Source organism: Microvirga alba (genome assembly GCF_015694465.1).
GTDB lineage: Bacteria > Pseudomonadota > Alphaproteobacteria > Rhizobiales > Beijerinckiaceae > Microvirga > Microvirga alba.
Genome location: NZ_JADQDO010000001.1, coordinates 576,716 through 633,729, shown reverse-complemented (window position 1 = coordinate 633,729; position 57,014 = coordinate 576,716). Strand labels below are relative to the sequence as shown.

Sequence of the window (57,014 nt, the reverse complement as noted above, 5' to 3'; positions counted from 1 at the left end):
CACCGCACCTATGCAGGCGGCATGCCGTCCTTGATGGCCTGTTTGATATGGGCCCGTAACTCTGGCGTGTCCTGATGCTTGTGCACAGCCACGGCATGTTGCACGGCAGCGTCCACGAGTTCGCTCTCGGTATCCGCCATGAGGGCCAGCGAACAATGCGTCTCGCTCGGAACTTCACGGCAATCAATGAACTTGCGTCCCATGATTTTCCTCCCTGTTCGATTCGGAATGAACGATCCAGAGGCAGAGTCACTACGAGCCATATTTGGGGCCTGATCGCGCCGACGCAATTGGGCGGCCTCATCGAAGTTGCGTCAGCTTGGGCCGGACCTCGAAACCTCAGTCGGTATCTTCCGCGCAGGGCCAGCTTTGCGGTCGCGTCAGACCAGCAGGAATCTTGGTTTCGGCGGTGCCGCAAGCCATATCGAGCTGAGCTTGAATCAACCCGATCGTCCCAATCAGGTTCGTTCCGCCCAACTGGGTCAGATAAAGGTAGGACCGGGTCAGGTTGACGCCTTGGAGATCGGTTCCATCCAACTTGGCGCGGGAAAGGTTCGAGTAGCTGAAATTGACACCGTCGAGCTTCGCGCTCTGAAACACCACGCGCGCCAACTCAGCCCTCGACATGTCGGCACCCGTCAAATCGGCGCCAGTGAAATCTGACCGGTTCAATTCGGATTTGGCAAAGTTCGCGCCGACAGCCTTTGCCTGGGCGAAATTCGAGCGGTTCAAATCCGCCGACCCGAAATTTGTGCCCGCGAGATTGGCCCGGCTGAAATTGCTGCGCCAGCCGATGGCCTTGGTGAAATCGGCGCGGGCGAGATCGCCCCCCTCGAAGCGTGTGCGGCTGATCTCGGTTTCATCGAGTTTGGCGTTGACCAGTTTCGACGCCGACAGGTCGCTGAAGGTCAAAAGGGATCTGCTGAAGATGGCGCCGGTCAGGTCGTCATCGGTCAACAGCAGGCGGGCCTTCGAGCAATTCGACCAATCGACGCCGGGATTTGGAGCGTCCTGGCACGCTGCCTCGGCCCCCCCCGCGAACGCCCACAGGAGCAAAGCGGCCCCGACGTATGGGACGAACTTCGCGGCGATGCATGCTCTCGTCGAACCCCTCATTCCATACGCTCCACATTGTCCTCTCGCGAACTGGAATTCAGACTACGCCAGGACCGAATATGGCGCACGGATCTTTCATTCGGCCGGGCTGACTAGGCCAATTTTCTTAAAAGGCCGCCTTTCTCAAGCTGTCGTTAAGCAGCGATCCCCTAAGGGTAGCGCACGGATTGGTTCTGTGAGCAGAGAATGAAAAGAACTATCGCCCTGAGTATGACACTGGCTCTTTTCGCCCCAATCGCCGCGGAAGCGGCACAAGGCAATGTTCGCCGCGGCCGGGCCATCGCGAAGGAATACTGCTCCATGTGTCATGCCATCGGCAAGACCGGCGCCAGCCCCAAGGACGGCACGATTCCGTTTCGGGATCTGCACACACGCTACCCTATCGACAATCTCGACGAGGCGCTGGGCGAGGGTCTGGTGATCAACCACCCGGACATGCCCGAGATCACGTTGACCGTGCCGCAGATCTACGACTTCAAGGCCTTTGTCCGCAGCCTGAGCAAGTAAAGACTCTGCCGTCACTAGGAACGAGTTCCGGCAAAGACTCGACTTCCCTTGTCCATGGTCTAGGTTCCCTTTCGTCAATACGGGACCCTACCATGCGAATTTCAGCGGCGATGCCGGCCCTCCTCCTTGTCGGAACCATTCTAGGCGGCTGCAGTACCGGTGCGCCACAAGGCGTTCTGCCCCGGGATGGCGTTCCGCCGCCGCCCTCGTTGACCGGCCGCGCGCAGAGAGCAACGGCACCGCAAACCTCGGCGACACCCCAACGCCGCACAATCAGCGTGCCGGATCGGATCGTGACCCCGCGCCCCTCATCGACAGCCTTTGAACCGGTCATGACTGGTCGCGGAATCGGAGCCGGTTTCCGGTTCTGATTGTCAGAAAACGGATTCCGCTTTTCTGTATCACGCTCCAAGAGAAAACCTCCCCGTGGAGGATTCCGGGGAGATTCTCTGCTTCGGAAGCCTGCCCTACTTCACGAAAGTCTTGGACAGGCCGACTGTGCGATCGACGATCATCACCACCGCGAGGGTGAGGAAGATCAGGAGCACGGATACGCTCGCGACCAGCGGATCGGCGCGGCTTTCCACATGGTGGAAGAGCTGAACCGGCAAGGTGCTCAGGCGCGGTCCGGTGAGGAACAGCGTGATCACCACCTCGTCGAAAGAGACGAGGAAGCACAAGGCCGTCGCCGCGACGATGCCGGGCGCCATCATCGGCAAGGTCACGCGCCGGAACACGGTGATCGGCCGTCCGCCAAGGGTCGAAGCCGCCTCCTCGCACGCGAGCGGAAGATTGCCGAGCGTGGTCGCAAGGACGCGAAGCGCATAGGGCATCGTGATGACGAGATGCCCGATGACCAGCCCCGAGAACGTGCCGAGAAATCCAATCGACGCGAAGACGATGAGGATCGCGAGACCCAGAACGATGGTTGGCAGAAGCAGCGGCGCCGTAAAGAAATTGTAGAGGAAGCCGGAGCCCGCTGTCCGCATACGCACGATCACGTAAGCCGCCGGGATCGCGGCGGCGAGCGAGATCACGGTGACGATCGCACCGAGCAGCAGGCTCGTCCAGAAGGCCGAGATCATGGCTGAGTTGTTCAGGAGCGCCGTGTACCACCGGAACGACCAGCTCGCGGGCGGGAACGAGAGGACCTGCTCGCCACTGAACGAAATCGGCACGACGAGGATCACCGGCGCGAGCAAGAACAGGAACAGGACCGCGACGAGAACCTTCATGGGCAGGGATGTAGTGTTGGTTTCCATGGACCTGCTCCTACTCGATGACGCGCAACACGCGGGCATAGACGGCGAGCGCCGCGCCGAAGATCACAAGCACGAGGATCGACAGCGTCGCGGCGAGCGGCCAATTCAGCGTGACGATGGCCTGATCGTAGATTTCCGTGGCGAGCAGGAACACGCGTCCTCCCCCCAGCAGCTTCGGCGTAATGAAGGACGACACCGCCAGCACGAAGCAGAGCAGGCAGCCGAGCGCGATGCCCGGAAGCGTCAGGGGCAGAATGACCCGCCAGAAGGTCTTGGCCGGCGGAGCGCCGAGCGTCATCGCGGCCTCTTCCACGCGTGGGTCGAGACGCCCGAAACCTGCGAGCAGCGACAGGATCATGTAAGGCATCAAGATCTCGGTGAGACCAATCACCACGCCGGTGGTGTTGAACATCAGCCGGGGCGGCGTAATGCCGAGGGCGGCGATGGCGCTGACGATCGGCCCCTGGTCCGCGAGCAGCGCGATCCAGCCATAGGTGCGCACCACAGCCGAAGTCAGAAGCGGCGAGATCACGAGAACGGTGAGAAATGTCCGCCAGCGCCCCGAACTGCGGTGCAGATAGAGCGCGATCGGATAGGACACGACAAGCGTCAGGAAGGTAATGCCGAGGCTCACCGAAACCGAGTTCACGATGAGTTCGAGATAGAACGAATCCCCGAACAGGCCGGTCCAGTTGGAGAGAATGAACGCCTCGCGTACGCCGCCGCCCGCGAGCGCCTCATTGAAGGACATCCGCAGCAGGTTGAGGACAGGCAACACAAAGCCGATGGCGTTGATGAGCGCGATGGGCAGAAGCAGCGCGACGGCCGTCCCCGTCCGGCCAAGCGCCAGGCGAGGCATCGCGGGAGCCGGATGGGCGGTAGCGACCGCGCTCATGCGCCCCTCCCGAACACCATGGTGTCCTCGACACGCCAGCTGAGCGCGACGGGCGCGCCTGCTTTCCAGAACCCGCGACCATGGTCGGAAGCCGCTTCGACGATGACCTCCGTCCCCGCCACATCGACGTGATATTGCAGCAGATCGCCGACGAAAGTGACCCGCGTGAGGGTTCCCGCAAGCCGGTTGAACCGCTCGGCCGAGCCTTCCGGGCTGGCATTCGCATCGACGAGCTTGATGCGATGCGGGCGAACAAGGATCTCGACCTTGCCGCCGGGGCGGCCGGGAACGCGCAAGACCGCCGTGCCGATAATGACGGTGCCATCGCCGTTCGCGCTGCCTTCAAGACGGTTCGTGCGACCGACGAAGGAGGCGACGAACGGCGTTGCCGGGGCCTCGTAAACATCGATCGGAGAGCCGATCTGTTCGAGCTTGCCGCCCTTCATGACCACGACCTTGTCGCACATGCTGAGCGCCTCGACCTGATCGTGCGTGACGAAGACGGCAGTGATACCGAGGCTTTGCTGAATGTCGCGGATTTCCGTGCGCATCTCGTCGCGTAGCTTGGCGTCGAGGTTCGAGAGCGGCTCGTCGAGCAGCAGGATCGACGGCCGGATCACCAGCGCCCGCGCCAGCGCCACACGCTGCTGCTGGCCGCCGGAGAGTTCGCGCGGCTTGCGTTCGGACAGTGCTTCGAGCCGCACCATCGCGAGCGCTTCCTTCACGCGCTTCTCGATCTCGTGCTTCGGCACGGATCGCATTTCGAGGCCGAACGCCACGTTCTTCGCCACCGTCATGTGGGGAAACAGCGCGTAGCTCTGGAACACGAGCCCCATGTCGCGCTTGTAGGTCGGCGTGGTGGTGATGTCGCTCCCGCCAACGATGATACGGCCATCGCTGGGGGTAATGAGCCCCGCGACCATACGCAGGGTCGTGGTTTTGCCACAACCAGAAGGCCCAAGGAGAGCGACAAGCTCTCCCTTCGGCACCGCGAGGTCCAGAGCGGCCACGGCGACGGAGTCGCCGTAGCGCTTCGTGAGCCCATCGAGGCGCAGATGCACGTCGCTGTCGGTTGAGGCGGTCGGGGTCCCGGAGAGGATCTTTTGATGCATCATGGTGTGCTCCGTGCGAGCCTTCGGCGAAAGCATGATCGGGAAAGCGGGAACGGTTTCCAGATCATGCGCAAATAACAAACGGAAAAGGCGATTGCGCTGACAGGCGGCCAGCGCAATGTCGCGTTAGCGGCTGAGCGGAATGATGCGGCGGCGCCACTGTTCCGTGATGCCATCGCGAATACCCGCGACGGCGATCCAGTCGATGGCGATCATCTTGTCCATGGCCCCTGCCGCCGTGCGTGCGAGTGCCGCGTCCGAGATCTTCGCCTTGGAATTAGTCGGCGCATAGAACATCGCCTCCGTGAACGCCGCTTGCGTCTCGGGCTTCAGCGCGTAATCGATGAAGGTCTTCGCCGCGCTGCTGCTGGGCGCGTTCTTCACCAGGTTGATGGTGTTGATCTGGAAGCCACTGCCTTCCTGCGGCAACACCACGCCGAGCTTGCCACCCGAGCTATTGGCATAGACCTGCGCGCGGGCATTCCAGCCGATGCCGAGAGACGCCTGGCCGTTGGAAATCGGGGCGTAAACGTCGGGCTTCGGGTCCCAGGTCTGCACGTTCGGCGCAAGTTCGCCGAGTTTCTTGATGCCGGCTTCGACGCTCTTTTTGTAATCGTCGCCGCCCGCCATCTTGTTGGTGATGATGGTCAGCGTCGTGCCCTGAATGTCGGGAACGGCGGGAATGGCCACCTTGCCGGCATATTGCTTGTCCCAGAGAGCATTCCAGGAGGTCGGAGCGGCTTTCACCTGATCCTTGTTGTAGAGCAGAACGAGGTTGTCGAAGGTTACCGCGACGCCGTTGACGCCCTCGGCGCGGGCTGCCGGATAAAGGTCGGCGACATTCTTCGAGACGCTCTCGTCGATCTTGTCGAACAAGCCCTCGTCCGTGCCGGCCTTGGACACCGACACGTCCATGATAACGACGTCGATCTGCGGCGCGGTCTTCTGGGCGCGGAGCGTACCGAGCATCTGGGCGGAGTTCGGCATGCCGTAGAACTCGACCTTGATGTTCGGATGAGCCTTCATAAAGGGCTCAACGACCGCCTTCACGTAGTGATCCTGGAAGATGCCGCTATAGGCCGCGAGCGTGACCGTTTCGGCGAAAGCGGGTGTCGACGCGGCGAAAGCCAGCGCCGACACGCCAAGAAGAGTTTGCAGTTTCGTCATTGTCTTATTCCCTCTGAATTGTGCTGCGATTTCTTCGAGGCCACCGCGTCAGGCGACGCGGCGGAGTTTCTCTTCCACGATGCGGGTGGCGCCCGACAGGTCCGGCAGCTTCTCGCCGTTGCGCAGACGCTCCAGCGTCTTGATCTCGGCTTGCTGCATGCCGATGGCGCGCTCTGCCACTGCCTTGGCGTCGGCAGGGTTGAGGACGATCACGCCGCTCTCGTCGGCGAGGATCGCGTCGCCCGGCTCGATCACCTGTCCGCCGACCGTGACGGGCACGTTGATCGCACCTTCAAGGCCGAGGATCTTGGTGGTGATCGGCGCGGGGCCACGGCACCACATGCCCATCTCGACCTTGCGAATTTCCGAGAAGTCGGTCGCGGGGCCGTCGATGATGCCGGCCTTCACGCCCGCGATCTTCATGGCGTGCGTGACAACGCCGCCCCAGCAGGCATGCTTGTCGTCGCCGCAGCGATCCACCACCACGATGTCGCCCGGACGGACGAGCTTGGTCAGATAATGCAGGATCGTGCTGTCCGCATGCGGCAGGCGCACGGTGACGGCGGTTCCGGCGATCCGCTTCTCAGGCAGCACCGCGCGCAGTTCGCGGTCGAGGAAGCCGGAATGGAGGAAGTGGCCGACGGTCGCGGTCTCGACCTGCTCGAGAAGCGCGACAAGCTCCTGAGAGATCTGCTTCGGCATGGGGTTGACGGTAAACATCGAAGAACTCCTCAGGACAGAACGTGGTGCTTGGCGACCGGCACGTTGCCGCGCACGACGCCGTTGTAGTCGAGGTCAAGACGGGCGGTGGTGTTGGACACACGGTCGGAGCATTGCGCAACGATGTGGCCCCACGGATCGATGACCATGGAATGGCCCCAGCACCACTTCTTGCCTGCAGCATGGGCGCCGACCTGACCGACGGCCAGGAAATAGGTCTGCGTCTCGATGGCGCGGGCGCGAGCCAGCACTTCCCAGTGATCCTTACCCGTCATCAGGGTGAAAGCCGCGGGCAGTACGATCACATCGGCACCGGCGTCACGCAGTTTGCGGAACAGTTCCGGGAAGCGGATGTCGTAGCAGATGGCGCAACCGACCGTCACATCGCCGACCTTATAGGTCACGACGTCCTCGCCACGGCTGATCGTGTCGGATTCGCGGTAGCTGACGCCGCCGGGGGTGTCGACGTCGAACAGGTGGATCTTGCGGTACTTCGCGATTTCCTTGCCCTTCGGGTCGAAAACCAGCGTCGTGTTGTAGTGGCTGTTGCCGGCGCGCTCGACGACGCTGCCCGCATGGATCGTCACGCCATGCTTGGCGGCCAGTTCCGACATCAGGCGATAGGCGTCGCCATTGGGAAATTCCTCGCCACTGCCGTGGACGTTGTCACGGCCTTCCCCGAGGTATGCATAATATTCCGGCAGAACGATGAGATCGGGGGATTCCTCGCTCACGGCTTTCTCGATCAGGGCAGCGGCAGTTTTAAGGTTTGCCGCCTTGTCATCCCCGGAATTCATTTGGATTAGACTGACTTTCACGTCCCGGCCTCCGTTGGAACTAAGGCCGACAGGTTGGGCGAGCGGGGCAAGTCAGCACAAACGCGAAATACTTTTCCTAGAGGGCAAGTTTTGTTTGTTCGGCACTGCACAACGAGCGTTTTCAAGGATTTTTCTGCTCCCTACCACGACGCTCCGTCCGTTTGGGCGAGGGAGAAAGTGCGCGCGACATCCTGCGCCATCTGCGCAGCGACCGCCGAGATCAGGTTGTCGGGGTGGTCGTAATAGACCGCCTGGAAGGTGAGCGGCGGAAAAGCGGGTGTGACATCAAGCTCGATCAGGGCGCCAGAGGCGAGCCGATCACGCACGATGACCTTGGGCAGCGGCGTAATCCCAATCCCATCCTGCGCGAGTCGCATGATGGTGGCGAGAGAGTTGGAATTGTAGATCGTGGGATCTTCGATCCCTGACTCGGCGAGCAACCGCTGCACGCGATGATGAGGCTGACTGTCCTTGGAATAGGCGAGAATCGGCTGATCCGCGATCTCGGCCAGCGCCAGCGGCCGGTCGGGAAAGCCGAGCTTCGGGCTTGCCAGCCAGGCGCATTGAAAGGTGCAAAGATCGAGATTGATGAGATCCGGCGCGATCACCGGCCCCATGATGAGCGCAAGGTCGATTTTCCTGTCCGAGACATCGCGGGCGATGTTGAGGCTGGTATCGGTGTTGAGGTCAATGGCGACGCTCGGATAACGCACCCGGAACCGCTCGATGAATTGCGGCAGCCAGGCATGAACGATGGAGTCGATGGTGCCGATGCGGATCGAACCGCGCAGACTACCTGGATCGCTGACCGCCTCGCGAAACTCGTTCGCCACACGGACCAATTCCTCCGCCTTCGCGACCGCCTGTTGACCGACGACGGTCAGGCGCACGCAGCGCACATCGCGTTCAAAAAGCCTGATACCGAGATCGCGTTCCAGCGTCGCGATGCGGTTGGAGATGGCAGCCTGCGTCGTATTGAGCTTTTCCGCTGCGGCACTGAAGCTCCCCAGGCGCGCAACCCAAATAAAGGTTTCCACAAAACGAAGGTTCATTCGAGGAATATCTTCCAGGCTTAGAGCCCGGCTCCTGAGCTAGAAAGACGAACAACGCGGCCGATACAGAATATCGAAATATTGTTCGACGGTTTTCCGCGCGCCTCACCTTAGGACGTGAGCCAACATTAATCCACGAAAATGCCCCCGTGCTTTCGCGAACAACTGGACATTATATCGCATCTAACGATTGCTTTGCAGCAGGCGAACAAACGCTCGTTTCAAGCGTGCAATGGCGCGGCCTTTCGAAGCCCCTTCGCGCCGCCGAGGTTGATGCTTCGATGTATTGTTGCAAATTAAGATGTCCTGTTATAACTGCCTTAACGTTAGGGGAGCTTCTGGATGCCCGAGACATCTTTTCTGAGATTGGCAGCCTTCGGCCTCGCGTTGGCGGTTGCTGTGAGCGGGGCTGGCATTGCAGCCGAACTCAAGCCCTACCAGAAAGAAGCCCTGACGCAGCTCGAGGCTGCCTTCGGCGGCATGTGGCCGCTGGTGAAGGGGCAGTACGAGGGCATCATGGAGAAAGCCTCCGAGGCGGAGGCGAAGGCCATCGTAGCGGCAACCGCTCAGGCGCGTGCAAATGCCGGATCGGGGACAGCCCCATCCGGCGCGGATGGCGACGATGACGCGGAAAGCAACGCCCCCGACAAGGCCGCCGCCGCGCGCGAGGATCTTGAAAAGCAAATTCAGAAGCCCTTCGACGCATTCAACGAGTTGGCGATCAAGCGCGGGCTGGTGCGAGCCGATATCGGCGCCGCCGTCACGCGGGAGATCTTTCAGGCTGAGAAGGGCTGCCGCCTGTCCGGGGTGAAGAACGATGTCAGCAACACAGGATATTTCATGAAGATGAAATCCCTGCAGGACGGCATGGCGGCTGTCCGCGAGGCGCGGCAGGCGCTGATGGATAGCGGCAAGTATTACAAGGTCGTCCATCCCGCGGGCTCGCCGCCGGACAGCAAGGAGGCGGTCAATCAAGCGGCCCGTACTGCCGCCGAGCAAATCAAGGTGTTGAATGGAAAATTCGGCGTGATCTGCGCCGACATCAAACGGCGCATCAACGCGATCTCCTTTGGCGGCGGCGGCAATGTCGACAAGGCTATGGCCGCCCTCGTCGCCGAGCGCGACGCCCACGACAAAGCCCTGAGCGCCGAGGTCCAAACCATCGTCGACACGATGAACCGCACCATCGCGGTGACTGATATCCCATTCTTCGACTGGGGATTGAAGCCGCTCCAGATCGCTCAGCCGCAAGCGGGCCCTGTCGCGAAGAACTGACCCGATCAGAGGGAGGCGGCGCGAAGGCCGCCTCGTTTCGCGTCAGGGAGCCTTGAGGAGCGCTTCGCCGTCACGCGCCACAATCCGGCCCGTCTTGACCACGAACTTGCGCTTGCGCCGGCTGACGATCGCCTCGGCCAGGGTTTCGCCTTCGAGCAGAACGAGATCGGCCTTGCATCCGGGCTCGAGACCATAGCCTTCCAGCTCCATCATGCGCGCACCGCCATGGGTGCAGACATCGAGCGCAAGCGCCACCTCGTCGTCCCGGCGGAAGTTGTTGCGCAAGCCCACGAAGACAGCCCGCTCCAGCATATCGGCGTTGCCATAGGGACCCCAGGTATCGCGCACGCCGTCCGAGCCCGCGCCGACCACGACGCCTGCATCGACGAGTCGCTTCACGGGCGGAGCCGACTTGAAGGCCGGCGCAGTGGTGAGGATATGCACCCGCGCCTCGGCAAGCTGGTCGATGAGGCTCGCCACATAATCCTGGTCGGTCATGCCGAGACAGAAGGCGTGGCTGACAGTGACCTTGCCTTGCATGCCGAGCGCCTTTGTGCGCTCGATGATGAGTTCCATGGAGAACGCGCCGAGCTCCGCGGTTTCATGGAGATGAATGTCCACCGGACGGCCGTAGCGCTCAGCCAAGCCGAACACGACGTCGAGGTGGCCCTTGGGGTCGCGATCGATGGCGGACGGGTCGAGACCGCCGACCACTTGCGCCCCGAGCTTGAGTGCTTGTTCCATCAACTCGACAGTTCCCTGCCGGATCAGCATACCGCTCTGGGGGAAGGCGACGATTTCGATGTCGACGATGCCGCGATAGCGCTCCCGCGTCTCCAGCACACCCTCGATTCCGGCGAGGCCGATCTCGGTATCCACGTCCACATGAGAGCGGATGTGTGTCGAGCCGAGCGCAACCGAGAGAAGTGCCTGACGGGCGGATTGGCGAGCCGGCTCGATGCCGAGAAGGCGCTTCTGCGCGCGCTCGTTCTCGATCTTGTCGATGAGGCGCGGCCCGACTTCGTTACGATACCAATCCATGCCGATCAACGTCTTATCGAGATGGGTATGGGCCTCGACCAGACCGGGGATTAGGATGGCCCCACCGCCATCGACAGTCTCCAGGCCCTCGGGCGCGGCTCCACCGAAGGCCGCGACGAGCCCTCCCCGGACGGTCACGCTGGTCGCGGCCCCGCCCATGGGCCGCACATTGCCGATGTGAAGGTCGCCGGTCGTTGCCACCTGCCTCATAGCCTGATCCTCATTTTTTGAACGTTGGGGAAACCCAATTGGCGCATTGCCGAATGCTATTTATTGTATACAATACGGCTGAGTTTTTTCAAACGCAACAGGTCTTCCCGCGAGAGTGAAATGGATACAAAATGGTGGCGACCCCACCTTCCCTCCTCCGTCCAGGTACCCATGCCTCATCGCAAGCCGAAATCAGCCGCTGGCTCGCGCGGCGAGTCCGTTTATGCAGGGCTGCGTCGCGCCATCATCGAGCAGGCGCTGATGCCGGGCGACAAGCTGACGGAGGATGTGATCGGCGAACGTTTCGGCGTCAGCAGGACGATTGTCCGCGCCGCCCTGGCGCGGCTCAACGCCGAGGGATTGGTCGATGTTCAGCCCAACAAGGGCGCAACCATCGCCCAGCCGAGCCTGTCAGAAGCGCACGACATCTTTGAGGCGCGCATGTGCATCGAACGCCAGGTCCTGACCCGCCTGGCGCAGAAGATCACCGACAAGGACATCGACATTCTCGAGCAGCATATTGCCCTCGAAAATAAGGCTAATCCGAGTGATGGGCCCGCCTCTATCCGCCTCGCGGGCGAGTTCCACATCCTGCTGGCCGAACTGTCCGGGAATAGCGTTCTCGCGCGGTACGTGGATGAGATCGTGTCCCGCTGCTCGCTAATTCTGGCCCTTTATAGCCGCCCCCACTCGTCCGATTGCTCCATCAATGAGCACCAGCTCATCATCGATGCCCTGCGCGCGCGGGACGCCAACCGGGCGATCAAGCTCATGGATCACCACCTCGAAGCGGTGACGGAACGCGCCCTGTTGTCGTCGACCTCGGAAAAGCATCGCGACATCAGGTCAATCCTCGATCGCTACGCAACGTAAGAGCCTGCCCTCTCCAGCATCGGACGTCTTCCAGGCTCTGCTTTGACCGCGACACGATGTCGTCGCGCGGAAAGCAGAAGCGCTCTTCTTGACTAATCCCTCATAGAGCTAACTTGAACCCACTCAGTGTGCGTTTTCGCGCGGCGAAAATCTTGTTGCCAAAATTTTAGCCTCCGTTCGACGCAAGCGGCGTTGACGTCAAAAATATTGTATGCAAACTCAAAGTGCATTGTATGCAATAAGAACCAATCCAGAAGGTTCAGCGGAGGCTCATCATGAAGACAAAGCTCGTCGCCTGCCTATCCGTCGCCGTGGGTGCCCTGATGGGCGTGTCCGCGGAGGCCAAGACCCTGCGGTGGTCCTCGCCGACCGACATCACCACGCTCGATCCGTACGCCCACACGGAGAGCTTCACGACCAGCATGCTGCACCACGTCTTCGACCCGCTGGTGCGCCGTAACCGCAACCTCGAACTAGAGCCGGCGCTGGCGGTGAGCTGGAAGAATGTTGCGCCGGATACCTGGCGTTTCGAGCTGCGCAAGGGTGTGAAGTTCCACAACGGAGATGCCTTCACTGCCGATGACGTGGTCGCCTCGTTCGACCGCCTTCTGGACCCGACGTCCCGCGCTCGCGGCAACGTCGCCACCATCGTGAAGGCCGTGAAGGTGGACGATTATACGGTCGACATCATGACGCAGGGCCCCTACCCGCTGCTGCTCAACGATCTCGCCGGCGTCTACATCATGGACAAAAAGTGGATGCAGGCGAACAACGCCTTGAAGCCCGGCAACATCGCGACCGGCGTCACCACCGCCGCCTCGACCACCGCCGTCGGCACCGGTCCCTTCAAGATCGAGTCCTACAAGCCCGATGCCGGCACCAACTTCGTCGTCAACACGGATTGGTGGGATAAGCCGCAACACAACCTCACGCGCATCGAATTCAAGCCGGTGAAATCGGACGCCACCCGCGTCGCGGCGCTTCTCTCCGGCGAACTCGATCTGATCGCGCCTGCCCCCCTGCAGGACCTGCAGCGGATCAGCGCGGCTCCCGGCTTCAAGGTTGTCGAGGAGCCCTCGCTTCGCCTGATCATGCTGACCGTGCCATTTCGCCCTGAATTGAAGGCGATGCCCGGGCAGAAGAACCCGATGCTCGACCTCAAGGTGCGCCAGGCGATGTGGCACGCCATCGACTTCGAGGCGATCAAGAAGCGCGTGATGCGCGACAAGTCCCGCAACACGGGCACCCTCGTCGCCCCGCCGGTGCCGGGCTATTCGAAGGACAACGATCAACCCTTCGGATACGACCCGGAGAAGGCGAAGAAGCTTCTGGCCGAGGCCGGTTATCCGAACGGCTTCAAGACCAAGCTCAATTGCCCGAACGACCGCTACATCAACGACGAGCAGACCTGCGTCGCCATCGCGTCCATGTGGACCAAGGTCGGCATCCAGACCGATCTGCAGACGGAATCCCGCGCGACCTACTTCCCGCGTCAGGATCGCTTCGAGTTCGACGTTTCCATGGTCGGTTGGGCGACGCTTCCGCCCATGGACGGCTTCAGCGTCCTCGCTTCGCTCCTCGCCGAACAGAAGGAAGGCTATGGCGGCTCCAATTCCGGTGGCCTCGCCAACCCGCAGATCGACGCGCTGACTCGCAAGGCGGCGGTCGAGATGGATGAGACCAAGCGCCGCGCGATGCTGGTGGAAACGCTGAAAATCGCCCGCGATTCGGTCGCCTACATCCCGATCCATCAGCAGCCCCTCGCCTGGGCCGTGCGTGACGGCGTGGATGTGCCCCAGTTTGCGGACGAATATGTCCGCCTCTGGTTCGCCAACGTGAAGTAGGCCCCTTTAGCAAGGACAAGCGGCCCGTCCTTCACTTGGGGCGGGCCGCCAGTGACCCCAATGTTGAAAGTCCTTTTGTCCCGCCTCGGCCAAGCGGCTCTCGTGATGCTCGTCGTCTCGGCGGTGTCCTTCGTGATGTTCCGCTATGTGGGCGATCCCGTCGCCAGCATGGCGCGCGAGAACGCCTCGGTCGAAGAGAAGGCGGAATTGCGCCGCACGCTCGGCATCGATCAACCAGTCGTCGTGCAATATGGGCGTTTTCTCGCCCGCACCTTGAGCGGTGATCTCGGCATCAGCTTCCGCAACCAGCGGCCCGTGACGCAACTGATCGCAGAGCGGCTGCCCGCCACCCTCGAACTCGTCATCATTGCGACGATCCTCTCGCTCTCACTCGGCATCCCGCTTGGCGTGTTGTGCGCCCTCAAACCGAACGGCGTGGCGGCGCGGCTGGTTCAGGCGCTGTCGCTCATCGGCATCTCGACTCCAACGTTCGTCACCGGCATCGTGCTGATCCTGGTCTTCGCCGTCACATTGGGCTGGCTGCCCTCCTTCGGGCGCGGACAGGTGGTGGAACTAGGCTGGTGGTCCACCGGGTTTTTGACCTGGAGCGGCCTGAAATCCCTGCTCCTGCCCGGCATCACGCTCGCGCTCTATCAGCTCACCCTCATCATGCGCCTCGTGCGCGCAGAGATGATCGACGTGCTGTCGAGCGACTATATCCGCTTCGCCAAGGCGCGCGGATTGCCGACCCGCTACATCCACTTCCGGCTGGCGCTGCGCAACGCGCTGATGCCGGTGATTACCGTCACCGGCTTGCAGATCGGTTCCCTCATCGCCTTCGCCATCATCACCGAGACGGTCTTCCAATGGCCGGGCATGGGGCTCCTGTTCATCCAGGCGGTGAGCTTCGTCGATATTCCCGTCATGGCCGCCTACCTGCTCTTCGTCGGCCTGCTCTTCGTCATCATCAACACCGTGGTCGACATCCTCTACGCGGTCGTCGATCCCCGCCTGCGCGCGAGGTCCGCATGAAAACGCTCGCTTCTCCCGGCCTCATCACCCGCATCGGAGCTCCGATCTCCGTCCTGGCGGCAGCGGCTTTGGCCCTCATCATCGTCGCCTGCGCCCTGCTCGCTTCGTGGATCGCGCCCTACGATCCCACCAATCTCGCGAGTTTCGACTTGATGAACGCGGAACTTCCGCCGGCTTTCACTGCCGACGGCGACGCGCACTTCCTTCTCGGCACCGACAACCAGGGGCGCGACCTGCTTTCGACCATGCTCTACGGGGCCCGCGTCTCCATCATGATCGGCGGCGGCGCGGTTCTGGTCGCGGCGACGCTGGGCGTCATGCTCGGCCTGCTCGCCGGCTATTTCGGCGGCAAGGTCGATGCGCTCATCATGCGCATCGGCGATGTGATCCTCAGCTTTCCCACCATCCTGCTCGCGCTTCTCGTGAGCGGCGTCGCCCGCGCGGTTTTTCCGGGGGCGGCGACGGCGGAATGGGCTCCGATCATCCTGATCTGCGCCATCGCCACCAATGAATGGGTGCAATACGCCCGCACGGTGCGCGCCGCGACGATGGTGGAAACCGCCAAGGACTACGTCCGCGCGGCCAAAGTGATCGGCCTGCCCTCCCGCCGCATCATGCTCCGGCACATCCTGCCGAACGTGATGAGCCCGGTTCTGGTGATTTCCACCATCAACCTCGCCGCCGCCGTACTGACGGAAGCGACCCTCTCCTTCCTCGGCGTCGGCATGCCGCCGACCTATCCCTCCCTCGGCACGCTGATCCGCATTGGCAACGAGTTCGTGTTCTCGGGCATCTGGTGGATCGCCTTGTTCCCGGCGCTGGCTCTCGTGATCCTCGTTCTGGCCGTCAACATCGTGGGCGATTGGCTCCGCGACCGCTTCAATCCCAAACTGCGGGTGAAACGATGAGCGCTGTAAAACCGCCTGTCCTCGCGATCGAGAACCTGCGCGTCGAGTATCCGCTTGCCAACGGCGCCGTGTTCACGGCCGTGGAGAGCGCCTCGCTGGTAATCCAGCCCGGCGAGATCCACGCGCTCGTCGGTGAATCGGGCGCAGGTAAGACCACCATCGGCAACGCGGTGATGGGGCTTCTCGAAAAGCCCGGCCACATCGCCGCGGGCTCCATCCATATCGGCGGCAAGCCGCTTGATCCGAGCAAGGGCTCGGCCGAGGGCGTCGTGCTGGGGCGCGATGTGGGCGCGGTGTTTCAGGATCCGATGACGAGCCTGAACCCGCTCTTCACGGTCGAAAGTCAGCTTACCGAGACCATGCGGACGCATTTGAAACTCGATAAGGCGGCAGCGCGAGCCCGCGCCTTGTCTCTGCTGGAGGCCGTCGGCATCCCCGAGCCCGAGCGCAGGTTGAAAGCCTATCCGCATCAGCTCTCAGGCGGCCAGCGTCAGCGCGTGGTCATCGCGGCGGCTCTCTCCTGCGATCCGAAGCTCGTGGTGGCCGACGAACCAACCACCGCGCTCGACGTATCGGTACAGGCGCAAATCCTCAAACTGCTGCGCGATCTCGCGGATCAACGCGGCATCGGCATCCTGCTCGTCACGCACAATATGGGCGTGGTGGCGCAGATCGCCGACCGGGTCACGATCATGCATCGCGGCAAGGTGGTGGAGACGGGACCGACAGCGGAAGTGCTGCGCCGTCCGAAGGCGCCTTACGCCAAGGCTCTGATCGGCGCGGTGCCACGCATCGATGCAAAGCTCGATCGCTTCCCCGTCATCGGAGAGGAAGGCAAGGGCCGGGCAGCGGAGGCCCGCGCGGCACTTCGCGGCAAGGCCGAGCGCGCGGACGCGATTGCGGACGGAACGCCGATCCTCTCGGTCGAGAACCTGTGCGTGGAATACGTCACCAGCGGCTTGCTTCCCGGCTCGAAGGGACACACGTTCCGCGCGGTCGATGGCGTCAGCTTCTCGGTCCATAGCGGCGAAGTTTTCGGCCTTGTCGGGGAGTCCGGCTGCGGCAAGACCACCATCGCCAATGTGGTCTCGGGCCTCGTGCGCCCAACGGCAGGCCGCGTGGTCTATCGCGGGCAGAATGTGGCCGGTGAAGGCGCGGTGCGTCGCGTGGGGCCTTTGCGCCAAGCGATCCAGATGATTTTCCAGGATCCCTATTCGTCGCTCAACAGCCGCATGCGCATCGGCTCGATCCTTGCCGAGCCGATCCTCTTCTACCGCCTCGCCGCGACGGCGGCGGAGGCAAAGGATGACGTGGCGCGCCTGATCGAGGCGGTGGGGCTCGAGGCAGAAGCGGCGGAACGTTTCCCGCACGCCTTCTCAGGCGGGCAGCGGCAGCGCCTGTCGATCTCCCGCGCGCTCGGTGCAAGGCCCAAGCTCATCGTCTGCGACGAGCCGACATCCTCCCTCGACGTGTCGGTGCAGGCCCAGATCCTCAACCTGTTGAAGGACCTGCGCGATGCTACCGGCCTGACCCTGCTTCTGATCAGCCATGACCTCGCCGTGGTGCGCCAGATGTGCGACCGCGTCGCCGTGATGCGCAGCGGCAAGCTCGTGGAAGAAGCCGAGTCTGAGACCCTCTTCGAGGCCCCGCAGCATCCCTACACCAAGGAATTGCTGTCCCTCGTTCCGACCCTCGACCGTATTCGCGGCGAATCCGAAGCCGCCTGACCGACTGGAGTTCTGCATATGGCTGATATTCTCATCACCAACGGCATCGTCGTGACGATGGACCCGCAGCGCCGGGTCATTGAAGACGGCGCGGTCGCCATTCAAGACGACCGCATCATCGCCGTCGGCACCACCGCCGAGGTGACCGCCGCACATCAGGCGGCGACCGTCATCGACGCCAAGAACAAGATCATCATGCCCGGTCTCATCGACGGGCACGCCCATGCGGGGCACGGCCTCATCAAGACCATGGGCGGCGGCGACAGCGACGCCTGGTATGATGCCTGCGGACAGGCCTACACGGTCGCCTCCACGCCTGAATTCTGGCGCGCGGAAGCTCGCCTCGCCGCTTTGGAGCGTCTGCGATTCGGCGTCACCACCGGTGTCTCCCTGCTCGGCGGTGGCGACACGATCCTGCGCACGGACGAGCCGATCTATGGCGATGCCCATTGCGAAGGCGTGCGCGAGGTTGGCACCCGCTCCGTGGTCGCTGTCGGCCCGACGCGGCCGCCGCATCCGCGCACCTATGCCCGCTTCGTTGATGGCAAGGCGGTGGAACGGCCCGTGACCTTCGAGGAGCAATTCGACACCTGCCAGCAGCTCATCAAGACCTGGCACGGCGCCCATGGCGGCCGCCTCAACATCGCCCTCATCACCCCGACCCTGCGGCCGGAACATCAGGAGCAACTTGGCGAAGCCGATCTCGCAGAGGCTCGTCGTCAGGCCGTGTTGACCGCCGACCTCGCCCGCGAGGCGGGACTCGTCTTTACGCAGGACGGGCACAACAAGGGCAGCGTCGTCTATGCGAAGGAACTGGGCATCCTCGGCCCGAACGCGCTCCTCTCGCACTCGACCGATCTGACGGCGGAGGAAATCCGCATCGTCGCCGATACGGGCACGCATATCGCGCACAACCCCAGCGCCATCGCGTCGATTCTCGGGCGCTGCCCGGTGCCGGAGCTTCTGGAAGCAGGCGCGAATGTGTGTCTGGGCTCAGACGCCACCGCGCCCGACCGCTCCGGCGACATGTTCCGCCACATGCAGCAATGCATGCACTACCACCGCACCTATTTCAAAGACCCCACCTGGCTGCCGCCGGGACGCGTGCTGGAAATGTGCACCATCGACGCCGCCAAGGCGCTCGGCATGGACAAGGACATCGGCTCGCTCGAGACCGGCAAGAAGGCGGACGTGGTGTTGCTCGACCTGCGCCGTCCGCATCTCTACCCGCTCAACATGCCGGTCTTCCGCCTGATCTATTTCGCCAACGGCAACGACGTGGACACCGTCATCGTCGATGGACGCATCGCGTATCAGGGCCGCAAGGCGACCTTCGTAGACGAGGACGAGATCCTCGACGACGCGCAGCGCGAGACGGAGGCGATGCTCGACCGCACCGGCTTCCACCACATGCTGGAAACGCCCACCATGTTCTGGAATCACGTTCGCGCCACAGATCAGATCGAGCACTGACCCCGAGAAGATCGGGCGCGCTGGCGGCAACGCCGGGGCGCCCCTCATATCAACCCACTAGAACGCGAAGCAGCACGCTGCTTTGCGACGTCATCGGCTGCCACGCAGCCGAGAGGATACGACTTTGCATTCCTTGCGCACCCTCGATGCCGACCGAGTCTCCGTGGCCGATATGAAACGTGCCGCGTCGCCATGGCGTTATGGGGGCCTCATAGCGTTGTGCCTGCTTGTCGCGGCGTTCAACCTTCGGCCGGCGCTGACGAGCCTTGCGACCATCCTTGCCGAAATCCGGCAGGGTCTTGAGATCAGCAGCTTCTGGACTGGCATCCTGACCACGACGCCGGTTCTCTGCTTCGGCCTGTTTGGCCCGCTCGCCCCTCTCCTCTCCGCCCGCCTGGGCCTGGAGCGGGCGACGTTTCTGCTCTTTGTGCTCTTGGCGGCAAGCCTCGGCCTGCGGATCTTCCCCTCTCATGCTGCGCTGATGGCCAGCACCCTTGCCGCCGGCGCCGCCATCGGCATGGCCGGCGTTCTCCTGCCTGTCGTCATCCGTCGGGATTTCTCCCATCGGCTCGGCCTGATGACGGGCCTCTACACCATGGTTTTGAGCGTCGGCGGTGCCAGCGCCGCCGGGCTGACGCCTGTTCTGGAGCACGCCACGGGAGCCTGGACCTCGGCGCTCGCCGCCTGGAGCCTTCCCGCTCTCGTGGCGGCCGGCCTGTGGGCCGGGCTATCGCTCACCGGAACCAGTGCTGCCCGCACAGCGCGGATGCCGCCGTTTTCGGTCCTGTTCCGCGATCGCGTTGCCTGGTCCGTCACGGCCTTCATGGGGCTTCAGGCCGCGCTGGCCTTCATTGTGCTCGGCTGGCTGCCGACGCTTCTGCGGGATCGCGGTTTGACGGTGGTCGATGCCGGTTTCGTCACCTCGGTCTCCATCATCGCCCAGACCGCGACGGCGCTTCTCGTACCCTCTCTCGCGACGAAGCGGCTACCGCCTCGCCTGCTGATCCTGCTGGTCATGCTCGCGACCGTCGTGGGCTTTCTCGGCCTGCTCTATGCGCCCCTCGACACGCGGCTCCTGTGGGGCCTGATCCTGGGCCTGGGCCAGGGCGGCGTTTTCGGGCTGGCGCTGTTGTTCATCTCGCTGCGCTCGGCCTCGCCGGAGGCGGCGGCCATGCTGTCCGGCATGTCCCAAAGCATCGGTTATCTGGGGGCATCGCTCGGCCCCCTCGCCGTCAGCCTGCTGCGGGACACCTATCGCGGTCCGACCGGTCCGGCGCTTCTGTTTACCGTCGTCCTGCTTCTCTCGACCTGGTTCGGCCTTCAGGCGGCCAAGCCGGGCCATGTCCTCGCCCACCTCGACATGCCATGAATTCCGCCGTGAAACCGGCCATGAAACCGGGTGGCGCTAACCTTGTCGTGAGCGTGCGCTAGAGCATATCTGCCGAAGTCCGCACAACTGATGTATATGCCGTAACGGCATGTCACAACACAGATGGGGCACATGACTTGGGTTGAAGCGATTGGTTGGCTGGGCGCTGCGCTGGCCATCACCGGCAGCGCGATGAAGACGATCATCCCGCTGCGTTGCATCGGGATCGCGACGAATATCGTGTCGCTGACCTACGCCTCCTATATGGGGCTCTATCCGAGCATGGTCGTGAACATGATCCTGCTGCCGCTTAACGGCATGCGGCTCTATGAGATGCTCGGTCTGATCCGGAAGGTGAAGCTGGCCTCCAAGGGCGACCTGTCCATGGAATGGCTCAAACCCTTCATGGCACGGCGCAAGATCGCGGCGGGTGAAGTGCTGTTCGCCAAAGGCGATAGCGCTAATTGCATGTTCTATACCCTGTCCGGGCGCTACCGCCTGAACGAACTCGGCATCGAGCTGCCCGGGGGCCGAGTCGTCGGCGAGATGGGCTTCATGTCCCCGGACAACACACGCACCCAGACCCTGGAATGCCTGGAAAGCGGTGAAGTCCTGAGCATCACCTATGACCAGGTGCGTCAGCTCTACTTCCAGAACCCGGAATTCGGCTTCTATTTCCTGCGCCTAGCGAGCGAACGCCTGTTTCACAACATGGAGCGGATGGAAGCGGAGATCACCCGGTTGCGGGCTGCTGCTCCCGTGGAGCGTCCTGTCGAGGAGACAGTCTCAGCTTAGAATTTCTACAAGGAACACGCAGTTTAGAATTCTTATAAACCTTTGAAATAATTCACTTTTTTGTTGACCGTCGACCTCGCACATGGTTCTTGCGAACCAGATCGGGGCGCCACGTCGCGCCTGCTTTGATGGTGCGGAGGATTTCATCATGTTGAACGCCAAGTTTGCACGCGGATTGCTCTTTGGCGCCGCGGCCCTGGGAACGCTCGCCGGTTCGGCTGTCTCCGCTTCCGCGCAGGGCGTGGTGAACGTCTACACGAACCGCGAACCCGGCCTCTATTCCGCAACTCTCGACGAGTTCACCAAGGCGACCGGCATCAAGGTCAACGCCATCTTCTCCGAGCAGGGCTTGGCCGAGCGCATCAAGGCCGAGGGCGAGAACAGCCCCGCCGACGTGCTCATCACCGTCGATATCGGCAAGCTTCAGGAGGCGCTTGATCTCGGCATCACGCAGCCCGTCCGCTCGGAGGCCCTCGTTTCCGCCATTCCCGCCTCCGCTCGCGACCCGGAGGGCCGCTGGTTCGGCCTGTCCATGCGCGCCCGCGCCATCTACGCCTCGAAGGACCGGGTGAAGGACAATGCCCTCACCTATGAGGGCCTGGCCGACCCCAAGTGGAAGGGCAAGATCTGCACCCGCTCGTTCCAGCACCAGTACAATCTGGCCCTCACCTCTGCGATGATCGTCAAGCACGGCGAGGCCAAGACGGAAGAGTGGCTGAGGGGCGTGAAGGCCAATCTCGCGAAGAAGCCCTCCGGCGGCGACCGCGACGTGGCCAAGGACATCCTGGCCGGAGTCTGCGACATCGGCCTCGGCAACACCTACTATGTCGGCCTCATGACCGAGGGCACCAACCCGGAGCAGAAGAAGTGGGCCGAGGCGATCCACGTGATCCTGCCGACCTTCCAGAACGGCGGCACGCATATCAACGTGTCGGGCATCGTGATGACCAAGAACGCGCCGAACCGCGAAAACGCCCTCAAGCTCATGGAATTCATGGCCACGCCGAAGGCGCAGCATGTCTTCGCCGACGTCAACTATGAATATCCGATCCGCGCCGGCATCGAGATCAACCCGCTCGTGAAGTCCTTCGGCGACCTCAAGGCCGATCCGATGAGCCTCTCGGACGTGGCCAAGAACCGGGCCAAGGCCAGCGCCCTGGTCGACAAGGTCGGCTTCGACCGCTAAGGCCTTCTGCGCTCCCGGCCGCCCCGGCCCGGGAGCGCATCATTTTTGGCTCTCGCCGGTCTTTTATGAGCAGCATCGCGCTATCACACCGCTTCTCCGCAACGGCTCTGCGGCGTGCCTTCAACGGCGCGCCGCTTTGGTCTGTCGCGGTGGTGATCGGGGTCGCGGCTCTCGTGCTCGCGCCGCTCGTCAGCCTGTTGCACATCGCCGCCCAAGGTGAAGCGACCCTTTGGGCGCAACTCATCGTCGACGTGCTGCCGGCGGCGCTTCTCGACACGGGCATGCTGCTCGCCGGGGTCGCGATCCTCGCCGGATCCATCGGCATCGGCGCAGCCTGGCTCGTCACCGCGCACCGCTTTCCGGGGCGCGATATTCTAGCGTGGCTCCTGCCCCTTCCGCTCGCGGTTCCGACCTACATCACGGCCTACATCTACGTCGAAATCTTCGATGCGGCGGGGCCGGTTCAGATGGGCTTGCGCGGGCTCATGGGCTGGAGCTCCCGCGCCGATTACTGGTTTCCCGAAATCCGCTCGGTCTACGGCTGCATCTTCGTGATGTCGGCGGTGCTCTACCCTTATGTCTACATCGCCTCGCGGGCGATGTTCCTGACCCAGAGCGCCAGCATGATCGAGGTCGCCCGGACGCTGGGCGCGAGCCGCTTCAAGCTGTTTCGGGTCATCGCCATTCCGCTCGCCCGACCGGCGCTCGCCGTCGGCCTGTCGCTCGCGCTTCTCGAGGCCATGAACGACATCGGCGCGAGCGAATATCTCGGCGTGCGCACCCTCACCGTTTCCGTCTTCAACACCTGGCTCAATCGCGGCAGCCTCGCGGGCGCGGCGCAGATCGCCTGCGTCATGCTGGCCATCGTCATCCTGCTCATCATGGTCGAGCGGCGCGGAAGGCGCGATCGGCGTTACACCCTCTCGACCCGGCGGCCACGCACCACCCAGCCCGTGCGGCTCTCGACCGCAAGCGGCTGGCTCGCCGCCGCATTGTGCGCCCTGCCGGTCTTCATGGGCTTTATCCTGCCCACCGGTTTCCTGATCCGCGAGGTCGCGCGCGGCGGCCTGTTGGAGCAACTCGACGCGGCCTTCCTGACTCACCTGATGACCACCATCGGCCTGTCCAGCATGGCGACCCTCGCCGCTCTGGCGCTCGGCATCGTCGTGGTCACGGCCTCCCGCCTCGCCCGGACGCGCCTCACCCGCACGGCGCTCGCCGTCTCCGGCATCGGTTATGCGGTCCCCGGCACCGTGCTCGCCATCGGATTGCTCACCCCGCTCGTCGCCGTCGATAACGGCCTTGGCTCGGTGTGGCGGGCGCTTACCGGAGAACGTCTCGGGCTGATCCTGATGGGTTCGGCGGCAGGCATCGTCATCGCCTATGTGATCCGCTTCCTGCCGATCGCGACGGGGTCTCTTTCCGCTGGTCTCGACCGGGTATCCCCAGGGCTGGAGGACGCGGGCCGCATTCTCGGCGCGCGCCCCCGCGAACTGGTCCTGAAAATCCAGATCCCGCTTTTGCGCCCGGCGCTCGCCAGCGCGGCGCTCCTGGTCTTCGTGGATTGCATCAAGGAATTGTCGGCGACGCTGCTGCTGCGCCCGCTCAATACGGAGACGCTCGCGACGCTCGTCTATGGCCACGCCTCGCGCGGCGCCTTCGAGGATGGCTCGCTCGCCGCCCTCGTCATCGTGCTGGTCGGGCTGTTGCCGGTGATCCAGCTGGTACGAAGCGCCGAGGCGCGCCCGAAGGCGGAAAAGGCTGAGTCAGCCGCCGCCTGACCATTGGGTTTGCCCGGAGACCCGATCCGAAACGCGATGCCTCACAAATCGAAATGGCCGGGACAAGCCCGGCCATGACTAAGAGAAGGCGTGTCCGCCATCGGCTACGCGGCGTTGGACTGCTTTGAGCCCAAAGCAACCTTGAAATCGGCGTCCGTCTTGGCCTTGATCTCCTCGGCCGTGACGCCGTCCGCCAGTTCAATCAGGGTCATGCCGGTGCCGCCCTTCTTGTCGATGGTGAAGACGCCGAGATCGGTAATCACCAGGTCGACCACGCCCTGGCCCGTCAGCGGCAGATTGCACGCCTTCAGAAGCTTCGGGTCGTCCTTCGCGGTGTGCTCCATGACCACGACGACGCGCTTGACGCCGGCCACCAGGTCCATGGCGCCGCCCATGCCCTTCACCATCTTGCCGGGGATCATCCAGTTGGCGAGATCGCCGTTCTGGGCCACCTGCATGGCCCCCAGGATCGACAGATCGATATGGCCGCCGCGGATCATGCCGAAGGAATCCGCACTGGAGAAATAGCTCGTCGTCGGCAGCTCGGTGATCGTCTGCTTGCCGGCATTGATGAGGTCGGGGTCCTCCTCGCCCTCGAACGGGAACGGTCCCATGCCGAGCATGCCGTTCTCCGACTGGAGCTGTACGCGCATACCGGCCGGGATGAAGTTCGAGACGAGCGTCGGAATTCCGATGCCGAGATTCACATAAAAGCCGTCGCGCAACTCCTTGGCAGCGCGCGCGGCCATTTGTTCACGGGTCCAAGCCATCTCAGATCTCCTCGCCTGCGCCAGCGGACGCCACGGTTTCGCGCTTGCGGGTCGTGCGTTGCTCGATGCGCTTGATCGGGTTCGCCACATGCACGAGGCGCTTCACGAAAATGCCCGGCGTGTGGATTTGATCCGGGTCGATGTCACCCGCCGGAACCAGATGCTCGATCTCGGCGATGGTGATCTTCGCGGCGGTGGCCATCATCGGGTTAAAGTTGCGGGCGGTCTTGCGGTAGACGAGGTTGCCCTCGGTATCGCCCTTGTAGGCGTGCACCACGGAGATGTCGGCGAAGAGGCCCCGCTCCATGACGTATTTCTCGCCGTCGAACTCGCGCACTTCCTTGCCTTCGGCGATGAGAGTGCCGACGCCCGTCTTGGTGAAGAAGGCCGGAATGCCTGCACCGCCGGCCCGGATGCGCTCGGCCAGCGTGCCTTGCGGATTGAATTCCAGCTCCAATTCGCCGGAAAGGTATTGCTGCGCAAAAAGCTTGTTCTCGCCCACATAGGACGAAATCATCTTGCGGATCTGGCGGGTCTCCAACAGGCGGCCGAGGCCGACACCGTCCACACCGGCATTGTTGGAAATGAAGGTCAGGTCCTTCGCCCCCGAATCACGGATCGCCTCGATCAGGGTCTCCGGAATGCCGCACAGGCCGAATCCGCCGGCCATGATGGTCATGCCATCCTTCACGAGCCCGGCTAAAGCCGAGCGCGCATCGCTAAAAACCTTGTCCATTCAACCCCTCTCTCGGCCAGTTCAATCGACCATCGCACCATTTACAGAGTTGCATGGTGCGGCCGCCCGGCACCCTGCAGCTTAGCCTCAATTTAGACAATCCCTTCGTATGGATATAAGAGGAGGCTTGTTCTCCGCCCAAGCATCGTCCGGGCAGCCCCCTCCACCACCGCGCGCGCTGCGGGACACAAGGTTACAATATCAGCTCATGTCTCGCCGCGCCGTTCTTCTCATCGCGTTGATCTCGCTCGCCATCCTCGGTGCGGCCGCCGCCCCCTGGACGCTGTCGGGAGCGGGGCTTTCGAGCGCGGTAGGCGAACATCTGCGGGTTCGATACGGGTTCGATTTCCATGTCGCGGGCCGGAGCACCTTCGCGGTTTTGCCGACCCCCCGCGTCAAATTCGAGGACGTGAAGCTCGCGGCCCCCAATCAGGCCGTCTTGGTCGAGGGCGGTACGCTGCGGGGAGAGCTGCGCATTCTTCCTCTGATTTTCGGGCGCGTTGAGATCTCGGAAATCGCCCTCAGCGACACGGCGATCACGGCGTCCTACCAAGCACTGCGCTCGCTCGATTGGGCGGACCTGTTGGAGGATCGTCCGCATGGCCGTCAGGCCCGCCGTCTGATCGTGATGTCCTCCTCCCTCCGCTGGACGGACTTGAAAGAGGCCAGTCTCGACAAGCTCAATGTCCTCGTCAATTGGGCGGGCTCCGACAAGCCTCTCTACGCCACGGGCTCCGCTTTTTGGCGCAACGAGCTCGTCACGGTCGCTGAGGCTTCGCTCCACCCCGCCCTGCTGGCTTCGGACCAGATCAGCCCGATCTCACTCACGATATCGGCTCCCTCAGGCCGCCTGACCGTCACCGGCGAGGCGCAATTGGGCGAGGATCCCCGCATCACGGGTGAGAGCCTGATCGAGGCGACCTCGGTTCGAGATTTCGCGCGCTGGAGCCGGGTGGAACTGCCTTTCGGCTCGCTCATGCAGGCTTTGACCATCGAAGGCGACGCGTCGTTGAACCGCCGCCGCCTGTCCTGGCCCTCGGTGGCGCTCACCCTCGGAACAGACAAACTCGAAGGAACCCTGGCGGTGCGCTTCGATGCCGAGCGCCCGGTCATCAGTGGGACACTAGCGGCCGGCAGCCTGAATCTTTCGGACTTTTTCCGGCCCCTGACGCAGACTCGAACCGCGTCCGGCACCTGGAGCGAGGAGGCCATCGACCTCTCGCATACGACCGGAAACGACCTCGACCTGCGCCTCTCAGCCACAACCGCCCAGCTTGGCCTCATGCGCCTCGACGACATGGCGGCAAGCGTCCTCGTCAGGCCTGGCCGGATCGAGGCCTCGATTGGGCGGGCAAGCTTTCACGATGGTATGCTGAAAGGCCGCCTGTCCCTCGCCTCCGCCAACGGCGCGACCGAGTTCAAGAGCCAGGGCACTTTCGACGCGGTCGATGTGGCAACCTTCCTTGCGGCGATGGGCGAACCGCGCTGGCTGACCGGGCGCGCGCAAGGGCAGTTCCTGTTCGAGGGCGCGGGTGACAGCCCGGTCGAAGTGATCCGTCAGGCGCATGGCCGCACGTCCGTCACCGTCAAGGAGGGCGAATTGGTCGGCCTTGCCCTCAATGATGCGCTTCGCCGGGTCGAAAAGCGTCCGCTTCTCGCCTCCCTGAACTGGAAGGGCGGCCGCACGCCGTTCGATCAGGCGCAGATGCTGCTCAATCTGAAGGACGGTATCGGCGAAGTAGCGGAAAGCCGCATCCAATCACCGACGCTCGTGACCAACCTGAGTGGCCAGATTTCGCTGGTGGACCGGAGCTTGAAACTCAAGGCGGATGTATCCCCGGTCACGACGGTTCCGGCCCCTGCCCCGGCCATCGTGTTCGAGGTCGGCGGAGGCTGGGACAACGTTATCGTGACGCCCGATGCCCGTTCGCTCATCCAACGATCGGGAGCCGCCAAGCCCCTTTTCGGCCCCGAGGGCCTGCCTCAAAGCGCTCCGCTTCCGCTCGCGATCGCTCAGTGACCGTCCCGGCGCGCGCGCGCGGCGGAACGCTTGGTCAGCAATGTGGCGACGACCACGCCCAGGGTAACGATCCCGATCAGAATCGCTGACGCGGCGTTGACCTCCGGCGACAGCCCCAACCGCACCTGGCTGTAGATCTTGATCGGCAGGGTCGTCGCTCCCGGCCCCGTATTGAAACTCGCGATCACGAGGTCATCGAGAGACAAGGTAAAGGCGAGCAGGAACCCGGCCACGATGGACGGCGCGATCAGCGGCAACGTCACGGCAAAGAACGTGCGCAACGGCGGCGCACCCAGATCCATGGCCGCCTCTTCGAGCGAGCGATCGAAGGTCATCAGACGCGATTGCACCACCACCGTGACGAAGCACATGGTGAGCGTGGTGTGCGCGAGCGCGATGGTCCAGAAGCCGCGATCAAGGCCGATGGCGACGAAGAACAACAGCAGCGACAGGCCGGTGATGACCTCCGGCATGACCATCGGCGCATAGACCATGCCGGTAAACAACGTACGCCCGAAGAACCGGCCGTAACGGGTCAGCGCCAGGGCGGCGAGCGTGCCGAGAACCGTCGCGAGGGTAGCCGAGAGCAACGCTATGCGCAGCGTCACCCAGGCGGCTTCCATGAGCGCCTCGTTGCGGAACAGCGCGCCGTACCACTGGGTCGAGAAGCCGCCCCACACGGTCACGAGCCGCGAAGCGTTGAACGAATAGACGACCAGCAGCAGGATCGGCAGGTAGAGGAACGCGAAGCCGAAAATCAGCGACGTGAGATTGAAGAGGCTCAAGCGGCGCGTCATGACTCCGTCTCCAGCCGCCGCGCCTCGACGTCGCGATAGATCACGATGGGCACGACCAGAATGATGAGAAGCAGGATGGCGACGGCAGATGCCAGCGGCCAATCGCGGTTTGAGAAGAACTCGCTCCAGAGCTGACGGCCGATCATCAGGGTTTCCGACCCACCGAGCAGATCCGGGATGACGAACTCGCCCACCGCCGGAATGAAGCAGAGAAGCGAGCCCGCGATGATGCCGGGCATGGCGAGCGGCACCGTGATGGTCCAGAACGACCGCCACGGCGGCGAGCCGAGATCGAGCGCCGCTTCGAGCAAGGTGTCGTCCATTTTCTCAAGAGCCGCATAGAGCGGCAGCACCATGAATGGCAGGTAGGCGTAGACGATGCCGATATAGACCGCCCACTCCGTATTCAGGATGGTGAGCGGCTCGGAGATGGCACCTAGCGCCATCAGGCCCTGATTGAGCAGCCCTTCGGGTTTCAGAATGGCGATCCAAGCATAGATGCGGATCAGGAAACTCGTCCAGAACGGTAGAATGACGAGGGCCACGAGCAGGGGACGATGCCGCTCCGGCGCACGCGCCATGGCATAGGCGACGGGAAAGCCGACGAGCAGCAGCAATATAGTCGAGATCGTCGCGATCCGGATGGAGGACAGAGTCGCACTCAGATAGAGGTCGTCCCCGACGAGCGTCTCGAAATTATCCAGATCGAGCTGCGAGAAGAAGCCCGCAATGTCGCTCCAATCGAAAACCGGCTTGTAGGGCGGCTGGGCGACGGCCGGGTCCGACAGGCTGATCTTCAGGACGATCAGGAACGGCACGAGGAAGAACACGCCGAGCCAGAGATAAGGCAAGGCAGGCACCAGGGAAGCGGTCAGCTTTCGCGTGAGGGAGCGCTCGGCCATTTCCTATTCCGCCAGGATCACCGCCGCATTCGGCGCGAAGGTGACATAGACCTGCTCGTCCCAATCGATGGGGTTCTCGACGAAGCGCGAGGCATTGGCGCGGGTGACGCGCAGGATCGCGCCCGAGGCGAGCTTGACCCGATAGACGGTCCAATCGCCGAGATAGCCGATGTCCCAGACTTCGCCGGTGAGCACGTTGCGCGCATTAGGTCCGGGAGGATCGCGCTGGATCACCATCTTTTCCGGCCGCACCGCAATGGCGACGGCCTGACCGGAATGCAACACCTCGTCGGGATCGTCGATCGTGAGAGGAGCGTCCGCGGAAGGGGTTTGCACGCGCCAGAGGCCGTTCTCCTGGCCCATGACATTGCCTTCCAGAATATTCACATCGCCGACGAATTCCGCGATGAAGCGGGTCTTCGGCTGCTCGTAGATCTCGCCCGGCGTCGCGACCTGAGCGAGGTGCCCCTGATCCATGACCGCGATGCGGTCGGCCATGGTCATGGCCTCTTCCTGATCGTGCGTGACGACCACGAACGTCATGCCGAGCTCATGCTGAATGTCCATCAGCTCGAACTGGGTCGCCTCGCGCAGCTTTTTGTCGAGCGCGCCGAGGGGCTCATCGAGAAGGAGCAGCTTCGGCCGCTTGGCGAGCGCGCGGGCGAGCGCCACACGCTGACGCTGGCCGCCCGACAACTGGCTCGGATAGCGCTTGGCGAGCCGCTCCAACTGCACGAGGCGGAGCATTTCCTCGACACGGGAAGTGATTTCCGCCTTCGGCAGGCCATCCTGCTTCAAGCCGAAGGCAATGTTCTTCTCCACGCTCATATGCGGAAAGAGCGCATAGGACTGGAACATCATGTTCACGGGCCGGCGGTAAGGCGGCACCCCGGCCAGATCCTGCCCTGCGAGCGTGATGCGACCCGCCGTCGGCTGCTCGAAGCCGGCGAGCATCCGCATGAGGGTGGTCTTGCCACAGCCCGACGGGCCGAGCAGGCAGAAGAACTCACCCTCGAAGATGTTCAGCGACAGGTTGTCGACAGCGACAGCATCGCCGAACCGCTTCGTGATGTTCTCGAAGCTGATCAGCGGCTTGGCGTTCGGATCGGACCAGGGCGCAAAGGCCCGGCGCACGGCGCCCACGGAGGCGGATTGTCGGGGAGGAGGATGCAAGGTGGCGGTACTTCAACCTGAGCAGAAAACGTGGTCGCAAACTAGGATGAACGGAGCGCGAGAACAACAGCCCTGAAACCGCGATCCCCTGCTAGGATGCAAGACGGGCAAAGGGAGCGCTCACCGCCCTCGAAATGGCGTCCCTGCGTCATCCCAGGTCGAGCCCCCCTTCCCCATCGGGAGGGCCGGACGGGTCCGGCCATGATAGCAAGAGGGCATTTTGGACGTTGCAAAATCCTCCCTCGAGGTCTTTATTGGATCCGCTCACCCACCCGGGTGAGTGATGATCTCAGGGCGGGGTGGAAGTCCCCACCGGCGGTGAATGGGCGAATAGGCCATAAGCCCGCGAGCGCTTCCCGTCTTGGACGGGGAGGTCAGCAGATTCGGTGCGAATCCGAAGCCGACGGTCAGAGTCCGGATGAAAGAGATCGGTCGTTGCGATGCCGCAATCCATTTTGCGGCCTATCGCGGCTTCCGCATGCCCTGATTCATGTTCAGGCAGCAAAAGGAAGCCAACGTGGATCAGTTTACCGAACAGCAGCAAACCCGCTCCGCAGCGGGAAAATCCCACCAAACCCGGATCGCCTTCGTCCAATCCGGCTGGCACAAGGACATTGTCGACCGCTGTCGCGACGCCTTTGTCGCAGCGATGACGGACGGCGGGGTCGATCGCCAATCGATCGATCTTTATGAGGTGCCGGGAGCCTTCGAGATCCCCCTGCTCGCGAAGCGGCTCGCCAAAAGCGGCCGCTATGACGCCATCGTGGCGTCGGGTCTTGTCGTGGATGGCGGCATCTATCGCCATGAATTCGTCGCCGACGCAGTGATTTCCGGCCTCATGCAGATCCAGCTCGAGACGGATGTCCCCGTCCTCTCCGCCGTGCTGACGCCTCAGCATTTTCACGAGCACGACACGCATCGCGAATTCTTCACCAGCCACTTCGACGTGAAGGGCCGCGAGGCCGCAGCCGCGTGCCTTGCGGTCACGAGCGCTTCATATGCGCAGCCGGTGAGAAGCTAGAATCGAGGAGGATCGCCGCATCACGCGCGGCGATCCTCCGATTGCCATGTCACTGGACCGGTGGCGCTTCCGTGCTCGCGGCGCGCTCCCGCCCGACGTTCAGATCCCGCAATTTGTTGATGAAATCCGCCGGGTAGAGCAACGTCGAGGACGGCGTTTCCAGCCCCATGAATTTCGCGATATCCGCGACGAACGCGTTGCAATTATAGGCGACCGCGCTCCAGAGGGGCGAACTCGCCTGCAATTTCTTGATGAACGCGGTGAGCTTTGTGTATTCCGCCTCTTTGAGCACGAGCCGATAGCGCGCGGAGACGTATTTTTCCTCAAGGTCGCCGTCGCTGGGCCCCGTCTCCGACGCGACGGGGACGACATGGCCGATCATCCATGGGACCGGGCTATTCCCCGCGGGATGAAGGCCGGCGACCTCGCGTTGTATGATTTCGCCCCGCGCATTCAGCCGACCGAACATCGCGAAGGTGTGGCCATAACTGAGCGCGTACCGCGCGCGGAATTCGATGAAATACGGCGCCGGCGCCGTGACCGCACGGACAGTTTTGCGCGAATTGGCGCCCTGCGCGGCCGCCAATTCAAGGCGACCGGCTTTCGTCGTGGTGGAGGCCTGCGCGCTCGCTGTCCAGACTATCGACGCAATGGAGAGCATAAGGACCGACAGGTTCGAGAAAAGGCGCAGACCGGTCGGATTTTTGGTGAAGTACTGCACGGTTCGCTCCCACGCTATTGAAACGTGCGCATTGAATCGCGAGCCGCGTTCCTTAGCGCACAATAACAGGAGAAGCATACTGAAGTAGACACAGCTCTTTTCAGAGCAAGAGGGTCGGCTTTCGCCGACCCTTCAAGTTTGGATTACCCCTTAGTGACGACGGGCGCGACCACCGGAGGCGGGGCTTTACCTTTACCTATACCCGCACAGGCAGCCGACGATAGAACAATCAGAGTTGCAAAAGTAACCATAACGACTTTCTGCATCGCGACACCTCTCCTTTGACTTGTGAAGTCTATCACAAACGCTAAGCTGTCACTACTATCAAAAAAGAGGTTATTCTGATTAGCTTTGCTACTCTTTCGTATAGGAATAAAAAATAAACAAAAACTCTGGCATCACTTTGCCATGTCACTATGAATTCTACTCTTTCTTATTAGATAGGACGCTTCTAGAAATTTCTAGAGGATCCACGGGATCAAGCGTGACGTCCGGGCCATGTAAGTGCGATAGGGCTCGCCAAACGCTTCGACCATGAGGCGTTCCTCCTCTGCGACCCGAAACAGATAGAGCGTTCCGAAGCCCACGAGACCTGAAAGCCCCGCCACAAGGTTGGGCAAGAGAAGGGCCTGAGCGACGGCCCAGAGCCAGAACGCCGTGTACATCGGGTGGCGGACATATCGATAGATGCCGGCGGTCACGAGCTTATGGTTTTCGCGAACCTCCAGGGTCACCGACCAACTGCGCCCCAGCGCTCGATGTGTGAGGTGAAACATCGCCAGCGCGGCGAGCGCCACGACGATCCCAACGGACGCCTGGACGGGGCGGAACGGGTAAGCCGCGAGCCTCGGAAACCCTGTCGCGATATAGAAGAATGGCACGATGCCGAGGCCGGTGAGGGAAATGAGGAGGAGCGTGATCTCACGCGGCCCACGCGCGCTGCGGGCCACGGGTGTCCGCCGCGATCGCCGAGCATGCGGCAGGCGGATCACGTACCAGCCGACCGCAAGCAATACGAATGCGGTCTTGGCGATCATCGGCGTCATCAACGGCTCATCTCCACCGGGTTTCCAAGAACGTGCGGGACATCGGCGGCGCTCTCACGAAGAGCTCCGTCGGCGCCAATGGCCGAGACCGCCCCATCCGCATACCTGACCTGACGTTCGACGGAAAGCGGCCCACAAAGAAGCATGAAGTAATCGTAGGCCGCCCGGCGATCGTTGCCGTTGACGAACTGGCAGTGGATTTTGAAAAAGTTCCGCCGTATCCGCCGGTATCTCGCCGGATCGACCATCCTTCTGATGCGCTCGACGCGAACCACGGGACGACCGGGCACCCGAAGCCCCATATCGGCAACCGGATTCGATTTGTAGAAATTCATCACGTCCGTGAGCGCCTGATACTCGGCCCAGAAGATCTGGGGGGCGGACGCCACGTGCTCCACCGCGTTACGGAAACGCGTCGCACGCCGGTGCAATCCGATCTTCAGAAGGGATGAGCCGACGGACAGGAGAGAGACGCGGGGACCGGTCTTGCCGAGACCCGGATCGAGCCGCAGAGCCCGAGCGAGACAATCGACGGCAAGGACAGCGCCGAGGCTGTGGCCGATCACGACGATCTCGTCCGCTTCGCCATCTCTCACACTCGCGGCAAGCGCGCGGGCGATCCGATCGAGCCGGGGATCCAGCACCGCATCGCGCCGTCGAATGTAGTCCCGCGAGAAAATCCAATCGTCGAACAGCAGCGGAAGGAAGAGCCGTTCCGCGGGCCAGCGCATGAGCAGCACGAGCGCCGCAAGACCCGCGCAGAGCCCGATGATCGGAGACTCGGTGGTCCTCGTGACGAGAGTGCCCGCCCCCCCGGCAAGGGCGGCGAGCAAGCCGAAGAGAACAAAGGGATAGAGAAAGAACCCCGCGTAGCGCCAATTGGTGCGGAAATAGCCCCAGAGCGCGCCGGCGGCCACGAAATCCAGAAAGGCGAACAGCGCCGACGGAACCCGCCGCCACATGGGCTGCCGCCCTGCCGCCTCGATCACATCATCCCAACGCATCAGGCGATATTCGATCTCGGCACGCCAGTTCGGGCCCGATGCAGCCACATGCCAGGATGCAACGTCAGCTTCGATGATCGGCGCGGAGGCCGTGGCCATCACGGACCATGTCGCCGTGAACCGGCGCAACTCCCGCACGAATCGCTGATAAGCGGCTTGGGGCGCTACCGGATCATAGCCGCCCAAGTGGTAGACCAGACGCCTGGTGACTAAAGGCTCCGCCATTCCTTCCCCGAGACAAAGATTGCAAGCCCCAAAGCCAATCCTCATGGTCACTTCCGGCGACACCGCTGCGGAGCCTCGTGATGAGGTCCCCGGGGCGCGCCACAGCGTGACTCTTGGGATATGTGTGACAGCGAAAAGTTAGTCCGGCAAGCAGACACGTTCAAAGAGAAATGAAAATCAAGTTTCAACTCTTGGTTTAGCGACTGAGCCTGCCGCCAATGCTCAAGCTCGCAAAATAGTCTCAATCGACGAACATTCTCTTAGGCCCCAATCCTTTCCTGGCAGGTATTTGGCGCAGGGACAGATCGCGGCAATCAGAGCTTGGCGGAAATTCGACGTCGGCGCCCGGCACGTCGAGTTCACCAGGCTGAAAAGAGCAAAGCCGAAGTACCCCGGACGCAGGTTTGTGTACCCTTTCCTTCGCAAGGAGTAAGGCATGTCCTGCACATCGAGCAAATGGCTCCTGACGATTTTTGCCTCCACCGCTGTCCTGGTTTCCGGTGCCGACATCTCGATGGCTCAGACCACCGGTGTTCCGGGCACTCCCGGTGCCACCACGACGATCGATGGGAACTACCTGCCGCCGTCGCCGCCGCCATTCGGCGGCGAGATCAATCTGAGCGCGGAACAGTCGAAGCCCTATTGGCCGCCCAAGGTGGTGCCGCCCAAGGGAGCGCCCAACGTGCTCCTGATCATGACCGATGACGCCGGCTACGGCATTTCGGGCACCTTCGGCGGCGTCATTCCGACGCCCGCGCTCGACCGAATCGCCAACGCAGGTTTGCGCTACACCCAGTTCCACTCCACCGCCCTCTGCTCACCGACGAGGGCCGCGCTCATCACCGGCCGCAACCATCACTCGGTGGGGTTCGGCGTGGTCACCGAGCAATCCACCGGCTTTCCGGGCTACGATTCCATCATCGGCCCCGAGAACGCCACGGTCGGGGAGATCCTGAAGCAGAACGGCTACGCCACGTCCTGGTTCGGCAAGGAGCACAACACGCCGAGTTATCAATACACGGTCGCGGGTCCCTACGACCAATGGCCCGTGGGGATGGGCTTCGACTATTTCTACGGCTTCATGGGCGGCGAGACCGACCAATGGACGCCCTATCTCTTCCGCAACCAGACGCAGATTTTTCCCTGGCTCGGAAAGCCCGACTACAATCTCATCACCGACATGGCGGACGAGGCCATCGATCACATCAGGAATCTGAACGCGGCCGCGCCCGACAAGCCGTTCTTCGTCTATTACGTCCCCGGCGCCAGCCACGCGCCACACCAGCCGAAGCCCGAGTGGATCGACAAGTTCAAGGGCAAGTTCGACATGGGCTGGAACGCCTTGCGCGACCAGATCTTCGCCAATCAGAAGCGCCTCGGCGTAATCCCTGCGAATACGGCGCTGACCCCTTGGCCGGACGATCTGCCCAAATGGGACACACTTTCGGCCGATGAAAAGAGGCTCTTCGCCCGCCAGGCGGAGGTGTTTGCAGCCTACGTAGCCTATACCGACAACGAGATCGGCCGCGTGGTTCAGGCGGTGGACGATCTGGGCAAACTCGACAACACGCTCGTGATCTATATCGAGGGCGATAACGGCACGAGCGCGGAGGGCTCCACCGTCGGCACGCCGTTCGACATGGCCGCCCTTCAAGGCATCAATGTTCCTGTCGAGGAGCAGTTGAAGTTCTATGATGTCTGGGGCTCCTCCAAGACGGAGCCACACATGTCGGTGGCGTGGTCGTGGGCGTTCGACACGCCGTTCAAATGGACGAAGCAGATCGCCTCGCATTTCGGGGGCACCCGGCAGGGCATGGCGATGGCGTGGCCTAACCGCATCAAGGATGCGGGCGGCTTACGCACCCAGTTTCACCACATGATCGACATCGTGCCGACCATCCTGGAAGCGACGGGGATCAGAGCGCCGGTCATGGTCAACGGCATCGCGCAGAGGCCCATCGAAGGCGTCAGCATGGCCTATACCTGGGACAAGGCCAACACCAACGCACCCTCCGCGCGCACGACGCAATATTTCGAGATGTTCGGCAACCGCGCGATCTACAACAACGGCTGGATCGCCTCCACGACGCCGCCGGCCCCGCCGTGGCTGCTGGGCCTGACGAAACTGCCGGACGTGATCAACGGCTATCAATGGGAGCTCTACAACATCGCTGAGGATTATTCGCAGGCCAACGACCTCGCGAGCAAAATGCCGGATAAGCTGCGCGAAATGCAGGAACTCTTCCTGGTCGAGGCCTCGAAGTACAACGTGTTTCCGATGGACAACTCGATCGTTCAGCGCCTGCTTGTCCCGCGGCCGAACAACACCGCCGGACGCAACGTCTTCACCTACACGGGGACGATGTCGGGCCTCGATCCCAGCGGTGCGCCGGACATTCTGAACAAGTCCTACACCATCACCGCCGATGTGGATGTCCCCCAGGGCGGCGCCGAAGGCATGATCGCCACCATGGGCGGGCGCTTCGGCGGATACGGCCTGTATCTGCTCAAGGGAAAACCGGTCTTCCTCTACAACCTGCTCAGCCTGGAACGCCAGCGCTGGGAGGGTCCAGCGGCGCTATCGCCGGGCAAGCACTCCATCGTGTTCGACTTCACCTATAACGGTCCCGGCCCCGGCAAGGGCGGCACCGGCATTCTGAAGGTCGATGGCCAGGAGGTCGCCAACAAGAAGGTGGAGCACACGATCCCCTTCCTCATGACCTTGGGAGAAACCTTCGATGTCGGGATGGATACCCGCACCCCGGTGGACGACAACGACTACCAGATCCCGTTCCGCTTCAATGGCAAGATCGGCAAGCTCACCTACAAGCTGGGCCCACTGCAACTGACGGAAGAGGACCAGAAGATCATCCAGCACGCGCTCGCGAGAGGAAGGGACTGAGCGGTGAATGTAACGCCGGGTATGGCGTTCCTGACGCTGACGGCAAGCCTCGCCTATCTCGGGCTCGCCGTCCTTGGCTGGGGTGGATTTTCGGCGTTCTTCTCCCACCCCGCCCTGATTGCCCTTACGATCATCCTCTTCACGCTATCGGTCGCGGCTCTCTTCACGAGCGGAAACCTCAGCCCTGGCGAGCGCGAGGACCGTGCCAATCGCTGGGTCATCGCGGTCTTCGGCCTCATCGGGCTCTTATCCGCCTATCTGCCCGCCTACACGGATCGAAAGGAATTCTGGACTCTCGATAGGGAGACCATTCGTTGGCTTGGCGTGTTACTTTTCGCCGTCGGCGGTGCGCTGCGGCTCTGGCCCGTCTTCGTGCTCGGCCGAAGGTTCAGTGGATTGGTCGCCATCCAGCCCGGGCATAAGTTGGTCACGACCGGTATCTACGGCGTCATTCGCCATCCCAGCTATTTAGGGCTGCTCATCAATTCGCTTGGATGGGCCCTCGCTTTTCGCTCAGGGGTCGGCGTGTTGCTCACCATTCTCCTTCTCCCGCCACTCGTCGCCCGCATACGGGCCGAGGAGGCGCTGCTGCGGGCGCAGTTCGGCGGCGAATACGATACCTATTGCAGCCGCACGTCGCGGCTGGTTCCCCGGCTTTGGTGAGGAGGCAGCACCGAAATCCATAACGGATCCAGTGTTAATGTCCGCCCCCTCCTCCAGCCGGCGCTGCGCGGGGCTTCTTGATGAAGGGGAGCGCCAGGATCAGCGCGAGGAAAAGCAAGGTCAGCAACAGGAAGACATCCGCAAAAGCCATCACCAGGGCTTCCTTCCGAACCATCCTCGACATGGTCTTGATCGCTGCCAGATTGGCGTCTGAGCCGAGGCTCTGAAACTTCATGGTCATGTTGTTGAGGGTCTCGACCGCAGTCGAGCTCCCCCAATTCACGTTCTCACGCAAGCGCAGGAGATGCAGATCCCAGCGGTTGTTGATGAGCGTGTTGATGAGCGCGAGCCCCACCGCGCCGCCGAGATTACGGGTCAGGTTGTAAAGGCCCGATGCGTTCTTGATCCGGTCGGGCGGCAATGTGCCCAGCGCAATGTTGTTGATCGGCACCATGCAGATCATCAGACCGACGCCACGGAAGATCTGGGGCAGGAAAAGCTCCCAGAAGTCCCAATCCTTGGTCAGGCCGGACATCATCCATGTGCCGAACGCGAAGGAGGCAAAGCCGATGCCCATCATGACGCGCGGATCGAGCTTGCGCGACAGCATGCCGGCGATGGGGGCCATGAGGAACATGCACGCGCCCGAGACGAACATGGTCTCGCCGATCTGCAGCGATGAATATCCCCTCACCCGACCGAGATAGACAGGGTAGAGATAGGTCAGCCCGTAGAGGCCGATGCCCATGACGAAACTGAACCCGGAACCGGCCATGAAGTTGCGGTCGGTGAAGGCGCGCAGGTCCACGATCGGATGTTTCGCACTGAACGCCCGGTAGAAGAACGCAAGCGCCGAGGCAACGCACAGAACCGTCAGAACGAGCACCACCTCATCCTGGAACCAGTCGTTGATAGGCCCCTCCTCCAGCACGTATTCGAGGCTGCCGAGAAAGAGCGCCATGAAGGCCAAGCCCGCCCAGTCGAAGGTCTTGAACAGGTCGAAGTTCGGCTCGTCGAAGTCGACCAGCAGATAGGTCGAAACCGTGACGAAGATGCCGGGCACGATGTTGACCAGAAACAGCCAGTGCCAGGAAAACAGATCGGTGAGATAGCCGCCGATGGTCGGGCCGATGGTCGGCGCCAACGTCGCGACGAGACCGATGATCGGCGAGATGACGGGCCGCTTCTCCGGCGGGAAGATGGTGAAGGCCGATGCGAAGACGGTCGGGATCATGCCGCCGCCGATGAAGCCTTGAAGGGCGCGCCAGACGATCATCTGCTCGATGGAAGTCGAGGTCGCGCACATGAAGCTCATGAGCGTGAAGCCACCCGATGCGATGACGAACATCCACCGTGTCGAGAGCACCCGCGACAGGGTGCCGGACAACGGAATCATGATCACTTCCGCGATCAGGTAGCTCGTCTGCACCCAGGAGATTTCATCCGACGAGGCGGACAGACCCGCCTGGATCTCCGCCAGCGAGGCCGAAACGATCTGGATGTCCAGGATCGCCATGAACATGCCGAAGACCATGCAGAAGAACGCGAACGTGCGACGCCGGTCGAGCGGCGCGGACTTCGCGATCGGCACAGGGCCTGACGGCTTGCCGGCGATGGCGGCGGATGCGGCCATGGGATCTTACTCTTTGAGGCTCGCGGTCTTCGCGGATTGCGCGTCGCTGCGCGTGTCCACACTGACGACGACCGACATGCCAGGGCGCAGCAAACCCTGCTGCGCGACATCCGGGCTGACCCTCACGCGAACCGGCACGCGCTGGACGATCTTGGTGAAGTTGCCGGTCGCGTTTTCCGGCGGCAGCAAGCTGAAGACCGCGCCGGCGGCAGGAGACACGCTCTCGACCGTTCCGACAATGTCGGCGTTCGGGAAGGCATCGACCTCAAGGTGGACCTTCTGGCCGGGTTTCACGCGCGCAAGCTGCGTTTCCTTGAAATTGGCGTCCACGTGGACATTGGCAAGCGGCACGAGCGCGGCCAGACGCGCGCCAGGCTGCACGAACGTGCCAACCTCGGCAGCCTTGTTGCCGACGACACCATCGGCCGGCGCACGGATTTCCGTGAACGAGAGATCGCGCTCGGCCTTGTCGACGGCAGTCTGCAATTCAGCCGCGAGACGTTGCCCTTCGATCTGCTGTGCTGAGAGAACCGCCACATTCGCCTGCGCGGCCGCGGAGGCGGCCTCGGCGCTCTTCACGTTCGCATCGGAACGGTCGCGGGCCGCTTTGGCCGCGTCGAGAGTCGCCTTGCTGGCATAGTTCGCCTGCGAGAGCTGGAGTTGGCGCGAATAATCCGCCTCGGCACGTTCCGCATCCGCTTGCGCGGCCGCGATCTGTGCCTGGGTCTGGGCGACCGTCGCTTTGGCCGCCTCGATCTGGCGACCGATGCGGACGATGGTGCTGGCCTGCGTCGCGAGCTTGTCCTTGGCCGATTGCAAGGCCAGGCGGTAGTCGCCGTCATCGATCTTGGCGATCAGATCGCCCGCCTTGACGCTCTGGTTGTTGCTCACCGCAAGCGAGGCGACATAACCGGACACCTTGGCCGACAGGATCGTGATGTCAGCCTGGACATAGGCGTCGTCCGTCGAAACCAGAAACCGGCCGGTCGTGAACCAGTGGACGCCCTCATATGCACCGAAAGCGAGCGCCGCGCCGAGAACGGCGAAGATCACCGGCTTCTTGCCGAGCTTGCGCTTGGCCGCTTTAGGCGGATGAGAGACGACGGGAGCCTCGGCATTTCCGACTGCGTTCCCGGGCGGGAGATCGGGGGCCTTGCCTTCCATGGCGGACCCCGCCCCGTCCGCTTTCGCGAATTCTTCCCGGTAAGCCATTCCAAAATCCCCGTGGCCGCAAAACCGTCTCTTGACCGAACCGTTCGGTCACCATACGTGAGGCCTAGCACAAACTGAATGAAGCGACTATATGATTTGACTGAACGGTTCGGTCAATAGCTTTGATGTGATAAAACGCACATGTCTGAAACGCAGGATTTCCATTCGCAGGTCGAGATCACGACAGCGGAAGGCGGGCTGGAGAGCTCCAAGCGACGCCAGATTCTGGATGGTGCGCGGCATGTCTTTCTCGCACAGGGCTTCGACGGAGCCAGCATGGGCGAGATTGCCAAGGCGGCGGGCGTCTCCAAGGGCACCCTCTATGTCTACTTCGACAGCAAGGAGATGCTGTTCGAGGCCCTGACGGCGGAAGAGAAGCGCGGTCTGGCGGAAGTCCTGTTCACGCTCGACGCCGACGATCCCGACGTCCGCGGCGTTTTGTATCGCCTGGGCCATAGCTACCTCAGCCTCATGGGTAAGCCGGAGCACATCTCCTCCGTGCGCATGGTGATCGGCGCGGCGGAAAAATTCCCCCGTATCGGCCAGATCTTCTTCGAGGCAGGCCCTTGCCAGGGGGCAGCGCGGCTTGGCGCGTATTTCGACAAGCAGGTCAAAGCCGGGCGGCTCAGCATCGAGGATACCAGCATTGCTGCCCAGCATTTCCTCGATCTCTGCCAATCTGGCATGATGCGCCGCCTCCTCTTCGCGGCGGGAGGCCCGCCGACCGAGGAGGAAATCGCCCGCAACGTCGAGAACGCCCTGCGCGTGTTCTTCGCGGCCTACGGAGCGAGGTAAGCCGCGAGTGCAGGCACTTCCCTTGACGCAGCCACGGCGAAGAACACTTCAGCTGTGACAGCGCCGACCGCCGGTCCCTGACGGCGGACTATGCAACGGACCGATGCAATGCCGGGTGACATGCTCGGGCGATGATCCAGCCGGCGGGCTCTGCCGGCTCAACGTTGTCGCCGATACCGATCGACAGGAGGGGAGATATGCACACCCGCCCTATCCTGGACGCAGCAGCCCGCAAACCTCTCGGCATAGACACCTCCAACCTTCGCCCGAATTTCTACGATCTGGTTGCCTTCGCGATCATCGTTGGCATCGGCGTCGCGATGGTCCACGGCGCGCGGGAAATGCGAGCGCCGTTGACTCAGCTCGATATTTCTCCGGTGTCGCTCGATCCGTCGCTCCTCCCGGACTACGCGCTGCGCACGACGCTGCGCATGTTTGCCGCCATGGGCGCGTCGCTTCTTTTCACCTTCACGGTTGCGACGCTCGCCGCCAAGAGCCGCAAGGCCGAGCTGGTCATCATCCCGGCGCTCGATATTCTGCAATCTGTCCCTGTCCTGGGCTTCCTGACCTTCACTGTCGTTTTCTTCCTCGGTCTCTTTCCTGGCAGCCAGCTAGGCGCAGAACTTGCCGCGATCTTCGCTATTTTCACCGCGCAAGCCTGGAACATGGCCTTTTCATTCTACCAATCCCTCAGGACTGTGCCCCGCGATTTGGATGAAGTCGCCCGTCATTTCCGGCTCTCGCCCTGGCTGCGTTTCTGGCGTCTTGAAGCGCCCTTCGCCGCGCCGGGACTGGTCTGGAATGCCATGATGTCCATGTCGGGAAGCTGGTTCTTCGTCGTCGCCTCGGAGGCGATCTCGGTCGGCGACACAAAGATCCTTCTTCCGGGCATCGGCGCATGGCTCGCCGTCGCGATCGAACACAAGGACCTCCGCGCGATCGCCCTTGCCGTCGTCGCTATCGCCATCGTCATCCTGCTTTACGATCAGCTCGTGTTTCGTCCTATTGTGGCCTGGGCGGATAAATTCCGCTCCGAGCAGACCGCCGCCCAGCAGAGGCCGCGTTCATGGGTCTACGACCTGGTGCGCCGAACCCACCTCATGCGCCGTTTGATGCTCCCGATCTCATTGCTGTTTGCGAGCATTGGCGGCCTGATCGGCCGGATCAGATTGCCCGATCGTCCGCCCGTTCAATTGAAGCCCGCCCCCACTGTCGGACGCGTGATCGATGTCCTCTGGATCGTTCTCATCATGTCCGGGACCGCCTATATGCTCTGGCTGATTGCCGACTACGTCGGCGCCACGCTGTCCTGGGATGATCTGAGGCAGGCCGTGACGCTCGGCGCCCTCACGCTTCTGCGGGTGGCGATCCTGATCGCGCTCGCGAGCCTGATCTGGGTTCCGATCGGTGTTTGGATCGGGCTCCGTCCGGTCGTCGCCGAGCGGGTCCAGCCCGTGGCACAGTTCCTGGCTGCCTTCCCGGCCAACGTGCTGTTCCCGTTCGTAGTGGTCACCATCGTGGCGTTCCGGCTTGACCCGAACATCTGGCTCTCTCCCCTGATGATCCTGGGGACCCAATGGTACATCCTCTTCAACGTCATTGCCGGCGCAAGCGCGTTTCCGACTGATCTGCGGGAGGTTTCCACCATCTTCCACCTCCGGCGCTGGCATTGGTGGCGAAGGGTCATGCTGCCGGGGATCTTCCCCTATTTCGTCACGGGAGCGCTTACCGCATCGGGCGGATCGTGGAACGCCAGCATCGTGGCGGAAGTGGCGAGTTGGGGCGACGTCAAGCTTCAGGCGGCGGGCCTTGGCGCCTACATCGCCAAGGCGACCGATGCGGGCGATTTTCCCCGCGTTGTGCTGGGAGTCGCGGTGATGTCGGCTTTTGTCGTCATCTTGAATCAGGTTCTCTGGCGTCCGCTCTACCGCTTTGCCGAGCGACGCCTGCGTCTCGATTAAGGGAAAAAGGCCATGGATGCTTCCATGATGTCCGATCGCCCTCTCGTCCGGGTCGAGCATCTCCGGCACCTTTATCACAAGGGCAGCGTGAGCGACCTGCTCGTGCTCGACGACGTGAACCTCTGCCTGAAGGAGAACGAGATCGTCGCCCTTCTCGGGAGGTCCGGCTCCGGAAAATCGACCCTGCTGCGCATCATCTCCGGGCTTCTGCCGCCGAGCGGCGGCAACGTCGAGATCGACGGTAAGCCGGTTTCCGGTCCTGCGAGCGAAGTCGCGATGGTGTTCCAGTCTTTCGCGCTCTTTCCATGGCTGTCGGTGCTGGAAAACGTGGAGATCGGCCTCGAGGCCATCGGCATGGCGTCCGACGAGCGCCGCGCCCGCGCTCTCGCCGCCATCGACCTGATCGGTCTCGACGGCTTCGAGAGCGCCTATCCGAAAGAGCTGTCGGGCGGCATGCGCCAGCGCGTGGGCCTGGCCAGGGCGCTGGTGGTCCATCCAAAAGTCCTGCTGATGGACGAGCCGTTTTCGGCGCTCGACGTCCTCACCGCCGAGACGCTGCGCACCGACCTGCTCGACATCTGGTTCGAAGGCAGGTTGCCGATCCAGTCGATCCTGATGGTGACGCACAATATCGAGGAGGCTGTCCTGATGTGCGACCGCATCCTGGTCTTCGCATCGAATCCCGGCCACATCGTCGCCGAGATCAAAGTCGATCTGCCCCAGCCCCGCGACCGTCAGGACCCCGCCTTCCGCGACATCGTGGAAGATATCTATGCGCGCATGACGTTGAAGACCCCGAGCCTGACGCGGGAGGGAGCCTTCCCCGGCGTCGGGATCAACATGATCCTGCCGGCCGTTTCGACCAACCGGCTCGCCGGCCTCGTCGAACTGGTGAACGGACAGCCCTACGATGGAAAAGCCGACATGCCCGAACTGGCGAGCGAGCTGCATCTCGAAATCGACGACTTGTTTCCCATTGCCGAAACCTTGCAGCTTCTGCGCTTCGCCGAAGTCGAGGGCGGCGATGTCGTGCTGACCCCGGCAGGACGGCAATTCGCCACCGCCGATATCGAGGAGCGTAAACGATTGTTCGCGCAACACTTGCTTGGCTATGTTCCCCTTGTCGCGCACATCAAGCGCATCCTCGACGAACGCGCCACGCACCGCGCCCCCGCGCGCCGGTTTCTTGGCGAGCTGGAAGACACCATGTCCGAGGGCTATGCGGAAAAGACGCTCCGAACGGTGATCGCCTGGGCGCGTTACGCCGAGTTGCTGGCCTATGACGAGGCGACGGGCGTCTTCAGTCTCGAAAACCCGGCCTGACGCCTGCGAAAGACGGGGCGTTTCAGGGAGCCGAACAATTTCCTGCCGGATCCGTTGTCTACCACCGCCCTGAGGCCCTGGTCGTGATTAACCACCGGAATCTCAAAGCGATCCGCAGAACCAGCTTCGGCGGTCCTGCGCCATGAGTCCCGAGCGGCGGCTTTCTCCCGTACCGGCGGTGCGAAAGCCTACGGGCTCCTTTCGGCTTGTCGCGTTGGCGACCGGACTTGGCGTGGTGACGGGCCTTATCGTCGCCGCCGTCCAGAACTTCGTCATTTTTGCCCAGCGCGCCACTCTCGGCTTCGCGGCGGAGAGGCGGATCGCCCTGCCCGATCAGGCGTCCTTCCTCAGGATTGCCGTCGCGCTGACCGGCGGTGCCATTCTCGTCACCATCCTGTCGCGCGCGGCATCCCGTTTGAGAACGCGACAGCCGATCGACCCGGTTGAGGCTAACGCGCTCAGCGGCGGCAGCATGGGGTGGTACGATGCAGTGGCCGTCGTTCTCCCGATCCTGGCGTCGGTCGCTTTCGGAGCCTCCGTGGGGATCGAAGCCGCCGTCACGCAGCTCGGCGCCGTCCTCGCCAGCCGTCTCGGCAAAAGGCTGGGGCGTCCGCGCTCCGATCTGCGGGTGCTGGTCGGCGCGGGGTCGGCAGCAGCCATCGCCGCAGCCTACCGCGCACCCATCGCGGGGATGCTGTATGCGTTCGAACTCGTGCTTGGAACCTATTCCAAGCGGACCCTCGCCCCCATCGGTCTTGCCGCCATCGCCGCCGTCATCACCATCTGGCTGCTGACCGGGCAGGCGAAGCCGTTCGATCTGATCCTGGGGACGGCGGTTTCATGGTCCGATTATCCGATCGCGGTCCTGATGGGAGGCATCTGCGCGTTCATGGGCATCGGGGTGATGCTTCTCGTCACCGCCGTCGAGCGTCTTCTCAAGCGCCTTTTCAGGCACGAAACATTGCGTCGTCTCGCAGCCGCCCTGGTGCTTACGCTTCTTTCGATCCGCTTCCCCGCCGTCCTGGGCAGCGGCCACGCCGCCATCGACCATGCCGTCAACGGCGACATCGTCGGGCCCCAAGCCTTGGGATTGCTTGGCGCGAAAGCGCTTGCATCGCCCGCAAGTCTCGGCGGCGGCTTCAGAGGAGGGCTCTTCAGCGCCTCGCTGCTGATGGGCGCTCTCCTCGGCCAGGTCATCGCCTGGATCGGTGCTCTGGTGCCCGGCGGCCCGCCGTTGAATCCGGCGCTCTGCGCCGTGATCGGCATGGCCGCCATGGGCGCCAGCGTGATCGGCTGCCCGCTCGCGATGATCTTCCTGGTGCTTGAAACAACAGGCGACTTCGATGCGGCCATCGTCGTCGCGATCGGCGCGGTGACCGCTTCATTCCTGACGGACCGTCTGTTTGGGTATTCCTTCGCGACGTGGCGCTTCCAGCAACGTGGCCTCGCCATTGAGGGAGGCCACGACGTTTCGCGGCTGGCGACATCGCCGATCACGAACCTCGTCAGGCCGCCGAAGCGTTCGCTCGCGGCCAATGCAGACCTTCAGGATGTTCTGCGAGCCGTTTCGACGGCGGGAGCGAGAGGCACGGCCGTTTACACGCTCGATGGTGATTTTGCAGGGCTGGTCGATCCCAGTCTCGTGGAGGTCGCCGCCGGGGAGAGGACGCCGCTCCCGATCGTCGCGGCCGACCTGGTCTATGAGACGAGCCCCGCTGTCACGCCGAAGACCACCTTGGCTGAACTCATCGACATCTTCCAAAACGACGATCGTCCCACCATCGCCGTCATCGATCCGGCGGATCACCTGAACCTGATCGGCTGCGTTCGCGCCCGAGACGCCTTCGCCATGGCATCCGCCATTCTCGATGCGCAGCGACGGGAGGATTTGGGCATCGGGCAGTAGCGCCCCTTACGCTCCGGGCAGCCCCCTGTCCGCTGTCATTCGCCGTCCGGCGCGTCCGCCGCGACGCTTCCCGCATTGGTCAAGGCGCTCGGGGCTCAATGACTGTCGAAATGGATCGCGCCTGCGACGGCGTGGTCCCATCTGCAGCATCATCGTGATACGATAACAATACAACCGCATCTCCAACCCCAAAGGAATCCCATGCGGAGACGTCCCTCGGCCCGGCTGATCGTGTTGGATGCAGCGAACCGCGTCCTTCTCTTCCGTTTTGTGCACAAGACCGGCGCGCTGGCGGGTCGGGACTATTGGGCGACGCCGGGAGGCGGCGTCGACCCCGGCGAGAGCTTCATCGACGCCGCGCGGCGCGAGCTGGCCGAGGAGACGGGCTTTCAGGCCGACATCATGGAGCCGCACGTGGCGGAGCGCGAATTCATCCTCCAGCTCTCCGACGGCGAACATGTCGTCGCCGAGGAGCGCTTCTTCGTCGTGCGAACGACCGAGAGCACTCTCTCCACGGAGAGCTGGACCGCCGACGAAGTCGAGGTGATGGCCGATCACCGCTGGTGGACGCTTCAGGAATTGCGGGCAACGACCGAGATTGTCTTTCCCGAAAACATGGCGGAGATGGTGGCGGGGCTCACGCCCTGAAGAAACCTTACGCGTCTTCGCGCAGCGCCTCGGCGACGCGGGCCTGGAGCACTTCGGGGCGCCGGAGGATCAATGCGCCGCGGGTGCGCTCGATCAGGCCCTCCTGGGACATCATGGTGAACTCGCGCGTCACCTGTTCGCGGCGGCAGCCGATGCGGGCGGCCATGATGTGGTGGAAGGGCGGCGGCGTGATCACTCGCTCCCCTACCCTTTCGCCGCGCGGAATGGACAGGCGCAGCAGCTCCGAATAGAGCCGGTGCCGGAGATCGAGCACGGTCTGCTCGACGAAGCGGGCGTTCAACTCGCGGATGCGCGAGGACATAAGGCAGAAGAGCCGTTCCGCGACCGCATTGTTGGAGAACACGATCTCGCGAAAGACCGAGGCCGGCATCACGCAGGCCTCGCCCCGCGTGAGAGCAGTGACATTGGCGGAGCGTTTGATGCCGTCCATAGCCGCCAACTCGCCGAACAATTCGCCGGGGCGCATCTCGTCGAGAATGACCTCCTTGCCCGCAGCCGTGCGCATGAGCACGCGCACGTCGCCCGCGAGCAGGAAATAGACGTCGGTCGAGAGATCGTCGAAATCGACAAGAATTTCTTCCGGGTCGAAACGCCGCCAATTCGCCCGCGCTTCATAGGGAGCGAGGTCGATGTCCAAGCCCTTGAAGAGCAAAACGCCGGCAAGCCGTGTCATACACGATCCCCTTTCGGTGCCCTCACCGACCAACAGGACAACCAAAGTCAAGCTTCGATCATATAGGGCGGCCGCATACAAAAAAAGAGCCGCGTCAGCGGTGACGCGGCTCTCTCAACCGATAATGGTCGGTCCTTTACTCGGCAGCAGCCTTGCGCTGATTGGCCAAAGCGTCCTTCACAGCGGCGATAATCCGGTCCTGCACTTCTTCCGTGAGGTAGGGGTGCATGGGAAGGCTGATAACTTCCGCAGCAAGACGATCGGAAACCGGCACGCCGTTTCCGGCGACCGGATAGTGCTTATAAGCGGTCTGCTGGTTCAGCGGCTTGGGATAGTAAACCGCCGTCGGGACACCGGCGGCCTTCAGGTCCGCCTGGAACTGGGCGCGGTCGAAGCCGTCCATGCGCAGAGTGTACTGCGCCCACACGGAGGTGTAACCCTCCGGCACTTCCGGCACCACGGCGACATCGCGCAGGTTGTCGTTGTAGTACTTGGCGACGCGGTCGCGCGCTTCGATCTCGCTCGGGAAGATCTTGAGCTTCTCGATGAGGATCGCTGCCTGCATCGTGTCGAGACGGCCGTTCATGCCGATGCGGACGTTGTCGTATTTCTCGGTGCCCTGGCCGTGAACGCGGATCGAGCGCAGCACGGTTGCGAGTTCGTCGTCATTGGTGAAGATCGCGCCGCCGTCGCCGTAGCAGCCAAGCGGCTTTGCCGGGAAGAAGCTGGTGGTGGTGCAATCGCCGATCACGCCCACTTTACGGCCCTTGTAGCTCGCGCCGAAGCTCTGCGCCGCGTCGCACATGAGCCACAGGCCCTCGCGCTTGCAGAACGCCTCGATCGGCTCGTAGTCGGCCGGCAGGCCGAAGAGATCGACCGGGATCACGCCGACCGGGTTGAGACCGAGCTTCTTGGCGGTCTTCAGGCCCGCTTCGAGGCTGACGATGTCGAGATTGAACGTGTCTTCGAGGACGTCGACGAAGATCGGCGTCGCGTTGACCTGCGCCACCACTTCCGCCGTCGCGGCGAAGGTGAAGCTCGGGCAGAGAACCGCATCGCCTTCCTTCACGCCCTTGGCCATCAGCACCATGAGGAGCGCATCCGTGCCGTTGGCGCAGGAGATGACGTGCTTCGCGCCGCAGAACGCGGAGAGATCGGCCTCGAAAGCCTTGACCTCGGGGCCCATGATGTAGCCGCCGTGATCGATGACCCGCAGCACGGCCTGGTCGACGGCGGAGCCGAGACGTTGGCGCTGGGCCGCCAGATCGATGAACGCAATCGGGTCCGACATCACGCAATCTCCTCAAGTTTGTTCGGGCCGGCCTCGCGATAACGACGACCGGATTCAGGGCAGACAAGATCGGGGCCGAGCTTGGCACCCGCGTGGCTCATCCAGCCGATGCGCTTGGCGGGCACGCCCGCCATCAGCGCGAAGGCCGGAACGTCCTTCGCGACAACCGCGCCAGCGGCGATGAAAGAATATTCGCCCAGGGTGTGGCCGCAGACGATGGTCGCGTTCGCGCCGATCGAGGCGCCGCGCTTCACCAGGGTCGGCCGATACTCGGACTTGCGCGCGATTTCAGAGCGCGGGTTGTTCACGTTGGTGAACACGCAGGACGGACCGCAGAACACGCCATCTTCCAGCGTCACGCCTTCGTAGACGGAGACGTTGTTCTGGATCTTGACGTTGTTGCCGACAATCACCTTCGGGCCGATCACCACGTTCTGGCCGATATTGACGTTCCGGCCGAGGGTCACATTGCCGAGGACGTGGCTGAAGTGCCAGACCTTCGAGCCCTCGCCGATCTCGACGCCTGCATCGACATAGGCCGATTCATGGATCGTGACGCCGGGATAATCCTTTGCCACGCGGGGCTTCGCGACCTCGATCGCCGGAGCAGCAGCCTGCTGACCAAGGCGTGCCTGGAGCAGCGAGTCGGCGGCGCGCGCGAGAACGGAGAGAACCCGCAAGCCTTCGCGGCCATCGGTGCGCGGCGTCGCGCCGGTACGGATGCAATCGATGAAATGCAGGCATTCCTGCTTCAAGGGCTCGTCCTGCGGGACGGTGACCGGAATGGCGTCGGCCTTCACCGGCACCGGCATGTTGTCCTTCCACTCCACCTTGTGCGGGTAGAGAAGGAGCTTGCGGTCCCAGGCCTCGCCATCGTCGAACACGGCCATGGCGTCGGAACCGACGACCACGAGCTTCTGCTCCTTGAAGGGATGGAGCCAGGACACGAACACGTGCGCCCGCTCGCCGCCGGGGAAAGCAAGATGCGTCGTGGTCACGTCCGCAATGGCGTCATGGAGATAGTAACCGCCGACCGCTTCGACCTTCTCCGGCTCGCTGCCGATAAGGGAGAGGATCATGGAAAGATCGTGCGGCGCGAAGGACCAGAGGATGTCCTCCTCGCGGCGAATCTTTCCGAGATTCAGGCGGTTCGAATAGACGTATTGCAGGCGTCCGAGCTTGCCCTCGCGCACGAGCTTCTTCAGCTCGAGGAAGATCGGGTGATACTGCAGCAGGTGTCCGACCATCAGACGGCGATCGAGCCGCTCGGCCAGCGCGCAGAGTTCCTTTGCCTGGCTCACTTCGAGAGCCAGCGGCTTCTCGACGAACACGTGCTTACCGGCTTCCAGTGCCTGCTTTGCGAGCGTGTAGTGCAAGGCCGCCGGAGCCGCGATGGCGACGCCGTTCACCTTCGGATCCGCCAAAGCGCCTTCGAAGGTAAGCGAGCGTCCGCCATGCTTGGCGATCAGTGCTTCAACGGTCGGCTGATGAGCATCGACCAGAGCTTCCAGCGCCCCGAGTTCAGCGAAGTTGCGGACCAGGTTCTTGCCCCAATATCCGCAGCCGACAACTGCTACCCGAATGTCGCTCGTCATGGTCTTCTGCCCCTATCCGTTCCGTTGTCTTCTTTAAAAAATGCTCGATCAGGCCTTGATGACGCGGCCTTCAGGGATGCCAGCCCGCGCGCAGGCATTGCGGGTATCGACAACCACCTTCGCGTTGTCGACTACGAGCTTGTAATCGACGTTGTCGTGATCCGTTGCAATGAGAACCGCGTCGTAGCCAGCCAATGTCTTCGCGTCGAGCGCGACCGACTTCCGGCCCGCCAGTTCCGCATGCTCCCGGGTCATCGGGATAACCGGGATGTAGGGGTCGAAATAATCGACTTCGGCGCCGCGCCCTTCGATCAGCTCGATGAGCTTCAGTGAGGGGCTCTCGCGCATGTCGTCGACGTTCTTCTTATAGGCGATGCCGAGCATCAGGACCTTCGAACCCGTGAAGGCCTTGCCGCTCTTATCAACGGCTTCCGCAAGCTTGTTGACCACATAGTACGGCATGCGGGTGTTGATCTGGCCGGCCAGCTCGATGAAGCGGGTCGCGATGTCGTATTCGCGCGCCTTCCAGGTGAGGTAGAAGGGGTCGATCGGAATGCAGTGACCGCCGAGACCCGGGCCCGGATAGAACGGCATGAATCCGAAGGGCTTGGTCTTGGCCGCGTCGATGACTTCCCAAACGTCAATGCCCATGGCCGCATAGACGACCTTGAGTTCGTTCACGAGGGCGATGTTCACCGCACGGAAGATGTTCTCGGTCAGCTTCACGGCTTCGGCCGTCGCGGCGGAGGACACCGGAACCGTCTTCACGATCAGCTGGCTGTAGAGCATGTCGGCGAGGGCAAGAGCCGCTTCGCCGTCGCCGCCGACAACCTTCGGAATCGTCGAGGTGCCGAAATCCGGATTGCCGGGATCCTCGCGCTCCGGAGAGAAGGCCAGGAAGAAATCCTGGCCGCTCTTGAGGCCGGTCGCCTCGAAGATCGGGCGGATGACTTCGTCCGTGGTGCCGGGATAGGTGGTGGATTCCAGAACGACGACCTGGCCCTTGCGCAGGCGAGGCGCGATGGCGCGGGCGGTGTTCTCCACATAGGAGAGATCCGGCTCGCGGTGCTTGGTGAGAGGCGTCGGCACGCAGATCAGAATGGCGTCCGGCTCGCCCAGACGGGCAAAATCGGCAGTCGCCTCGAACTTTCCGCCCTTCACCGCCTCCGAAATCAGCGCCGAGGAAATGTGCTTGATGAAGCTCTCGCCCCGGTTGATCTGGTCAACGCGAGGTGCGTCGATGTCGAACCCGACAACCTTGAATCCCGCCTTCGCGGCGGTGAGTGCAAGGGGGATGCCCACATAACCGAGGCCGACGATGCCGAGTGTGGCGCTACGTTCTTTGAACTTCGCAAGCAGCTCAGCAACGTCCGCGACCGTCGCATCGGTCTTTACCGCGCGATTTCCATGCATCATCAGGCTCCTGACTAACCCCATTGCGGCCATAACCCCGTTAAGCAGGACACTCCGCGTTGCGCGGAAACGGGTGTGGCAGCATCGTTATTTCGCGGGCTTCTGTGGTGTGATTACTTTGCAAAGTCAAGAGAAAGGCATCACCGAAATTGTGCAAGAGCAGTCCTGCTGCAGCCGCGACACAGGGGCAAAATCGAGGTTCTGCCTTGTCAGGGCCGCCTTCGCAGGCCACAAGGCGACATGCTTCACGCGAATGACCTGACCTACCGAATTGCCGGCCGAACGATCCTGGATCACGCCTCCTTCGCCCTCCCGACCGGCAGCAAAGTCGGCCTGGTGGGCCGGAATGGCGCGGGCAAGACGACCCTCTTCCGCATCGTTCAGGGCGAGGCTTCGCTTGAGAGCGGGGAGATCGCCCTTCCCCGCGGCGTCCGAGTCGGGGGCGTGGCCCAGGAGGCACCGGGTGGGCCTGAGTCGCTGATCGAGGTCGTGCTGGCGGCGGACAAGGAGCGCACTGCCCTTCTCGCCGAAGCCGACACCGCCGACGGCTTTCGCCGCGCGGAGATCGAAACCCGACTGACCGACATTGGCGCTTACTCCGCTCCGGCGCGCGCCGCCTCGATCCTGCATGGCCTGGGCTTCGACGCCGAGGCACAGAACCGGCCCTGCTCGTCCTTCTCCGGCGGATGGCGCATGAGGGTGGCCCTTGCCGCCGTGCTGTTCTCGGAACCCGACCTGCTGCTCCTCGACGAGCCGACGAACTATCTCGACCTCGAGGGGACGCTCTGGCTCTATGAATATCTGGATCGCTACCCTCACACGGTCCTGGTCATCAGCCACGACCGCGAGCTGCTCGACACCTCCGTCGATCACATCCTGCATCTCGACCAGGGCAAGCTGACGATCTATCGCGGCGGTTACAGTTCCTTCGCCAAGCAATTGGCGGAGAAGCGCGAACTGACCGCGAAGATGAAGGCCAAGCAGGACGCCGAGCGCAAGCATCTCCAGGCCTTCGTGGACCGGTTCAAGGCGAAAGCCTCCAAAGCCCGTCAGGCCCAGTCCCGCGTCAAGCGGCTGGCCAAATTGGAACCGATCGCCGCCCTTGTTGAAAACGAGGTTCTGGCGTTCGACCTGCCGGGGCCGGAGCGCGCCCTCGCTCCGCCCCTGATCGCAGTCGAGGGCGCGGCGGCGGGCTATGGCGACCGGACCATTCTCGACCGCCTGAACCTGACGATCCAGCCGGACGACCGCATTGCGCTTCTGGGCGCGAACGGGAACGGCAAATCGACCTTCTGCAAGCTCATCGGCGGGCGGCTCGATCCGCTTAAAGGCGAGGTCCGTTGGCCGACGAAGATGGAGGTGGCCTATTTCGCCCAACATCAGGTGGATGAGCTGAATCCGAGCGCCACCGCCTATGACCACGTGGCCGCCCGGATGCCCGATACACCGGTCGCGAAGATCCGCGCGCGCGCTGCCCGTTTCGGTTTCCCCGGGGCGAAAGCGGACACCCCGGTCTCGTCCCTGTCAGGCGGCGAAAAGGCTCGTCTTCTGATGGGGTTGGCCGCGTTCAACGGCCCGAACCTGCTCATCCTCGATGAGCCGACGAACCATCTCGACATCGACAGCCGTCAGGCGCTGATGGAGGCGATCAACGATTATACGGGCGCGGTCATTCTGGTCAGCCACGACCGTTTCCTGATCGAGGCCTGCGCCGACCGCCTCTGGATCGTCGGCAATGGCAGCGTAAAGCCCTTTGACGGAGACATGGACGATTATCGCAAGCTCGTTCTGTCAGGCGAACTCGAACCGCAGAACCGTTCCGACAAGCCGCAAGCCGCCGCATCCTCTCGCATCGATGAGCGCCGCGCGGCGGCGGAGCGTCGGGTGGCGCTCGCGCCTCTGCGCAAAAAGCTCGAAACGCTGGAAGCGCGGATGTCCAAGCTGACCGAGGTGATCGCGAAGGTGGACGCGGCGCTTGCCGACGGCACCGCCTTCCAGAAGGATCCCGCGAAAGCGACAGAGCTGTCCAGGATGCGCGCCGAGGCTGCCGGGACGCTTGCCTCCGTCGAGGAGGAATGGCTCGGCGTCAGCAGCGAGATCGAAATGGCTGGAGCCTGATCCTACTTCACGATCCGATCGAGCTTGTTGTTGACGAAGAAATAGAGCTCGCGACCACCGGGCTCGGAATAGAGCACCTGCACCTCGCGTTGGCCCTTGCCGCTCTCGCCCACGAGCACATCCGTCGGAATCTTGCCCTTGAGGGCGAGGAGATCGCACTCGCCGATGCCGGGTGCGATGGCGGACGCCGTCATTGAGGGCGCGCCCGTGCAGCGGCCGTCCGGCCCGATCACCGCGCCGTAGTCAGGCGTCGCGGCGATCGACGCCTGAGCGATAGGGGCAGACACGGCCGGGGGCGCGGAGGACGTGCTGTTGCAAGCTGACAATCCGACGGCCAAAAGCGCCATCGAGGCAAGAATCGAAGATCTTCCCTTTGCCGCTTTTTCGGAAAAAGCTCTACCACGCATTCCCATCAATCCTTCTTGCTTCCATTCGCTTGCACCCGCATCGCATCCTCGAACAGGCGCTGAGCATCGGCCCGGAAAGCCTGGCGCGATCCCTGGCGCGAATAGAACATGTGACCGCCTTCGTAAACCTTTAGCGTCAAACGCTTTTCCGGACCGAGGTCCGGGATCTGATTGATGAGAAGCTGCGATGCGTAGTAAGGCGTCACCAGATCGGTGAACCCGTGCACAACCAGCACGCGCAATTTCCCGTCGAGCGCCAGGGCTTGACGGAGCTCTTCGAGATTTTCCGGCGCATTGCGGCCGCCATCCCATCGCCAGGCCCGGGTCACCGCGTTGTTGAGCAGGTTATAGCGTCCCTCGGGCTTGTAGTTGAGCGTGTTCGTCAGATGGTCGATTATCGCGCTCGTGAGCGGTGCGGTCATCGCCGTCAGGACCGGGTCCTCGAACCGCGAGACATAGGCTGCCGGATTGGGATCCGCGCCGAAAACATCGGCGTCATAGGCACTGAGTACATCGGCGCTCCGGCGCAACGTCTCCCGCTGCACCGCACGAGCATCGACGCGCCCGGCAAGGCGGCGGACGAGATCGAGGTCGAGGCCCGTCAGCGCGGCGACTCTCCCGCTGATGCGTTCGACCGCCTCCCGATCCTGCACACCGCGCATCAGATCGACGAGGTACTCGCCCGACGCATAGCGCTCCGCATCCTGCAACGCCTCGCGCGAGACGGGCCCCTTGCGGGCGAGCGCGGCGGCGGCCATGGACGGCAGGCGGGCAGCATCGGTCCAGGGCGCAGAGGACGCGTGATCGAGCCACGCGAAATCCAACACCGGCGAGACGAGAACCAGACCGCTGAGGCCGATGCCCTGATCGCTTTGCAGCTTTTCAGCCAGCAGCGGGCCGCGAAACCCGCCGTAACTCTCGCCGACGAAGAATTTCGGCGAGAGAAGCCGGTTTTTCTCCTTCAGCCAGCGCATGATTGCGGCGGCGAGCCCATCGATGTCGCCCCGTAGGGAATAGAACCGCTCCCGGACCTGATCACCACCGATCACTCGGCTATAGCCGGTTCCCGGCGGGTCGATGAAGACGAGATCGGTGAAATCGAGCCAGGTTTCGGCATTCGGCATCAGGCTCGGCGAGGCCGAGGGGCTGATGCCAGCTCCATCGAGAGACAGCCGCCATGGACCGATGGCGAGGAGGTTCAGATATGCCGAGGAAGCCCCTGGCCCCCCATTCACCGCGAACGTCACCGGGCGCGTCGCGAGGTCGGCATCATCCTTGGTGTAGGCCGTAAATCCGATCTCGGCCTGCGGAGCGCCATTCGTGTCGATCAAAGTCAGGCTTCCCGCCGTCGCGGTCAGGCTCAACGTGCGTCCCGGCAGCGTGATCGTATGGCGGGTTACGGAATTCGGCGGCAGACGGGTCGTGTCCGCGCTTTGCGGACGTGCCTCCCCCCTCACGGGCTGCGGCTGCCGGTTGGGGGCCTCCTGAGCCTGCGCGACGACTGGCGCAACCAACAAGAGGCACAGGACGGCAAGGAGCGACGGGCGCGAGATTCGGTTCATGGCGGGCATCCTCTTGGCTTGCTTGAAACGGAAGCGCGGCCATTCCGTTCCAGTATGCTGACGGCCTACCTCTCTCTGCCATCACCGGACTTGTCCCGGTGATCCCGATGCGAAAGGCTCTTCACCTCATCGAGATGACGGCGCCCGGCCATGAGGGCTGGCAACGGGACGTCAAGAATCGTCAGACCTTCCGCTCCCAGCGTCCGCGGTCGTCCTGCTGCCAATAGGTCGCGTCGTGGCCGCCCTCCTTGACCGCACGCCATTGGTCGCGCGCGCGGGCTAGAGCCTGATCGTCGTTACCGTCGAACAGGAT

The 57,014-nt window shown here is 62.9% G+C and carries 49 protein-coding genes and 1 riboswitch (1 of these 50 cut by a window edge); of the genes, 22 read left to right on the top strand and 27 right to left on the bottom strand.

Translation table 11 applies throughout. The features are described from left to right. Nucleotides 1-8 precede the first annotated feature (8 nt). Nucleotides 9-203: a DUF1059 domain-containing protein gene (locus I2H38_RS02865; protein WP_196270276.1), complete on the bottom strand. Its 195-nt coding sequence runs from the start codon at nucleotides 201-203 to the stop codon at nucleotides 9-11. 136 nt (nucleotides 204-339) lie between these two features. Further along, the gene (locus I2H38_RS02860; RefSeq protein ID WP_196270275.1) at nucleotides 340-1,116 is read right to left on the bottom strand and encodes a pentapeptide repeat-containing protein; all 777 of its coding nucleotides are present in this window, start codon (nucleotides 1,114-1,116) and stop codon (nucleotides 340-342) included. A 186-nt stretch (nucleotides 1,117-1,302) separates the two neighbouring features. Here I2H38_RS02860 and I2H38_RS02855 point away from each other — a divergent pair, with 186 nt between their 5' ends. Then, on the top strand, nucleotides 1,303-1,623 hold the full coding sequence (locus I2H38_RS02855) for a c-type cytochrome (RefSeq protein WP_196270274.1): 321 nt from the start codon (nucleotides 1,303-1,305) through the stop codon (nucleotides 1,621-1,623). Nucleotides 1,624-2,090: 467 nt separating this feature from the next. On the opposite strand, the gene I2H38_RS02850 is transcribed toward I2H38_RS02855, so the two are convergent. The 7 genes from I2H38_RS02850 to I2H38_RS02820 form a co-directional block, all read right to left on the bottom strand. Then, nucleotides 2,091-2,885, bottom strand: coding sequence for an ABC transporter permease (locus I2H38_RS02850; RefSeq protein WP_196270273.1), 795 nt, complete (start codon nucleotides 2,883-2,885; stop codon nucleotides 2,091-2,093). Nucleotides 2,886-2,895: 10 nt separating this feature from the next. Next, nucleotides 2,896-3,744 carry an ABC transporter permease gene (locus I2H38_RS02845; RefSeq protein ID WP_229426541.1) on the bottom strand — a complete coding sequence of 283 codons (849 nt, stop codon included), beginning with the start codon at nucleotides 3,742-3,744 and terminating at the stop codon, nucleotides 2,896-2,898. A gap of 32 nt (nucleotides 3,745-3,776) precedes the next feature. Next, the gene (locus tag I2H38_RS02840) at nucleotides 3,777-4,895 is read right to left on the bottom strand and encodes an ABC transporter ATP-binding protein (RefSeq protein WP_196270271.1); all 1,119 of its coding nucleotides are present in this window, start codon (nucleotides 4,893-4,895) and stop codon (nucleotides 3,777-3,779) included. Between the two features lie 123 nt (nucleotides 4,896-5,018). Then, nucleotides 5,019-6,059 (bottom strand): ABC transporter substrate-binding protein, encoded by a 1,041-nt coding sequence (locus tag I2H38_RS02835; RefSeq protein ID WP_196270270.1) that lies wholly within the window; start codon nucleotides 6,057-6,059, stop codon nucleotides 5,019-5,021. Between the two features lie 48 nt (nucleotides 6,060-6,107). After that, a complete protein-coding gene (locus I2H38_RS02830; protein WP_196270269.1) occupies nucleotides 6,108-6,779 on the bottom strand; it encodes an RraA family protein in 672 nt (223 codons plus the stop codon). An 11-nt stretch (nucleotides 6,780-6,790) separates the two neighbouring features. Further along, nucleotides 6,791-7,597 (bottom strand): carbon-nitrogen hydrolase family protein, encoded by an 807-nt coding sequence (locus I2H38_RS02825; protein WP_196270268.1) that lies wholly within the window; start codon nucleotides 7,595-7,597, stop codon nucleotides 6,791-6,793. 140 nt (nucleotides 7,598-7,737) lie between these two features. Continuing rightward, entirely contained in the window at nucleotides 7,738-8,649 is a 912-nt protein-coding gene (locus I2H38_RS02820) for a LysR family transcriptional regulator (protein ID WP_196270267.1), read from the bottom strand. A gap of 342 nt (nucleotides 8,650-8,991) precedes the next feature. Between I2H38_RS02820 and I2H38_RS02815 the strand changes: the two genes are divergently transcribed. Beyond that, nucleotides 8,992-9,924: a hypothetical protein gene (locus I2H38_RS02815; RefSeq protein WP_196270266.1), complete on the top strand. Its 933-nt coding sequence runs from the start codon at nucleotides 8,992-8,994 to the stop codon at nucleotides 9,922-9,924. Nucleotides 9,925-9,966: 42 nt separating this feature from the next. Here the strand turns inward: I2H38_RS02815 and I2H38_RS02810 are convergent, their stop codons facing one another. After that, nucleotides 9,967-11,175: an amidohydrolase family protein gene (locus tag I2H38_RS02810; protein WP_196270265.1), complete on the bottom strand. Its 1,209-nt coding sequence runs from the start codon at nucleotides 11,173-11,175 to the stop codon at nucleotides 9,967-9,969. 171 nt (nucleotides 11,176-11,346) lie between these two features. Here I2H38_RS02810 and I2H38_RS02805 point away from each other — a divergent pair, with 171 nt between their 5' ends. The 10 genes from I2H38_RS02805 to I2H38_RS02760 all read left to right on the top strand — a co-directional run bounded on the left by I2H38_RS02805 (nucleotide 11,347) and on the right by I2H38_RS02760 (nucleotide 24,163). After that, entirely contained in the window at nucleotides 11,347-12,048 is a 702-nt protein-coding gene (locus I2H38_RS02805) for a GntR family transcriptional regulator (protein WP_196270264.1), read from the top strand. Nucleotides 12,049-12,323: 275 nt separating this feature from the next. Beyond that, the gene (locus I2H38_RS02800) at nucleotides 12,324-13,892 is read left to right on the top strand and encodes an ABC transporter substrate-binding protein (protein ID WP_196270263.1); all 1,569 of its coding nucleotides are present in this window, start codon (nucleotides 12,324-12,326) and stop codon (nucleotides 13,890-13,892) included. Nucleotides 13,893-13,952: 60 nt separating this feature from the next. Next, complete coding sequence (locus I2H38_RS02795) at nucleotides 13,953-14,924, top strand: ABC transporter permease (RefSeq protein WP_196270262.1); 972 nt, start codon at nucleotides 13,953-13,955, stop codon at nucleotides 14,922-14,924. After that, on the top strand, nucleotides 14,921-15,832 hold the full coding sequence (locus I2H38_RS02790; protein ID WP_196270261.1) for an ABC transporter permease: 912 nt from the start codon (nucleotides 14,921-14,923) through the stop codon (nucleotides 15,830-15,832). The genes I2H38_RS02795 and I2H38_RS02790 overlap by 4 nt, the downstream gene beginning before the upstream one ends. Then, nucleotides 15,829-17,559, top strand: a complete 1,731-nt coding sequence (locus I2H38_RS02785; RefSeq protein WP_196270260.1) for a dipeptide ABC transporter ATP-binding protein — start codon at nucleotides 15,829-15,831, stop codon at nucleotides 17,557-17,559. Before I2H38_RS02790 ends, I2H38_RS02785 begins: the two co-directional genes overlap by 4 nt. 18 nt (nucleotides 17,560-17,577) lie before the next feature. Continuing rightward, nucleotides 17,578-19,032: an amidohydrolase family protein gene (locus tag I2H38_RS02780; protein WP_196270259.1), complete on the top strand. Its 1,455-nt coding sequence runs from the start codon at nucleotides 17,578-17,580 to the stop codon at nucleotides 19,030-19,032. Nucleotides 19,033-19,156: 124 nt separating this feature from the next. Continuing rightward, on the top strand, nucleotides 19,157-20,401 hold the full coding sequence (locus I2H38_RS02775) for an MFS transporter (protein WP_210324648.1): 1,245 nt from the start codon (nucleotides 19,157-19,159) through the stop codon (nucleotides 20,399-20,401). Between the two features lie 132 nt (nucleotides 20,402-20,533). Further along, entirely contained in the window at nucleotides 20,534-21,196 is a 663-nt protein-coding gene (locus tag I2H38_RS02770) for a Crp/Fnr family transcriptional regulator (protein ID WP_196270257.1), read from the top strand. 148 nt (nucleotides 21,197-21,344) lie between these two features. Continuing rightward, nucleotides 21,345-22,382: a Fe(3+) ABC transporter substrate-binding protein gene (locus I2H38_RS02765; protein ID WP_196270256.1), complete on the top strand. Its 1,038-nt coding sequence runs from the start codon at nucleotides 21,345-21,347 to the stop codon at nucleotides 22,380-22,382. Between the two features lie 65 nt (nucleotides 22,383-22,447). Next, on the top strand, nucleotides 22,448-24,163 hold the full coding sequence (locus I2H38_RS02760) for an ABC transporter permease (RefSeq protein ID WP_196270255.1): 1,716 nt from the start codon (nucleotides 22,448-22,450) through the stop codon (nucleotides 24,161-24,163). Nucleotides 24,164-24,267: 104 nt separating this feature from the next. Here the strand turns inward: I2H38_RS02760 and I2H38_RS02755 are convergent, their stop codons facing one another. Both I2H38_RS02755 and I2H38_RS02750 read right to left on the bottom strand, forming a co-directional pair. Further along, nucleotides 24,268-24,933 carry a 3-oxoacid CoA-transferase subunit B gene (locus I2H38_RS02755; RefSeq protein ID WP_196270254.1) on the bottom strand — a complete coding sequence of 222 codons (666 nt, stop codon included), beginning with the start codon at nucleotides 24,931-24,933 and terminating at the stop codon, nucleotides 24,268-24,270. A 1-nt stretch (nucleotide 24,934) separates the two neighbouring features. After that, nucleotides 24,935-25,669, bottom strand: a complete 735-nt coding sequence (locus I2H38_RS02750) for a CoA transferase subunit A (RefSeq protein WP_196270253.1) — start codon at nucleotides 25,667-25,669, stop codon at nucleotides 24,935-24,937. A 208-nt stretch (nucleotides 25,670-25,877) separates the two neighbouring features. Here I2H38_RS02750 and I2H38_RS02745 point away from each other — a divergent pair, with 208 nt between their 5' ends. Continuing rightward, on the top strand, nucleotides 25,878-27,689 hold the full coding sequence (locus I2H38_RS02745) for an AsmA family protein (RefSeq protein WP_196270252.1): 1,812 nt from the start codon (nucleotides 25,878-25,880) through the stop codon (nucleotides 27,687-27,689). Here the strand turns inward: I2H38_RS02745 and I2H38_RS02740 are convergent. The 3 genes from I2H38_RS02740 to I2H38_RS02730 are packed head-to-tail and all read right to left on the bottom strand — an operon-like array spanning nucleotide 27,683 to nucleotide 30,522. Further along, complete coding sequence (locus I2H38_RS02740; protein WP_196270251.1) at nucleotides 27,683-28,486, bottom strand: ABC transporter permease; 804 nt, start codon at nucleotides 28,484-28,486, stop codon at nucleotides 27,683-27,685. The genes I2H38_RS02745 and I2H38_RS02740 overlap by 7 nt on opposite strands. Next, nucleotides 28,483-29,388, bottom strand: a complete 906-nt coding sequence (locus I2H38_RS02735; RefSeq protein WP_196270250.1) for an ABC transporter permease — start codon at nucleotides 29,386-29,388, stop codon at nucleotides 28,483-28,485. Before I2H38_RS02735 ends, I2H38_RS02740 begins: the two co-directional genes overlap by 4 nt. Before the next feature lie 3 nt (nucleotides 29,389-29,391). Continuing rightward, a complete protein-coding gene (locus I2H38_RS02730; RefSeq protein ID WP_196270599.1) occupies nucleotides 29,392-30,522 on the bottom strand; it encodes an ABC transporter ATP-binding protein in 1,131 nt (376 codons plus the stop codon). Between the two features lie 320 nt (nucleotides 30,523-30,842). Further along, nucleotides 30,843-30,995, top strand: a riboswitch (FMN riboswitch). An 83-nt stretch (nucleotides 30,996-31,078) separates the two neighbouring features. Between I2H38_RS02730 and I2H38_RS02725 the strand changes: the two genes are divergently transcribed. After that, nucleotides 31,079-31,582, top strand: a complete 504-nt coding sequence (locus I2H38_RS02725) for a 6,7-dimethyl-8-ribityllumazine synthase (RefSeq protein WP_324617333.1) — start codon at nucleotides 31,079-31,081, stop codon at nucleotides 31,580-31,582. Nucleotides 31,583-31,631: 49 nt separating this feature from the next. Here the strand turns inward: I2H38_RS02725 and I2H38_RS02720 are convergent, their stop codons facing one another. The 3 genes from I2H38_RS02720 to I2H38_RS02710 all read right to left on the bottom strand — a co-directional run bounded on the left by I2H38_RS02720 (nucleotide 31,632) and on the right by I2H38_RS02710 (nucleotide 34,578). Then, nucleotides 31,632-32,303 carry a hypothetical protein gene (locus I2H38_RS02720; protein WP_196270248.1) on the bottom strand — a complete coding sequence of 224 codons (672 nt, stop codon included), beginning with the start codon at nucleotides 32,301-32,303 and terminating at the stop codon, nucleotides 31,632-31,634. A 461-nt stretch (nucleotides 32,304-32,764) separates the two neighbouring features. Next, nucleotides 32,765-33,349 (bottom strand): protein-S-isoprenylcysteine O-methyltransferase, encoded by a 585-nt coding sequence (locus tag I2H38_RS02715; protein ID WP_196270247.1) that lies wholly within the window; start codon nucleotides 33,347-33,349, stop codon nucleotides 32,765-32,767. After that, entirely contained in the window at nucleotides 33,349-34,578 is a 1,230-nt protein-coding gene (locus I2H38_RS02710; RefSeq protein ID WP_196270246.1) for a hypothetical protein, read from the bottom strand. Before I2H38_RS02710 ends, I2H38_RS02715 begins: the two co-directional genes overlap by 1 nt. 436 nt (nucleotides 34,579-35,014) lie before the next feature. On the opposite strand from I2H38_RS02710, the gene I2H38_RS02705 reads away from it, so the two are divergent. Further along, nucleotides 35,015-37,480 carry an arylsulfatase gene (locus tag I2H38_RS02705; protein WP_196270245.1) on the top strand — a complete coding sequence of 822 codons (2,466 nt, stop codon included), beginning with the start codon at nucleotides 35,015-35,017 and terminating at the stop codon, nucleotides 37,478-37,480. A 3-nt stretch (nucleotides 37,481-37,483) separates the two neighbouring features. Next, the gene (locus I2H38_RS02700) at nucleotides 37,484-38,143 is read left to right on the top strand and encodes a methyltransferase family protein (protein WP_196270244.1); all 660 of its coding nucleotides are present in this window, start codon (nucleotides 37,484-37,486) and stop codon (nucleotides 38,141-38,143) included. Between the two features lie 34 nt (nucleotides 38,144-38,177). Here the strand turns inward: I2H38_RS02700 and I2H38_RS02695 are convergent, their stop codons facing one another. Then, complete coding sequence (locus I2H38_RS02695; protein ID WP_196270243.1) at nucleotides 38,178-39,776, bottom strand: DHA2 family efflux MFS transporter permease subunit; 1,599 nt, start codon at nucleotides 39,774-39,776, stop codon at nucleotides 38,178-38,180. A 6-nt stretch (nucleotides 39,777-39,782) separates the two neighbouring features. Then, nucleotides 39,783-40,988: an HlyD family secretion protein gene (locus tag I2H38_RS02690; protein ID WP_196270242.1), complete on the bottom strand. Its 1,206-nt coding sequence runs from the start codon at nucleotides 40,986-40,988 to the stop codon at nucleotides 39,783-39,785. Between the two features lie 141 nt (nucleotides 40,989-41,129). On the opposite strand from I2H38_RS02690, the gene I2H38_RS02685 reads away from it, so the two are divergent. From I2H38_RS02685 to I2H38_RS02665, 5 genes are all read left to right on the top strand, one after another. Continuing rightward, nucleotides 41,130-41,783, top strand: a complete 654-nt coding sequence (locus tag I2H38_RS02685; RefSeq protein ID WP_196270241.1) for a TetR/AcrR family transcriptional regulator — start codon at nucleotides 41,130-41,132, stop codon at nucleotides 41,781-41,783. Between the two features lie 197 nt (nucleotides 41,784-41,980). Continuing rightward, nucleotides 41,981-43,744, top strand: coding sequence for an ABC transporter permease (locus I2H38_RS02680; protein ID WP_196270240.1), 1,764 nt, complete (start codon nucleotides 41,981-41,983; stop codon nucleotides 43,742-43,744). A 24-nt stretch (nucleotides 43,745-43,768) separates the two neighbouring features. Next, nucleotides 43,769-45,067: an ABC transporter ATP-binding protein gene (locus I2H38_RS02675; RefSeq protein WP_229426500.1), complete on the top strand. Its 1,299-nt coding sequence runs from the start codon at nucleotides 43,769-43,771 to the stop codon at nucleotides 45,065-45,067. 214 nt (nucleotides 45,068-45,281) lie between these two features. Further along, nucleotides 45,282-46,973: a chloride channel protein gene (locus I2H38_RS02670; protein WP_196270238.1), complete on the top strand. Its 1,692-nt coding sequence runs from the start codon at nucleotides 45,282-45,284 to the stop codon at nucleotides 46,971-46,973. 201 nt (nucleotides 46,974-47,174) lie between these two features. Next, a complete protein-coding gene (locus tag I2H38_RS02665) occupies nucleotides 47,175-47,621 on the top strand; it encodes an NUDIX hydrolase (RefSeq protein ID WP_196270237.1) in 447 nt (148 codons plus the stop codon). Between the two features lie 7 nt (nucleotides 47,622-47,628). Here I2H38_RS02665 and I2H38_RS02660 read toward each other — a convergent pair whose 3' ends face one another. The 4 genes from I2H38_RS02660 to I2H38_RS02645 form a co-directional block, all read right to left on the bottom strand. Next, on the bottom strand, nucleotides 47,629-48,315 hold the full coding sequence (locus tag I2H38_RS02660) for a Crp/Fnr family transcriptional regulator (RefSeq protein WP_196270236.1): 687 nt from the start codon (nucleotides 48,313-48,315) through the stop codon (nucleotides 47,629-47,631). A gap of 136 nt (nucleotides 48,316-48,451) precedes the next feature. Next, nucleotides 48,452-49,606, bottom strand: coding sequence for a DegT/DnrJ/EryC1/StrS family aminotransferase (locus I2H38_RS02655; RefSeq protein ID WP_196270235.1), 1,155 nt, complete (start codon nucleotides 49,604-49,606; stop codon nucleotides 48,452-48,454). Continuing rightward, nucleotides 49,606-51,201, bottom strand: a complete 1,596-nt coding sequence (locus tag I2H38_RS21345; RefSeq protein WP_196270234.1) for a Gfo/Idh/MocA family oxidoreductase — start codon at nucleotides 51,199-51,201, stop codon at nucleotides 49,606-49,608. Before I2H38_RS21345 ends, I2H38_RS02655 begins: the two co-directional genes overlap by 1 nt. Nucleotides 51,202-51,249: 48 nt before the next feature. Beyond that, nucleotides 51,250-52,617: a nucleotide sugar dehydrogenase gene (locus tag I2H38_RS02645; protein WP_407664001.1), complete on the bottom strand. Its 1,368-nt coding sequence runs from the start codon at nucleotides 52,615-52,617 to the stop codon at nucleotides 51,250-51,252. 237 nt (nucleotides 52,618-52,854) lie between these two features. Here I2H38_RS02645 and I2H38_RS02640 point away from each other — a divergent pair, with 237 nt between their 5' ends. Continuing rightward, on the top strand, nucleotides 52,855-54,732 hold the full coding sequence (locus tag I2H38_RS02640; protein ID WP_196270233.1) for an ABC-F family ATP-binding cassette domain-containing protein: 1,878 nt from the start codon (nucleotides 52,855-52,857) through the stop codon (nucleotides 54,730-54,732). Nucleotides 54,733-54,734: 2 nt separating this feature from the next. On the opposite strand, the gene I2H38_RS02635 is transcribed toward I2H38_RS02640, so the two are convergent. The 3 genes from I2H38_RS02635 to I2H38_RS02625 form a co-directional block, all read right to left on the bottom strand. Beyond that, entirely contained in the window at nucleotides 54,735-55,139 is a 405-nt protein-coding gene (locus I2H38_RS02635) for a hypothetical protein (RefSeq protein ID WP_196270232.1), read from the bottom strand. Between the two features lie 5 nt (nucleotides 55,140-55,144). Further along, a complete protein-coding gene (locus I2H38_RS02630) occupies nucleotides 55,145-56,710 on the bottom strand; it encodes a S10 family peptidase (RefSeq protein WP_407664000.1) in 1,566 nt (521 codons plus the stop codon). 172 nt (nucleotides 56,711-56,882) lie between these two features. Beyond that, nucleotides 56,883-57,014 carry the 3' end of a DNA polymerase III subunit chi gene (locus I2H38_RS02625; RefSeq protein ID WP_196270230.1) on the bottom strand. 321 nt of this gene lie beyond the right edge of the window, so only the last 132 of its 453 coding nucleotides appear in the window; its start codon lies off the right edge, out of view — the gene reads right to left on this strand; it ends in the stop codon at nucleotides 56,883-56,885.

Excerpts from the sequence above, each read along its gene's own strand:
- I2H38_RS02865 (WP_196270276.1), bottom strand. The coding sequence starts at position 203 with ATGGGACGCAAGTTCATTGATTGCCGTGAAGTTCCGAGCGAGACGCAT.
- I2H38_RS02860 (WP_196270275.1), bottom strand. The coding sequence starts at position 1,116 with ATGAGGGGTTCGACGAGAGCATGCATCGCCGCGAAGTTCGTCCCATAC.
- I2H38_RS02855 (WP_196270274.1), top strand. The coding sequence starts at position 1,303 with ATGAAAAGAACTATCGCCCTGAGTATGACACTGGCTCTTTTCGCCCCA.
- I2H38_RS02850 (WP_196270273.1), bottom strand. The coding sequence starts at position 2,885 with ATGGAAACCAACACTACATCCCTGCCCATGAAGGTTCTCGTCGCGGTC.
- I2H38_RS02845 (WP_229426541.1), bottom strand. The coding sequence starts at position 3,744 with ATGCCTCGCCTGGCGCTTGGCCGGACGGGGACGGCCGTCGCGCTGCTT.
- I2H38_RS02840 (WP_196270271.1), bottom strand. The coding sequence starts at position 4,895 with ATGATGCATCAAAAGATCCTCTCCGGGACCCCGACCGCCTCAACCGAC.
- I2H38_RS02835 (WP_196270270.1), bottom strand. The coding sequence starts at position 6,059 with ATGACGAAACTGCAAACTCTTCTTGGCGTGTCGGCGCTGGCTTTCGCC.
- I2H38_RS02830 (WP_196270269.1), bottom strand. The coding sequence starts at position 6,779 with ATGTTTACCGTCAACCCCATGCCGAAGCAGATCTCTCAGGAGCTTGTC.
- I2H38_RS02820 (WP_196270267.1), bottom strand. The coding sequence starts at position 8,649 with ATGAACCTTCGTTTTGTGGAAACCTTTATTTGGGTTGCGCGCCTGGGG.
- I2H38_RS02815 (WP_196270266.1), top strand. The coding sequence starts at position 8,992 with ATGCCCGAGACATCTTTTCTGAGATTGGCAGCCTTCGGCCTCGCGTTG.
- I2H38_RS02810 (WP_196270265.1), bottom strand. The coding sequence starts at position 11,175 with ATGAGGCAGGTGGCAACGACCGGCGACCTTCACATCGGCAATGTGCGG.
- I2H38_RS02805 (WP_196270264.1), top strand. The coding sequence starts at position 11,347 with ATGCCTCATCGCAAGCCGAAATCAGCCGCTGGCTCGCGCGGCGAGTCC.
- I2H38_RS02800 (WP_196270263.1), top strand. The coding sequence starts at position 12,324 with ATGAAGACAAAGCTCGTCGCCTGCCTATCCGTCGCCGTGGGTGCCCTG.
- I2H38_RS02795 (WP_196270262.1), top strand. The coding sequence starts at position 13,953 with ATGTTGAAAGTCCTTTTGTCCCGCCTCGGCCAAGCGGCTCTCGTGATG.
- I2H38_RS02790 (WP_196270261.1), top strand. The coding sequence starts at position 14,921 with ATGAAAACGCTCGCTTCTCCCGGCCTCATCACCCGCATCGGAGCTCCG.
- I2H38_RS02785 (WP_196270260.1), top strand. The coding sequence starts at position 15,829 with ATGAGCGCTGTAAAACCGCCTGTCCTCGCGATCGAGAACCTGCGCGTC.
- I2H38_RS02780 (WP_196270259.1), top strand. The coding sequence starts at position 17,578 with ATGGCTGATATTCTCATCACCAACGGCATCGTCGTGACGATGGACCCG.
- I2H38_RS02770 (WP_196270257.1), top strand. The coding sequence starts at position 20,534 with ATGACTTGGGTTGAAGCGATTGGTTGGCTGGGCGCTGCGCTGGCCATC.
- I2H38_RS02765 (WP_196270256.1), top strand. The coding sequence starts at position 21,345 with ATGTTGAACGCCAAGTTTGCACGCGGATTGCTCTTTGGCGCCGCGGCC.
- I2H38_RS02760 (WP_196270255.1), top strand. The coding sequence starts at position 22,448 with ATGAGCAGCATCGCGCTATCACACCGCTTCTCCGCAACGGCTCTGCGG.
- I2H38_RS02755 (WP_196270254.1), bottom strand. The coding sequence starts at position 24,933 with ATGGCTTGGACCCGTGAACAAATGGCCGCGCGCGCTGCCAAGGAGTTG.
- I2H38_RS02750 (WP_196270253.1), bottom strand. The coding sequence starts at position 25,669 with ATGGACAAGGTTTTTAGCGATGCGCGCTCGGCTTTAGCCGGGCTCGTG.
- I2H38_RS02745 (WP_196270252.1), top strand. The coding sequence starts at position 25,878 with ATGTCTCGCCGCGCCGTTCTTCTCATCGCGTTGATCTCGCTCGCCATC.
- I2H38_RS02740 (WP_196270251.1), bottom strand. The coding sequence starts at position 28,486 with ATGACGCGCCGCTTGAGCCTCTTCAATCTCACGTCGCTGATTTTCGGC.
- I2H38_RS02735 (WP_196270250.1), bottom strand. The coding sequence starts at position 29,388 with ATGGCCGAGCGCTCCCTCACGCGAAAGCTGACCGCTTCCCTGGTGCCT.
- I2H38_RS02715 (WP_196270247.1), bottom strand. The coding sequence starts at position 33,349 with ATGACGCCGATGATCGCCAAGACCGCATTCGTATTGCTTGCGGTCGGC.
- I2H38_RS02710 (WP_196270246.1), bottom strand. The coding sequence starts at position 34,578 with ATGGCGGAGCCTTTAGTCACCAGGCGTCTGGTCTACCACTTGGGCGGC.
- I2H38_RS02705 (WP_196270245.1), top strand. The coding sequence starts at position 35,015 with ATGTCCTGCACATCGAGCAAATGGCTCCTGACGATTTTTGCCTCCACC.
- I2H38_RS02695 (WP_196270243.1), bottom strand. The coding sequence starts at position 39,776 with ATGGCCGCATCCGCCGCCATCGCCGGCAAGCCGTCAGGCCCTGTGCCG.
- I2H38_RS02690 (WP_196270242.1), bottom strand. The coding sequence starts at position 40,988 with ATGGCTTACCGGGAAGAATTCGCGAAAGCGGACGGGGCGGGGTCCGCC.
- I2H38_RS02685 (WP_196270241.1), top strand. The coding sequence starts at position 41,130 with ATGTCTGAAACGCAGGATTTCCATTCGCAGGTCGAGATCACGACAGCG.
- I2H38_RS02680 (WP_196270240.1), top strand. The coding sequence starts at position 41,981 with ATGCACACCCGCCCTATCCTGGACGCAGCAGCCCGCAAACCTCTCGGC.
- I2H38_RS02675 (WP_229426500.1), top strand. The coding sequence starts at position 43,769 with ATGATGTCCGATCGCCCTCTCGTCCGGGTCGAGCATCTCCGGCACCTT.
- I2H38_RS02665 (WP_196270237.1), top strand. The coding sequence starts at position 47,175 with ATGCGGAGACGTCCCTCGGCCCGGCTGATCGTGTTGGATGCAGCGAAC.
- I2H38_RS02660 (WP_196270236.1), bottom strand. The coding sequence starts at position 48,315 with ATGACACGGCTTGCCGGCGTTTTGCTCTTCAAGGGCTTGGACATCGAC.
- I2H38_RS02655 (WP_196270235.1), bottom strand. The coding sequence starts at position 49,606 with ATGTCGGACCCGATTGCGTTCATCGATCTGGCGGCCCAGCGCCAACGT.
- I2H38_RS21345 (WP_196270234.1), bottom strand. The coding sequence starts at position 51,201 with ATGACGAGCGACATTCGGGTAGCAGTTGTCGGCTGCGGATATTGGGGC.
- I2H38_RS02645 (WP_407664001.1), bottom strand. The coding sequence starts at position 52,617 with ATGATGCATGGAAATCGCGCGGTAAAGACCGATGCGACGGTCGCGGAC.
- I2H38_RS02640 (WP_196270233.1), top strand. The coding sequence starts at position 52,855 with ATGCTTCACGCGAATGACCTGACCTACCGAATTGCCGGCCGAACGATC.
- I2H38_RS02635 (WP_196270232.1), bottom strand. The coding sequence starts at position 55,139 with ATGCGTGGTAGAGCTTTTTCCGAAAAAGCGGCAAAGGGAAGATCTTCG.
- I2H38_RS02630 (WP_407664000.1), bottom strand. The coding sequence starts at position 56,710 with ATGCCCGCCATGAACCGAATCTCGCGCCCGTCGCTCCTTGCCGTCCTG.